The sequence below is a fragment of the Chryseobacterium sp. JV558 genome (genome assembly GCF_033712365.1).
In the GTDB taxonomy this organism is placed as follows: Bacteria; Bacteroidota; Bacteroidia; order Flavobacteriales; family Weeksellaceae; genus Chryseobacterium.
This window is the reverse complement of record NZ_WJHU01000006.1, coordinates 1-57,671: the sequence shown is the minus strand read 5'-3', so window position 1 is coordinate 57,671 and position 57,671 is coordinate 1. Positions and strand designations below refer to the sequence as shown.

The following is a 57,671-nucleotide window of genomic DNA, read 5'->3' as shown; positions in this document are numbered from 1 at the left end:
TGCCAATTCTTATATCCAAAAAGTATCTCCTGCATTGACAACACTTGCAGGAATATCTACCGGACATGGAGAGCGTACTACAGGATTGAATCATAATCTTTCATCCATTAACTTTTTTAATACGGGAGAAACCTTCAGAATACGCTGCCGATATACACAGGATTTCAGGCTTTCAAGCGGCAATATCCACATATCATATCTTACTCCGTAATAAACAATTAAATCACTTCAATTACATTCATATATTAAAAAATCCACAGATTTACTCTGTGGATTTTGTATTTAGTATAATTATGGGAATGGAAAGTATAATAGTACCTGTCCGTTTGTATCATATTTATAATTCCATTGACTGCTTGAATGCCCTGGCGGATACGTCATATTGCCATTAGCAGGGTTGGGCAGATATTGACTAATCGTTTCTTTTGCTCTGAAATTATTTGTAGATAAACTTTTTTCGTAAAAATCATCATTGATCAAATATAGTTTTTTGAATGGATTTGCAGCGTTGTCAAAATCAGAATAGGTAGTAGTCGTTATTTTATTATCTACACCTCCCGTTTTTTCCAATACTTCACTCTTAATAAGATTATTATTACTATTTAAGTAATATGATGTATAATATTCAAAACCACCCTTTTTTACATAGGTCGTTATTTTATCTTGCTCATATGCATAGCTTTTTGATGTTTCTACGTAGGAAGGATAGCCGGTATAGTTCACATACTTTTCAGCTTTTATGGGTCTGTTATTTTCCATTAAATAGATAACGGTTCCATAACTTTCAAATCCCTCTGGTCCGAAATGATCCACTTGCACTTTATTACCAGTATATGTCAGCTGGGTAAGTACATTAGGATTAAAAAAACCGCCAATACCTGTAGAATAATAATATTTCCCAAGCATACTTTTTAAGCGATTATTCTCATAGGTAAACTGGTAATATTTTTCAGGACTAGGCATCGTAGAAAAACGATAATCCATCTCAAAAATATACCCCTTATCAGGTTGTAGCTCCGCTTGTGTATGCTCTATTGCATCATCATTCGTACTGCACGAAAATAAACTTAGTGCAAATAAAATATAAAATATTTTTTTCATGGTTATCTAATAGGCTGCAAAAGTAAGAATAAACAACCTAAAAAGAAAAAGTAAAAACATTTCCACCTTCATTCTTCCCTTTCTCATCAGCAATCATTACTGTTTTATCATCAAGAAAAACAATAGCTTCTTTTTGTGAATTATGATTCAATGAAATTTTCTGAATTTTAGCAGAGCTGAAATCATTAGCTGTAAAACCTGTAAGAACGTGAACATTTTTATGCGTCAGCAATACAATCTTATCCTTGGTACTGTTGATCGTAGCTGAAGTAATGGCAGCATCATTATACCCGCCCTGAAGTTTCAATGTTCCTATTAACTTTGCTTCAAAATCACCTTCTTTATTAGGCACCTGGAACACAAGGAAAGTTCCGTCAAAACCTTTACTCCTGTTTTTTGTGAATAAGTAAAAATTGCCATCCATTTCTACAAAAGCTTCACAATCGTATAACAGATTTGATTTTTTGGGAGGAAATTCTGTCTGGCCCTGATAATGGAATTTTGTAGTCTGAACAACTTTTGTAACTGTTTGTCTGCTGTCTTTCAAATCGGTTTTTAAAATAGCCAGATCCTGTCTGTTATTATCATTATTTCCAAAATCTCCAATATAAATATTTCCCTGAGAATCTGATATGATATCTTCCCAGTCTGTATTCTCAGCATTTTCTACCGGTACTTTTGCCAGCATATCACCTTTATCACTCAGTCCGTATATAGCATTTTTATTTCCTCTGTCTTCTATCACCCAGATTGTTTTCTTATCTTTTGACAAAGTAATTCCGGAAACTTCCTTCAACTTTTTAGGTAGAGAAAACTGGACTTTCAATTCATCCTCATTAGGCGGAGAATTCTGAGCTTTTGGATTGCAGCTCAATAAAAGCAAAGCAGGTAAAATAAGAAAGCGTAACATATATATTTTTATTTTTTTAATTGAATGTAAGAAGCATTAATTGTTCCAATCGGAAACTATGAAAGTTTTTTTGCCTTTTCCCAAAGAACATCCATTTCTTCCAGAGACATATCTGCCAGTTTTAGATCCTGCTCTTCCGCAAGTCCTTCCATCTTCTGAAATCGTGAAATAAACTTCAGGTTGGTTCTTTCTAAAGCAGAATCGGGATTAATTCCTGAAATTCTTGCATAATTGATCAGTGAGAAAAACACATCACCCAGTTCCTGTTCCTTTTTATGAAGATCAGTCTCAGCATGAAACTCCTGAATCTCTTCATCCACTTTTTTCCAGGCATCTTCAGCATCATGAAATTCAAAACCAATTCCTTTTACTTTGTCCTGAATTCTATACGCTTTTACCATACTTGGCAAACTTTTCGGTACTCCGCCCAAAATGGATTTATTTCCTTCTTTGAGTTTTAGTTTTTCCCAATTCTGTTTCACTTCTTCTTCGTCTTTCACTTCAACATCTCCATAGATATGAGGATGGCGGAAGATCAGCTTTTCATTAAGAGAATTGATCACATCTGCAATATCAAAACTTTCTTTTTCTGATCCAATTTTAGCATAAAAAACTAAGTGAAGCAAAACATCACCCAGTTCTTTTTTTATTTCCTGCAAATCGTCCTGTAAAATAGCATCTGAAAGCTCATAAGTTTCTTCAAGGGTAAGATGGCGAAGAGACTCTAAGGTCTGTTTCTGGTCCCACGGACATTTTTCACGCAGATCATCCATGATATCCAGTAATCTTCCGAAGGCCTCTAGTTTCTCCTGTTTCGTATTCATAAGTAATGGGAAATTCAATCTTATACAAATGTAAGGGATATTTCGGGTCTATGGCAAAGGTTGGGGTTGAAAGTTGAGAGATTATAGATGCGTTACGAGGTACGGGGTGCGAGATTCGTCATCGCGTTCAATGTTTAATGATAAAGACGAAATTTGAACTCAGCAGAAAATTTCCCTAATCCCTGCTACCTATCATCTCCTACCTGCTACCTAAAAACAAAAAAGCCTTGCCAGGAAATCCCGACAAGGCTTTGTATTTTTAATTCAGAACTGAATTATCCTTGTTTTCTGTGTGTACTTTTTGGAGCTGATTTTGCAGCTGAAGTAGCTTTTACTTTTTGTGCAGCAGGTTTTTCTGCTTTTGGAGCTTTTTTAGCTTCTTTTTCAATGTTTAGCTCTTCTGCAGGTTCTCCATCTAAAGTTTCAGCCTCAGCTTTCACAAAACTTTCAGGAGTAATATATCCCGCTTTATGAAGTACATTGTACCACTGAGCCAATTTTTTGATATCAGAAGCATATACTCTTTCTGTATCATAGTTAGGAAGAGATGCCAACATAAAATCTTTCAGATCTGCATCAGAAGATTTGTGAGAGATTGTTTCTTTATAGTCGTTGTTTTTAGCAATATTTTCAAAAACTTCGAACAAAGGAACTTCTTTCTCAAATGTAAACATGGCAATATTGTCCAATAAACTTACCTGGCTTGAGTTTCCAATACTCACTTTTTTCTTACTGGTAACATCTTCAATGATGAATCCGTTTCTTAATTGAGAAACTAATTTGTAAAGTCCTGGTTTTCCAGAAATTGAAATTATTTTTTCTAACAGCATAATTTTATTTTTTGTAAATTCTGCAATCAGCCCTAAGCTTTTTGCTTTATATTATTTCTTTTATCCTTGTTTAAATTATTTTGGAAATCTCATTTTGTAACCAATATTCACATCACCCTGAGAGATTTTTGTCAGTTTACCTTTTACCAGTTTCTTCTTCAGAGCACTCAGATGGTCAGTAAACAGTACCCCTTCAATGTGGTCATATTCATGCTGAATTACGCGGGCTCTAATATCGGAAAAAGTTTCTGTATGTTTCACAAAATTTTCGTCATAATATTCAATAACGATTGTGCCTTTTCTTTTTACGTCTTCTCTTATATCCGGAATAGACAGACAGCCTTCATTGAACTTCCATTCTTCACCTGATTCTTCAAGAATTCTGGCATTGATGAATACTTTTTTGAACTCTGCCAACTCATCTTTAATATCTTCATAATCCTCATCTTCAGCAAGAGGAGTCACATCTATTATAAATATACGGATATCTAAACCGATCTGAGGCGCTGCAAGACCTATGCCGTTTGCGCTGTACATCGTTTCAAACATGTTATCTAACAGTTCCTGTAATTCGGGATAGTCTTTGTCTATATCTTTTCCTACTTTTCTCAAAACAGGATCCCCAAAAGCTCTTATCGGTAAAATCATCTTAATCTTTGTTCTAAAAAATTCTGCAATATGATGGTTGCACTTACTTTATCTATTAATCCTTTTTCCTGCCTCTTTTTTTTACTTTTTCCACTTTGGGAAATAAAAAATGAAGCCATTTTGGAAGTAAATCTTTCATCAAAACGATGGACCGCAATATCCGAAAATTCTTTTTTAAATTCTTCAATGAATTTTAAAATATCGGTTTCCACTTCCGAAACGTTTCCTTTCAAATCTATGGGAAGCCCAACTACTACCTCATCTACCTTATTTTCATTGAAATATTTTTTCAAAAATTCCAGTAAAAAACGGTTCTCCACAGTCTCCAGCCCACTGGCTATAATCTGCATATCATCTGTTGCAGCGATACCACAACGAGCCTTTCCGTAGTCAATTGCAAGGATTTGTCCCATAAGTCTGCAAATTTAGTAAAATTTACTGATTTTATTCATAACGCAGTTTTTTTATATAAATCATGTTTTATTCCATTATTTTTTTTATAATTTTAATCTTCCAAAAAACAATTATATGAAGAAACTCATCCTCGTAAGACATGCAAAAAGCGACTGGCCGGAGGAAACGGAGGACTTTGACAGACCATTGGCAGACAAGGGTTTGACAGACGCTATGCACATGTCCAGATTCCTTAAAAACAATAACATTTCCATTGATCACTTTGTGTCCAGCCCTGCGGTACGTGCATTGAATACTTGTAAAATTTTCAATCAGGCCTATCAACTAAACTGTTCTACTGATGAAAAATTGTACAATCCATCGGAAACAAGTTTTGAATCTGTAATCTATGACCTGGATGATACCCTGAATTCTGTTGCTTTTTTCTCTCATAATAATGGAATTTCCAATTTTGCCAATTCCATTTCTGAAGATATTTTCCATTTTCCCACCTGTGGGGTTGCTGGTTTTGAAGTAGACTGTGAATCCTGGTCCGAGTTTGACGGTGCCAAAAAGAAACTTCTTTTCTTTTATGAACCGGGGAAAATATAAATTTACTTCATTATTTTTTTATGCCACGATATTAATCCTCCTTTTCTCCTGTCAGAAACAGAAGAAAACGTACTATGAATCTATTGCACCGAATGATATTAAGCTTTCTTCTTCTCCAAAGCCCGGAAGCTGGCGGTACAATCATGATGAAAAATTTCAGACGTTTGAAGATTTTCAGAAATTTAAAAAAATAAAACCTGAACTTGGAAAAAATATCATTTATCTTCAGCCGATCGGAAAGTTTGATGAACTTCAGAAAAGAGAAATAACACTCACCAAAGAATATTTAAAAATATATTTCCAGCTGGAGACAAAGATTCTTCCCGCTTTACCCAATACAATCTTTCCTGAAAAGATCAAAAGAATTTCAAAGGAGGGACAAGAGCAAATTCTGGCAAGTTACGTTCTGGACAGCATTCTGATTAAAAGAAAGCCTAAAGATGCTGTAGTATTAATGGGAATTACAGAAAAAGATCTTTTCCCGCGGCCGGAATGGAACTACATTTTCGGACTTGCATCTTATGAAGAGGGCGTAGGGGTAACGTCCATGTATAGATTTGCAAACGGTTATTTAACCGATTCCAATTTCAATGAGAGTTTTCTGAGATTAATAAAAATAAGTTCTCACGAGATCGAGCATATGTTTGGAATCAGCCATTGTCTGAATGCCAATTGTGTGATGAATGGAACCAATTCTTTGACAGAAACTGATTATCATCTTGCAAGAGCCTGCTCATTATGTCAAATGAAGCTGAATGCAAGTATACCGCATGACAATAAGAAAAGATTACTTGAATTAAAAAGTTTCTTTGGGAAACAACATCTAAATTCAGAATTGAATTGGGCAGACCGGGATCTCAATGAATTGCAATAGTGATTTTTTTCATTATTTCTTATGACCAACTTCTTTCAGATATTTGTCATAGTTCATATAAGGCTCTTTAGTCCGTGTATTTGGTTTTAAATAAAGCATACCTTCTTTATTATCTAATATTACATTAAACTGACTGAGAATCTGATTTCCGAATAGAGTTGGTCTTCCCGTTGGTTTTAGAGGATCTGCAGCATTCGTTACAATATCTTTAAATTCTCTTCCCCCAATAAAAGCATTCAACCGGATCAACTTTTTATCATTCAACATTTGTAACTCCTTCAGGTTTTCCCAATTTTTACCTTGGCTTGTAAAATCGTCTCCAACAAGCATAGTTCCTTCTCTACCGGTATCAAACAGAAACCAAAAAGAATATTTTCTATCATTCTGGATAAAGTCAACATTGAATTTCGGACGGTTTTGCTCATAAAAAACTGCCTGTTTTTTAAATATTTTAGCTTTATCCGGTAATTCAGCATAAATAATTATCATTTTCCGATCATAATCAATCTCTATAATTCTATCTCTGAAAAAACCATTTCCTATAATCAAATCTTCCTCTGGTTTCATATTTCCCACTTCTGTTAAAGGAACTTCTTTCCAGACAGCATCACCAATCTGTAATATATTTCTGGAACTTGTGCGAGCTTCATTAACACCTTGGGTATTGCTTACCATTGTTTTACTTGTAAAAGCAACTTTCAGTTTTTCTGAAACAAGCTTATTAATGCAAGATGTCCCGGCTCCAAGATCAAACTGAATGTTTACCTCCTCTTTTTCATTCAGAATTCCTTTAAAATAAATTCGTGATCCCGTAATAGTAAAAGGAATTTCCAGAGGGTAGGGTTTATTTTTATTCTGCTTCAATGAAATAAAAGATGGATCTTCTGCTGCCATAATGCGAACCAGACAGCTATCTTTTCCGTTGCGTAAAACTATTACATCATAACTTTTTCCATATTGGGTATTAAAACTTATCTTTCCCTGATCAGTAACAAGTTTTACTTTACTTCTTTTGTAGGGAAGGTTTACATAATAAATATCAGGTCGTAATTGGGGCTCCAGTTTCCAATTCATTTTAACATTTGTTCCATCATAAATTACAGCATTATCACTTGTTGATTTTATTACAGGAATTTTTTTTTGGGAAAAAACAGCATTCAAACATCCTGTTGAAATGAAGAGAAGTAAGAAAGTGGCAGTAAGAAAAGAATTATTTTTCATGGGCATTCCGATTATTTTCCTTTTAATAAAATAGACATAACCCATTCATTTACAAAATGGTAAATCCACATTTATTTACATTTAAAGATATAAATAAATATGGATTTTTTATTTTCCGCGTAAGAAAAACTTATTACTTTCTCTTCAAATCAAGATCATCAAAATCAAAACTGAAATCTGTCACATCAGAAACCGCCTTTAATTTTGCAGACTCTGCCTTTCCGTTTTCGTCATAACTGAAAATAATATAAGCATCTGCATCATAGCTTCTGTCGTCCCATTTGATAATGAAAGAATTGTTGGAATAAGGAAGCAGTTCTCCTTTTAATCTTGGAGAATTTTTGCATGAAATTCTATAAGTACTTCCCTGTTGTGCAACTTCTACATCACCAAACCATACATCATTGTAAGTTCCTGTAAACTGCTCTGCTTTTGGCTGAAGGGATTTTTCTTTTTTAAATGCTTCAGATTTTGCAAACGCGTCTTTCTTTTGTTTGTTGAATTCAGTCTCCATTTTAGACATTCTCTCACCATATGTTTTCAGCCAGTTTCTGTCTGCCACCCCAAGGTAAGAATCTTTCACCGTATTGGTAATGGTATTGAAAGCAGCTCCGGACTGTTGATTCGTTAATACAACAATTCCCAGTTTCATATCCGGAATCAGAGTAAACTGGGTAACCGTTCCAATTAATCCACCCGTATGCTGTATTTGTTTATGTCCTTTAACATCGCTCAGGAACCAGCCTAAACCATATCCGTAGAAGCTTGTATCATATGGATTTTTTGCCGCTACTCTATCAGGGATCTGAAGATTCCAAAGCTGCTGAACATTTTTATCTGAAACTAATTTTTTCCCATCTTTAGTGGTAAAATTGTTTAGCAGACATTCTGCCCAGATCGTCATATCTTTAATGTTACTCATGATTCCCCCTGCTGCATTTCCTGTTTCGTTCCAATCATGGGGAACGGCAATTGCTTTTCCGTCTACAGGAGCATGAGCATCAATTTTGTTGGCTGTTGCTTTTGCTTTTGCTCTGTTATAGCTCCCAAAACTTGAAGTCATCCCTACAGGCTTCATGATTCTCTGTTCAATAAAGTCTGCCCAGCTTAATCCGGAAACTCTGTGAATTACTTCTCCCGCAACAATAAACATGATGTTATTATAATCTAATTTTGTTCTGAAAGGATTTTCTGGTTTCAGATATCTTACATTGTGAACAATATCATTCACTGTTAAGTTTCCTCCTTCCGGAAAAAACATTAAATCTCCCTGTCCAAGACCTAATCCGGCCCTGTGGGTAATAAGATCTTTTATCGTTACATTTTGAGAAACGTAAGGATCGTACATTTGGAACTCAGGAATATATTTTGAAACTTTATCATCCCAGTTCAGTTTTCCTTCATCTGCCAGAATTGCCAATGCTGTACACGTAAAACCTTTAGAATTGGAAGCAATCCCCACCAATGTATTATCATCCATAGGCTGTTTGGTCGTAAGAGAACGCACTCCAAAACCTTTGGAATAGATTACTTTTCCATCTTTTATAATTCCTACGGACATTCCCGGTACATCAAAAGTTTTCAGGGTATTTTGGATCAGTTCATCCAGCTTTTTTTCTTCAACCTGCGCGTTGGCCAATCCCACGGTCAAAAGAAAAATGAAAAAAGAAAGTTTCTGTTTCATTGTTTATTTTAATTTTCCCAAATTTACTAAATATTAAGTGATGCTAATTTTAGCATTGTTAAAAGTTTACTTATTTTACCGATAAACCCGTTGTATTCATGAAAAAGCCTATTTGTATCTGTATTTTCTCTCTATTTGCTATCAGTTGTATCAAAGCTCAGGACAGAACTTCCAATCCTTTACTTTTACAAACATGGAATCTCAGTAAAATGGATACTTATATTTATACCTACGAAAAGCAGGATGGTTTTGAGGCAAGAAGAGAAGGCATCAGATTTCAGAAGAATGGAAAAATTACAGGAAACCTGATTAAATCAGCATTAAGGTATGATACTTTGGAAGAACCGGTTACTAAAAGTGAAAAACCAGACCGTTACATCGGGAACTGGAAAAAAGCTTCAGATTCTACAGTAACTTTAATATTTCCTTCCAATACCAATATGACCGGCACTTTTGTTATTTCAAAACTTACGGAAAATCAACTGAAACTAAAAAAGGTTTTCAGTGCAGATATAGAAAAGAAAATGGATTCTATCAGGAAAACAAAAAATATCACTGACTGATATTCTTAATTATTTTCGGAGAATAATCAGATCTGATAAGTTGATTAAAGCTTCTTATATTTGCAGTCTTAAAAAAATCAAAAAATGGCAGTAAACAGATTATTGGCTTTCTTCTTACTGATGATAAGCTGTAATTTATATTTTTCTCAGGACGTAACCATCAAAGATGATAAAGTTTTATTGGATGGAAAGCAGATCCTGAAGGCTGAAAAAATCAATGTAGCCCAGTATTCATTTTTTTCCATGAAAGATGATGAAGAGATTCTTCTTTACCGATATATGGACAATGAAACTCCTAGCTATGTAAGCGATGATTATTTTATCCTGAACTTTCTGCCTGAAAAAACAAAAGTAGAATCTACAGATATAGCCAAAATTGCCAATTTTATGAATTCTAAAAAAGGAATGGAAAAACTGGTAAAATGGTTATTAAAAGAAAGAGTGATCAATCATGACGGAGAACTGAATCCTGATCGTGTAGCGATATTCAAAGATAAATACCACGAAAATATTACAGAAAGAACCCTTAGATAATGACAAAGATCCTTCTCCTTTCCGACTCACATTCTTATATTGATGACAGGATCCTGGAATATGCTTCTCAGGCTGACGAAGTATGGCATTGCGGCGATTTTGGAAACCTTGATGTCATTGAACAACTGGAAAAAATAAAACCTCTGAAGGGAGTGTATGGAAACATTGATGAGGCAAAAATTCAGGCTGAGTTTCCGGAAGTCAACCGTTTCTTTTGTGAAAAGCTGGAGGTCTTGATGATTCATATCGGAGGCTATCCCGGAAAATATACTCCACTTACTAAAAAAGAAATAGCAGAAAAAACTCCGAAATTATTTATTTCAGGACATTCGCATATTTTGAAAGCGATGTATGATGAGAAAAATAACCTGCTGCACCTTAATCCGGGGGCTTGTGGAAAACAGGGCTGGCATAAGGTAAGAACGATGATGCGATTTGTTGTAGATGGTGAAGAAATCAAAGATCTGGAAATTATTGAACTTGGCCCGAGAGTTTGATGGGCGAGAGGGTTTGAGTGTAAAGGAGTTTGTCTTCAATACATTTTACTTTCTACCTTTGTACAAATAATAGATTCAGACAAGTCTTAAAAAAATATGAAAATTGGCGATAAGGTTTCGGTAGTAGATGAAGATTTAAGCGGAGTGGTAACTTCCGTGAAAGGAAATATTGTCGTTTTTAAAGATGAATATGGTTTTACTCACCAGTATGCAAAAGAAAAACTGGTTCCGAAGGATTCGGAGCTTTATGAGAATATCAGAGTGGTAAGAAAAGCGGAGTCTAAAAAAATCATTTCTAAGAAACATCAGAAAAATCATTTGGTTTTAGACCTGCATTTTCATAATTTGGTGAAGAATCCCAGTGACTATGACAGCTTTGAAAGATTGTTTATTCAAAAGGAGAAACTCATTGCAGTGATTGAGTTTTGCAGGAAAAACAACCTGAAGAGACTCGAAATTGTTCATGGTATTGGTGACGGCACCCTGCAGAGGATGGTTCGGGATGTACTGGAAAGCCAGGTTAATATTGATTTTTATAATAAGGAAATACTTCACCATCAATCGGGTGCGGTAATGGTAGAATTTCACTAAATTTGCAGCAATTGAAATATGAACGTACTTAATTTACTTTTTACCAAAGACGGATTGATCTGCCAGATTGTTAAAAACAAAAACATTCTGGAGGAAAAGTCTTATTTCGTTACTGAAGAGACACCAGCCGATCTTATTGAGCAAAAGCTGGACGAAGTTCTTATTAAGCAGCGCTATGATGAGATCCAGGTGATTTCGGCATTTAATCATTTTACCCTGATGCCTGAAGGTTTTTCCGAGCATGAAGCAGGATTTGATCTGATTGCCTTCAATGCCCCTACCGACAGAGAGAAGGAAGAACTGATGCTTTCTATCAACAAAAAATTCAATATCCAGTTTTATTATACTTTCCCGAAAAACTACTATAAGAAAATAAAGGAGCTGGCGATACCGGTTCATTTTAATTTCTCTGGAGAAAAGTTTCTGAGTTCAATCAATAATAAAAACAGCAAGGAAATTCACATCAATCTTTATCACAATCAATGTGAGTTTTTTGCGATAGACAATAAAAAAATCATTCTTTATAATAGCCTGGATGTGAATTCAGAAGTAGATTTTCTTTACTTCATTATGTTTACATTGAGCAAGATAGGCTTTGGAATCAATGAGACCAGCTTTTATGCTTATGGAGAAACTACGGAAAATGAAACATTCATCTCCGAACTTCAGAAATTTGTTAAAAACCTAAAAATTGTTTTTGACAATATTCCAAACAAAAATTTTATACTTAACTAGATTGCAGACCACAGGTAATAGGGATTAGATTCCGGACATATTACCCGCCACCTATAATCTTTTACCTAAAATCTTAACAAAAATATGTTCAGAATAATATCAGGCAAATGGAAAGCCAAAAAAATTGCCGCTCCTAAAAACTTTGATGTAAGGCCTACCACCGATTTTGCGAAAGAGGCTTTATTCAGTATCCTGGAAAACAAATATGATATGCAGTCTATTGCTGTCCTTGATCTGTTTGCAGGAATTGGCTCTATTACCTTCGAATTTGCTTCCAGAGGATGTAAGAGTGTAACTTCCGTAGAAATGAATCCGAAACATACCTCTTTTATCAATTCTACAGCTTCTGAACTTGACATGTCACTTCAGATCAATGTACAAAGAGATGATGTCTTCGACTGGCTGAAAAAATTCAGAAATAAAAAGTCATTTGAAATTGTTTTCTCTGATGCTCCTTTTGAAATGGAAGAGAAAAAGTATTACGAAATGATTTCTTTGGTTTTAAACAATAAATACCTTAAAGAAAACGGAGTCCTTATTGTAGAACACCAAAGCCGTATGAAAATTGATCATCCCAATTTTATAGAAACCCGAAAATACGGAAACGTAAGTTTTAGTTTTTTTGAACCTAATAAACAAGATAATCAGGAACTTTAATTCCTGATTATCTTTTTTGATATTACCGGGGCTTCCTCACCCCATTTTGTAATAGCTTCCAAAACCGGCAATAAAGTTTTTCCAAAATCTGTTAACTCATACTCAACAACCAAAGGTGGTTTTTCTGTAAAAACAGTTCGGTTTATAATCCCGTCTTCCTCCAGCTGCTTAAGCTGCAGGCTTAAGGTTCTTTCTGTAATGGTAGGAATAGATTTCCTTAATTCATTATATCTTTTGGCTCCATCAATTAAATGATGCAGAATTACTGCTTTCCATTTTCCTCCTATAAACCTCATGGTTACGCTCGTACAGCAAGGATAGGATTTATTATCTACTGTATACATTTATACTATCATTTTTTACCGTTATTGCAAAGTTATTAAACTTAAATTAATTTTGTAACTATAAAAATGATAGTATAAAATTATGAACTTTTTAGACAAAATGAAAAAAAGGTATACTGTAAAAAAGTATAACCCTCAAGGAAAAATCAGTGAAGAACAAATTACAGTACTTCAAGAGATTTTAAATTTAAGCCCTTCATCCATCAACAGCCAGCCATGGAATTTTATTTTTGTAAATGATCCGGAACTGAAAAAACAGTTGGGTGATAAGTCTTACTTTAATAAAGAAAAAGTTTTGGATAGCAGCCATGTCATCATCTTCCAGGTGATCAAAAACATAGAAAGCTTTGAAAAACAAATTGAAGAAAATCTTCCGGAAGGCTCTGTTAATTATTACCGGACCATGGTAAAGCCCAAAGGAGACGATGCCATAAAATCATGGTTAGGGCATCAGGTATATTTATCATTAGGAGTACTTTTGTCTGCCTGTGCATCAATGGGAATAGACTCTACTCCTATGGAGGGAATTGAACCTGAAGAATATGATGCTATTCTGAAAAATGAAGAATATGAAACATTATTCGCAGTAGCTATTGGGGAAAGAGATGAAACAGATGCCAATCAGCCAAAGTTTAATCCAAAGAAAAGACTGAATGCTGAAAAAGTAATTGTAGAGGCGTAATTTTAAACACAAATATTACAAATTCTTTTCACAAAGAACACTCATAAAAAAGTCTGCTTCACTACGAGGCAGACTTTTAATTTATAATACTTTCAATTCTAAATCAATTGTTTTTCCGAAGAACTTCTTAGAGATCTTTTCAAAATTCTTGGTAAGATCAGAAAGGTAGAAATGATAATTCGGTTTGTGATTGTGATCATTTAAAAGGTTGTATTTATCCAGAATAATCTTCAGATGATTGGCTACAATATTCGGAGAGTCTATGACACGAACTCTGTTTCCGTAATACTGTTTAATTTCATCTATTAAAAGAGGATAGTGAGTACAGCCTAAAATGAGCGTTTCAATATTCTTTAATTTGCTATTGCTTAAATAATTATAAATAATAGCATGGGTAATCGGATGGTTTTTAAATCCTTCTTCAATAGCAGGAACCAGCAATGGCGTTGCCAATTCATCTACTTTGATCCATTTATTATGCTTTCGGATACTCTTTTTGTAGAGCCCGGAATTTACTGTAGCTTTTGTTGCAATAACCCCTACATTATTATGGATTTCGTAGGATACTTTTTCAGCTACGGGATTGATAACGTCTATGACAGGAACTTTTCCCGCAACAGACTGCATCACTTCATTTAAAGCATTAGCAGTTGCCGTATTACAGGCTATCACAATCGCTTTACAGTTCTGTTCCAGCAGAAAATTGGTGATCTTTGTAGAATATTCAATGATGGCTTCCCTGGATTTTTCTCCGTAAGGAAGGTGCTTTGTATCTCCAAAGTAAATCAGATCTTCATTTGGCAGAAGTCTTTTGATTTCTTTGGCAACGGTAAGGCCTCCCACCCCGCTGTCGAAAATTCCGATAGGCTGGCTTGGTGAAAGATGTGAATAATCTTGTTTTTTAGTTTTCAAATGAACTGAAATTTTATACAAAAATAGTGAATTTTATGGCATATCTGTATATATAGAAACATTATACAATAAACAAATCCGAAGCAATTCCGTCTGCCATAAACCAATGTTTCTCAGGAATTTTTAAATGGTCGTTTTCAATGATTAAAATACCTTCTTCAATTTTCGTTTTGATTTCTCTCTGAAAATGTTCCAGTAATCTCTCTGAAAATTTATTTTTTAAGCTCGTAAGATCCACACCCCAGATGGTACGTAAGCCAATCATGATCATTTCATTGAACTGATCTTCCTGAGAAAGAATTTCTTCTTCTTTGGCTAATAATTTATCATTAAGCTTTTTAATGTATTGCTGGTTATTGGCTACATTCCAGCTTCTAACATCAAATCCGTTATAAGAATGTGCCGAAGGTCCTATTCCCAGATATTCCTGATATTTCCAATAGGAAGAATTGTGGCGGGAGTAGAATCCTGGTTTTGCGAAATTAGATACTTCATAATGTTCAAAGCCGTTATCTTTTAAAAAGTCAGATAAGTAATAAAATTCTCTGTTTTGTTCTTCTTCTTTAGGACTTTTTACTTTTCCTTTTGAAATCCAGTTTTCTAAAGCTGTTTTGGGTTCTACTGTCAAAGCATAAGACGAAATATGAGGAACTTCCAGTGCTATTGTTTTGTTCAGGTTTTCTTTCCAGATCTCAAGATTAGAGGTTGGTGAGCCGTAGATCAGATCAATACTCAGGTTCTCAAAGCCAAAATCCTGTGCCCTTTTAATAGAACCTTCCGCCTCGGAAGCAGTGTGGGCTCTGTTCATTAGTTTTAAATCTTCTTCAAAAAAACTTTGGGTACCAATAGACAGTCTGTTCACCGGTGTTCCGGCTAATTGTTTTAAAAAAATTTTATCCAGATCATCCGGATTGGCTTCCAGAGTAATTTCAATATCTTTTTCAAAACTGAAATACCGTAATGCTTCATCAATTAAGGAATTGATTTCGTCCACGGAAAGAATAGAAGGGGTTCCTCCGCCAAAATACAGGGATTTCAGAGTTCTGTTCTGTAGTTCATCTTTTCTGAGCATCAGTTCAGTTTTCATTGCACGAAGCATCTCATCCTTAAAATTCAGGGATGTTGAAAAGTGAAAATTGCAGTAACTACATTTTTGTTTACAGAACGGAATGTGAATATATATCATAAAAAAAGCTCTGAAGTTTTTCAGAGCTCAAATTTATTTAAATTAAATTGATTAGTATCTAAATCCTCTAACATTAATAAAGTTGTCAAAGTTATAACCAAGACCAATCATGAAGCTGTTTCCACCATAGCTTTGGATATCAGATATTCCAAGGTTATAAGTAGCTCCGATCATGAATTTGTTGAATCTCACTTTTACAATTGGAGAGATACTCAGGTTCTGATTATCAAATCTGTTCTGAACCGTTCTGTAGCTTACCCCGAAAGAGAATGCGTTGATATCATTAGAGAAAGTCGCCATTAGGTTCCAGTCGATCATTCTCGTTGAGTTTGTATTCAGGTTGATCAATGCTGAAGGTGCAATTGTAATATTATCAGCAATGTTCCAGTTATATCCTAAGTTTAAGAAGAATTTAATTGGAGAAGGCTCGTAGTTGTTTACGATAGAAGCATCATTACTTAATGCAATATCATTTACGGAAACACCCCCGAATAGTCCTCTATAGGTAGCTGCCAAACCGAAGTTTGCATACACCATGAAGATATTACTTTCTTCACCTCTCAATAATGGGTCACCTCCTTCCTCAGTATTAATTTTAGAATAATCAAAGTTCATGTTATAGAAGTTAACACTTGTACCAAAAGAGAACTGGTCTTTTCTATCTCCTTCACTACTAAGAGGAATAAAATAGGAAGCACCTGCTGTAATTCCCCCTGCAGAAATAGGTCCGTTGCTATCTCTGAATACGGAGATACCAGCACCTACTCTATCAAAGATATTCGCATTAATCCCGATTGACTGTACATTCGGAGAATTGTTGAACTTTGAAAATTGTTGTTGATAATTGGCGTTGAGCTGTACGTAATCTGTTTTTCCGTATTGAGCTGGGTTGAACAGGAACTCACCATCCAAAAGATATTGCTGATAGTATGGTAGTGATTCTTGTGCTTTGTATGCATTTGACAAAAGAGCTAAACATACGATAGCATATAGTTTTCTCATAACAAATCTTGATTTCAATTCAACAAATATAAAAAAATTCTCAATATATTTTTAGTTTTCCAAATAATTTCTCCATTTTTTTACAGCATCCGCCATATCTTTGGGCATTGGGCTCTCAAAATATAATTCCTTTTTAGTCGTTGGGTGTATAAATCCGAGGGTATGAGCATGAAGCGCATGTCTTGGCAAAATTTCAAAAACATTTTTAATAAATTGCTTATATTTTGGAAGATTGACTCCTCTTAACGGAGTATGGCCTTCATATCTTTCATCATTAAACAAAGTGTGGCCAATATGTCTGAAATGCGCCCTGATCTGATGCGTTCTTCCTGTCTCAAGTTTACATTCTATCCATGTCATGTATTTGAATCTTTCAAGGACTTTATAATGGGTTACTGCATGTTTCCCGTGGCTGCCATCTTCATAGACAGACATCTGCATTCTGTTTTTAGGATGTCTTCCGATATGACCTTTGATGGTACCTTCTTCATCCTGTAGGTTTCCCCACACAAAAGCCCAATACAATCTTTTGGTAGTTCTGTTGAAAAATTGTTTTGCCAGAAAGCTTAATGCATACTCATTCTTGGCAATCACCAGCAGCCCAGAAGTATCTTTATCAATCCTGTGAACAAGTCCTACCCTGTCAAGATCAGACTTTGCTCCATTCTTTTCAAAATGAAAAGCCAGTGCATTCACCAATGTACCGTCCCAGTTTCCGAATCCCGGATGTACTACCATTCCCGGTTCCTTATCCACTACAACAAGATCATCATCTTCATAAATGATATTTACAGGGATATCCTGCGGAATAATGACATTCTCTCTTGGAGGATGAGTAAGCAGTACAGAAATCTGATCTCCCGGTTTCACACGATAATTCTGTTTTACCGGAGCTCCGTTCACTACAACATTTCCGGCTCTGCAGGTCTGCGAAATTTTATTCCTTGAAGAATTTTGTCTGTGGATCAAAAGGAATTTATCAATTCTTAATGGGTCCTGTTTGCTGTCAACAGTGATATTAAGATGCTCATACAATCCTTTATTTTCCTCATCAATATCGATATTTTCAATACTGTTGGAATCTAATAATTCTTCATCTAAAAAATCTTCGTTATCTTCTGACATTGTTTTATATTTTTTACACAAAAGGCTTCAACATTTTGCAGTTGAAGCCAGTATTTTTTATAATAATTTGATCTTATTCTACGACTACTTTCTTAGCTTTCGGCTTTTGAGCAGGCTGTTGTGTCGTTGTTGAAGCAGCTGGTTTAGTTGTAGCAGGGGCAGCAGTAGAAGTTTTAGGCTTCTCTGTTCCTGAAGCAGCAGGTTTAGAAGTTGCTGTCTGAGTCTTAGGCGTTTCAGCTTTTGGTACTTCAGGCTTTGGAGTTTCTCTTCTAGGTGCAGGTACTACAGGAGCACTATAACTAGGCTCGTCATGTTGTACTTCTTCATATCGCACCGGAGGCAGTGAAGTATCTACTTTCATACGGTAGATAGAATTCAGCTGTTCTACTTTCGCTCTTAGTTCTGCCGGAGTTTTTTTACTGGCCCAAAGGTCAATCTGCATTCCCTGGTCACGAACATCTCCTGAAGCAGGATCCTGATAATAAATAATATCAGATTCGTCTTTGCTGCCATCTTCATGTTCTACCAATCCAACCTCAAACATACTTTTTGCAATAACTGCTCTTGCTTCTTTTACAGAAAGTCCCACTACATTAGGAATAGAAATATTTCTCATAGGACCAGAACCTACTACTACGTCGATTATGGAGAATCTAGGTAAACGTGCTCCCGGATTTACAGCATTTCCTTTATATAAAATACGCAAAAGCGCATCCTTCTGAATACTTGGTTCATAAATAGTATCACCAATTTTAAGACCTACCTGATCCAATCTCTGGAATGCCAGCCCTGAATATTTATTGATAACATCCGGAACGGCAATTGGAGCCCATGTTCTAGGGTTTACAGTAAGATGCACAGTTCTTCCGTCCTTTACACGGGAACCCGGTGCAGGATAAACCTGAAGAACCTGAAACGGTCTGTATTTAGGATTATAGTTGGCACTGTCTACTTCATATTCCAATCCTGTATCATCTAAAATTTTAACAGCGTCATGTATAGATTTATTAACTATATTAGGAACAGGTATTTCCTGACCATGATTTGTATGGTGTTCCAACCAGCGAAATGTGAGCCATACCAACCCAGCAAAAACACCGATGGCTATTACTAAATTCAGTAAAACTTTCCAATTGAAAAGTGATTTAAGCATACTTAAAAATACTTTAATTATAACCGCAAATATAGCTAATAATTTTAGAATGGACTTTTTATTTAACACAATTCATTTTTGATCTTAAAATTTGCCGATTTCCCATATTGCATTACATAAAATGTTTAAATTTGCCCTAATTGATACTATATGGTTATGAACAAAAAAAGTGTTGCCGTAGTAATGGGAGGCTATTCTGATGAGTATGTCGTTTCTTTAAAAAGCGGACAATTGATTTATGATTCTTTAGACAGAAATCTCTATGACGTATATAAAGTAGTAGTCCTTAAAGATGAATGGTATTTTTTAGGAGAAAATGATAAAAAATACGAAATCAACAGAGGTGATTTTTCTGTAACTTTAGACAATGGGGAAACCTTAAAATTTGATGCCTGCTTCAACATCATCCATGGAACTCCGGGAGAAAACGGAATTCTTCAGGCGTACTGGGATGCCATAGGTCAAAAATATACAGGCTGTGGTTTTTACCAAAGTGCTCTTACTTTCAATAAAAAAGATACCCTTGCTGTATTATCAAAGTACGGAATTCCTTCTGCGAAAAGTATTTATTTAAGAAAAGGTGAAGACATCAATGTTGATAAAATTATATCAGAATTAAATCTTCCTCTATTTGTAAAACCAAACCAATCCGGATCTTCTCTGGGAATTTCCAAAGTAAAAGAAAAATCTGAACTGATTGCTGCTACTGAAATTGCATTCAAGGAAGATGATGAAATCCTGATTGAAAGTTTCCTTGACGGTATGGAAGTATCTGTAGGAGTTATTGATTTTAAAGGAGAAACTGTCGTTTTAGGAATTACAGAAATTGTTCCTACCAATGAGTTTTTCGATTATGAAGCAAAATATGAAGGAGCTTCGGAAGAAATTACACCGGCAAGAATTGACGAAGAAACCACAAAAAGAGTGGAAGAAATTGCTAAAAGAGCATACAATTCATTAGGAATGAGCGGATTTTCAAGAAGTGAATTCATTTTGATGGACGGTATTCCTTATATGCTTGAAATGAATACCAATCCGGGATTCTCTCCTGCAAGTATTCTTCCTCAGCAGGCAAGACACTATGGAATTTCCATTATGGATCTTTGTGGAAATGAAGTTGAAAAAGCTTTAAATAAATAAAATAGAAGTTAGAAATCATCTGTTAGAAGCTAAGTCAAAATTGATAACAGATAATTCACAAGTCAAAATTATAACTCGTACAACATGAAAATTGCTGTTTTCCCTGGGTCATTTGACCCGATTACACTAGGACATTACGACATTATAGAAAGAGCGGCACCGCTATTTGATAAATTAATCATCGCCATTGGACAGAATTCTCAGAAGAAATATATGTTCCCTCTTGAAAAAAGAATGGAATTTATCCAGAATTCCGTAGCAGAATTTCCCAATGTGGAAGTAGATTCATTTGAGGGCTTAACGGTAGATTACTGTTTTGAAAAAAATGCTCAGTACATTATCAGAGGATTAAGAAACCCAGCCGATTTTGAATTTGAAAAAGCGATTGCCCATACGAACAGAACTTTAGCCCACAAAAAACTGGAAACAGTATTCTTACTGACCTCTTCAGGAAAATCTTTCATCAGCAGCAGCATCGTCAGGGAAATCATCACCCACGGCGGCGAATATGAACTGATGGTTCCGGACTCGGTGAGAGTGGAGAAATAAATAAAACAATATTTGATAAGCGATAAATGATAATTGATACAATGGCCAAGAATTTGCTTAAGCAAAAAATCATTAATCAATTATCATTTACCATTTATAACAGATATGCACGAACAGTTCAATTTTGCAATAGAAGTCCTGGGGACCATTGCCTTTTCCATGTCGGGAAGTTTTGCAGCCATGCAGAAACGGCTTGATCCTTTTGGGGTACTTATTATTGCATTTGTAACTTCTGTGGGAGGCGGAACTGTAAGAGACTTGCTGCTTGATATTCCTGTATTCTGGATGCATGATATTCTGATGTGTACCCTGATTCTGGTGACCAGTATTTTTTCAATGGTCTTCAAGTCTCTTGAAAAGAATTTTAAGGTAACTTTATTTATCTTCGACAGCTTTGGGCTTGGCTTATTTACCATTATCGGAGTTCAGAAAGGCTTAAATGCAGGCATCCATCCTATGATCTGTATTGCATTAGGGACCATTACAGGTTGTTTCGGGGGTATTATCCGGGATATATTGCTCAACAGAATTCCATTGATTTTCAGAAAGGAAATTTATGCCACAGCATGTATTATGGGCGGAGCAGTATTCTTATTGATGACAAAATACACTCTCCTTTCCTACACATTTGTACAGATTCTCACCATCCTTCTTATTGTTGCTATCAGAACACTTGCTGTAAAATACCATTGGCAAATGCCTAAATTTTATGGGTATGATCATAATAATTCGGAAATGTAATTTAGTGAGAAACTTACTTATCACCATTCTGTTACTTTCTTTATACTCCTGCAAAAATGAAAGTAAATTTGACTTGAATAAAGATCTTTATCATTTTTCAGAAAGAATGGAAAACGGAGATACTATCAAAATAAAGACAGATCTTTCAGCCTGCATGTTCTTTGCATTTGAAGTTTATACTTTTACAAAACAGAACGACACTCTGTTTCTGGAGAAATATTCTGAAGAATCATCACATGATAAAAGCAGCCAAACGTTACCAAAAATAATCTACAAAGTAAAAGCTGGTGATCCTTTATCTTTTGAAAATTATCTTAAATTCCTGAATAAAGAAGATAAACCATATGAGAAAGGAGATTTTCCATTGGTAACTGTAACTTATAAAAACCAGAGCCGTAAATTTTATGATGATGGACTTCGGGATAAATTTATGAAGCATGACAGTTTATTTACCGTAAGGGAAAATATTTATCCAAAAGATACATTTTTTAAACATAAAGCACCACCACCTCCTCCCATTATAAAAAACAAAAAGTCCTGATTTCTCAGGACTTTTATATTGATATCGGAAATTTCTTAGAATTTTCCTCTCTGTCTCATATTTGGATTATGCATATGTTTCTGCATAGTTGGCATTTTCAACTGATCTTTCATCATCTTGATCTGATCAGTCATCATACCTGCACTGTCTAGTCTCTTTGCTTCTTCCAACAACTTCTGCCCTTCCTGTCTTCTTCCTTTAGAAATAGCTGCTGCTGCAAGATTTAAAGTAGCCATCGCTCTGTCATGCTTCATATTCAAACCATAGTCCAAAGCTTTCTTCATGAAAGGTTCTACTTTTGCAGGGTGATCCTGAGCTTGTGTCAATCCAGATAAATAGTGGAAATATCCGTACTGTGTTTTATGAAGCTGTCCCTTATAGTCTGTTATTTTGGATAACCATTCTCCGGCTTTCTCCATATTTTGTTTTCTCAATTGCCAGAATGCCAAAAGTATATACTCATTTTTAAAGAAAAGAGCGATAGGAAATGCAGCTAAAAGAAAAACAACAATCCCCCATCCTAGATTTCTGGTGAAAATCATCAAATAAAGTCCTGCAAGGATAAGAAGTGCTGCTATTGCAATTTTTATGTATTTATTCATTATTAAATTTTAGAAGTGCAAAGATAATAAATTTAAGGTTTAATGTTCAAAAAGTCAATGGTGAATGGTCAATTTTTCGTACCTGCCAAAAAATTCACTATTCACTTTGCGAAGCAAAATTGATTGGTGATTCCTAAGCTTCTTTTTTAATTCTTTCAAACGTCTGGAAGCAGAAATCATAGCCGTTCTTCTCATCTTTCTCATGACAGATTTCGCCTACTTTTTTCCATATTTTCTGATCTATTTTCGGAAAGAAGGTATCCGCTTCAAGGTCTGCTTTCACCAAAGTAACTTCAAGTCGGTCTACAACATCCATAGTCTGTTCATAGATATTTCCTCCACCGATAACGAAAACTTCTTCATCAATCTTTTTAGCAAATTTCAGTGCTTCCTTGATGCTTCCTACAATAAGGACTCCTTCCTCAAACCAGTCTTTCTTTCTAGAAACAACAATGTTGGTACGGTTCGGAAGAGCTTTCCCAATACTTTCATATGTTTTTCTTCCCATTATAATAGGATGTCCTGAAGTAATATCTTTAAAATGTTTTAGATCTTTAGGAAGATGCCAAAGCAACTGATTTTCAAAACCAATTTCATTTTTCTCTCCCATTGCCACCACTATTGTTGTCATTCAAATAATTTTTTACAAAATTAGCACATAATTTGTATATTTGGTTAGCACAAAAAATTTAAAAAAATAAACTATGAAAAATAAAGGATGTTTTGGCGCTGGAACAATTGGTATTGCCCTCCTTATTATTGTTGCTGTTCTATTCTTCTGGGGAAAAAGCGGATATAATAACTTCGTAACCAAAGAACAGACGGTCAACACAAAATGGTCTAATGTAGAGACTGTGTATCAGAAAAGAGCGAATCTTATTCCTAACCTGGAAAGAACTGTAAAATCGTATTCAAAATTTGAACAGGAAACTTTAACGCAGGTTGTGGAAGCACGTTCTAAAGCAACTTCTATCAACATTGATCCTACAAACATGACTGAGGCTGATATTGCTAAATTCCAGGCAGCACAGGGTGAATTATCCGGAGCATTGAGCCGATTGATGGCTGTAGTGGAGTCTTATCCTAATTTAAAAGCAGACCAGCAGTATATTAACTTCCAAAGAGAATATACCGCTATCGAAAACAGCATCAGAACAGAAACTGTTTATTACAACGAAGCTGCACAGGATTACAACACTTCTATCAAGACTTTCCCAAATAATATTTTGGCAAATTTCACCAACTTTAAAGAAAAACCTTATTTCAAAGCTGACGCAGGAGCTCAGAAAGCCCCTGAAGTATTCAAATAAATAATGGGTAATTTCCTAACAAATCAACAGATCGCTTCCCTTGTGGAAGCGATTCAATCTGCGGAAGATCATTCTACAGGAGAGATCAGGGTACATATTGATTCCAATACGGACAACCGTGATGCCAAGACAGCATTTGAGGTTTTCAAAAAACTTAATATGGACAAAACCGCTGAAAGGAATGCTGTTCTTTTCCATGTCAATTTCGAACAGAAATATCTGACCATCATTGGAGATATCGGAATTCATGAAAAGGTAAAACAATCTTACTGGGATCATCTTCACGACTATATTACTGCGGGATTTGCCAAAGGACATTATTATCAGGCTCTGAAAAGTGCCATCCTGGAAACAGGGCTTGAACTCAAAAAACATTTTCCTGTAGAAGGAGAAAATCCAAACCAACTCTCAAATGAAATTACGTTCTCTTAAAATAGTATTTTCATTTTTATTGCTTTGCTTTTACACATTTGTATCAGCACAATATACTATTCCTGAAAAGCCAGCTGTTCTTTATCCTGTTTTTGATGAAGCCAATCTGCTTTCTCAGCAGGAAAAAGATGCCCTGAACAATAAACTGATCAAATTTGCAGATACTACCTCAACGGAAATTGAAGTAGTAATCATCCGTTCTACCAAAGGAGAGGATGTCAACTTTCTGGCAACTATGTTCGGGCAGAAATGGAAAATCGGAAAAAAAGGAGTGGATAACGGTGTTGTTTTCCTTATCGCAACAGAAGACAGAACAATGTCTATTCAGCAGGGACGTGCCGTAGAACAATACCTTACCGCTTCAGTAGCAGGACAGATCTTAGATTATATTGTAACCCCCAACTTCAAGAAGGGGCTTTGGTATGATGGGATCAATGGAGGAACCTCAGCCATTATGGAGGCTGTACAGGGGAAATTCAAACCTGTGGCAACCACGGCTCCTTCCGGTAATGGAAGCGCCTTTAAAGTTCTGATTATTGCTTTCGTTATTTTCATCATTATTGCCATACTTTTCGGTAACAGAGGAGGTGGACGTGGTGGAAATAATGACGATGATGACGATGTAATCATCACAAGAAAAGGACGCAGAAACTATCCTGGTGGTTTCTTCCCATTCCCTGGCAGCTTCGGAGGAGGTGGCTTTGGCGGTGGAAGTTCCGGCGGCGGCGGTGGCGGAGGATTTGGTGGCTTCGGCGGTGGCGGAAGTTTCGGCGGCGGCGGTGCATCCGGAGGTTGGTAAATCAGTCAATCATTTTCAGATACATAAACAGATCAGGTCATCACGACCTGATTTTTTATTTAAAAAGCTAAAATAGCATGATTTTTTTATCTTTTCTTAATGTTAAATTGATTTTTACATATTAAAAAGTTAACAAAAGCATCAAAAAACCATCTTTTATTCAATATTTTTTACTATATTTACTGAAAACAGGAGTATGAAGAAGACGCTGGTAGTATTTGCACACCCTTATCTGGAGCACTCCAATTCGAATGTAGAGCTCATCAATTTCTACGTTCGCCATCAGCATTATACCTTAAGAGATCTTTACGAAGAATATCCTGACTTTCATATTGCCGCTTTCAGAGAAAGAAAGCGTCTTAAAAATTACGAACGCTTTGTTTTCCAGTTCCCCCTGATTTGGTTTGGAATGCCTCCTCTTCTCAGATTATGGATTGATGAAGTTTTCGACAGAGACTGGCTGAAAGAAGGTGAGCACAATCCCCTGGAAGGAAAAGAAGTCTATATCCTGATAACCACCGGTGGAAAAGAAAGATCTTTCACTAAAACCGGTACCTATCAATATACAATTGATGAACTGATCAGCGGACTGATTGTTTCCTTGAAAGTTTTCAAAGCAGATATCAAGCATATCAAGATCGTATACGAGGCCAATAAGCTGTCTAAAAAAGAAATTATCCTGCATAAAAAAGAATTTACAGAACTCCTCAATCAATAGCATATGGAATCCAGCTTAGCGATGAACACATTAATTTTCCTGGGTGTAGCCATTATCATGGTTCCATTGGCCAGGAAATTAGGGTTGAGTTCTGTAATCGGCTATATTTTAGGAGGAATCATTATAGGACCATATGTACTCAGGCTTACAGGTAAAAATGTGGATGATATCATGCATGCCAGTGAATTTGGAGTCATCATGCTGTTATTCCTGGTAGGGCTGGAACTGGAACCTCGGAAATTCTGGGAAATGCGAAAGAAAATAATGGGTCTGGGACTTTTTCAGATGGTGCTTACCATCCTGTTACTTTTCTTAGTGTTCACCACTGTGGGCTGGAGAGTAGACAAAGCAATTGCTGTTGCCATGTGTTTTGCATTATCCTCTACGGCAATTGTTCTGCAGACTTTACAGGAAAAGAATAATCTCAAAACGACAGCTGGAGAAGCCTCATTCTCCACGTTGCTGTTTCAGGATATTTCAGTGATCCCTATTTTGGCTATACTACCTATTGTAGCCAATTATAAAGCCAAGCATCATGATAATGAAATTCAGATTCTGATCCAAAAGCTGCCAGAATGGCTGCAGGCCAGTACTGTAATTTTCGGAGTAGCTCTGCTTATTTTACTCGGCAGATATGTCTTCGTTCCTTTTTTACGCTATGTTTCAAAATCTGGAATGACTGAGCTTTTGACAGCCTCTTCTCTATTCCTGGTTATCGGTGTGTCCGAATTAATGGTTGTCATCGGCCTTTCTCCCGCGCTAGGTGCTTTCCTTGCGGGAGTAATGCTTGCCAACAGTGAATTCCGTCATGAGCTGGAGGCGCAGATCAATCCGTTCAAAGGGCTTTTGTTGGCTGTTTTTTTCGTTAGTGTCGGATCTACCATCAACTTTAATATTATCCAGAAAGATCCATTATTTATCTTCAGTACTGTTTTTGCCGTACTGGCTGTAAAATTTGTTGTTTTATACACCATTGGAAAGTTTTTCAGGATAGATACCCCTCAAAGTCTTTTTTATGCATTTGCCCTTTCCCAGGTGGGAGAATTTGCGTTTGTACTGCTCAATTATGCATCGGATCTCTATCTGTTGGGTCCGGAAATGAATGCGCAGATGATGGCTGTAACAGCAATTACGATGTGTATCACTCCTATTCTTCTTATTATCAATGATAGGTTTATCACTCCGAAATTCATCAGAGAAATTCCTGAAGAAGAGCATGATTTTAATATCCTGGACAGTGATGTGATTCAAAAGAAGATCATCATTGTAGGTTTTGGGCATTTCGGAAGTACGGTGGGACGTCTTTTAAAAGCCAATAAAATATCAGCTACTGTTTTGGATAGAGATTCTGACCGGGTAAAACTACTCAGAAGCTACGGTTTTAAAGTATATTACGGGGATGCTACCCGAATTCCTATTTTAAGGGCTGCAGGAATTGAAGATGCTGAGATTCTTGTTTTGTGTTTAGATGATCCTGATGATAATAAATTCATTGCAGAACTTGTGCGCGAACATTATCCTGAGGTGAAAATTTTTGTAAGAGCAAAAAACAGGATTGATGCTTATGATTATCTCAACAGCGGGGTTAATCATATTTACCGTGAGACATTAGGAACAGCGGTAGACATGGCCGTTGATGTACTTCATGAAACAGGAATGAGGAAATATGCAGCGAGACGTCTCGGACAAAGATTTATGGCTATTGATAAAGCTTCAATCAGGAAGCTGGCAAAAATGAAGGAAAATGATGATGATATCACACTGTTTACAACAAAAGAAATCCTCCAGCGAGAGGAGGATTTATTAGCTTATGATAATCTTAATTTTGATAATAAAAATTGGGAAGGTTCCTCATCCACCGATGATGAAGATGAGGATGAGTCCCAGGATTGATTTATTGGATGCTTACACTTCCACCACTGCTTTCTTCCTTGCTCACATTCTTAAGCTCTCCTTTTTTAGAGATATCCACACTTCCACCGGATGAAGCTCCTGCTTTCACACTGGAAACAGCACTGATATGAACACTTGCACCGCTGGATGCATCTGCTTCCACATCATCAGCAATAACTCCCTTGGCAGAAACACTGCTGCCTGAAGAAGCACTCACATCTACCTTTTTCGCTTTTCCTGAAAGATCAAGAGTAGATCCTGATGAAGATTCAATGTCAAGATTTACAGCCCATACTTTACCATCATAGCTGCTGCTGCTGCTTATGTTAATATCCATATCATTAGCTTCCAGATCTCCGGAAATACTTCCGGCACTAGAGGCTTCAATATCTGTTTTTTCCTGAGTAAATTTATCTTTTATGATAATTCTTGCTGCCGAATCAGCTATAAGTTTATTAAAGTCTTTTGTATAAATTTTTGCAGTCACTTTGCTGATATTCATCACTCTGATACCTGGTTTATAGTGAATATGCAGTTTCCCTCCATTATTATCTACAAGAATTTCATCGATAATATTTTGAGGTGCAGAAATTTCCACTTTTTCTGTCTCCGATTTTATGATTTCAGCTTCTATCGCCTGAGAAACCTGAATTTCATCAAAATCTCCGCTAAATTCTTTATGCTGTATCGGGCCGCTTTCTTTGCTCACTACTTTCTCTACCCAGTTACTTCTGTCTTCGTCTCTATCTCTGTTTCTGTTCTCATGTTTATCATTACATGAGGCTAATGCCGCTAAGGCTGAAAAAATGAATAAAGTCTTTGTTTTCATGCTTATTTCTTTTGTCGATTATTTTTTTGATTTCTTTATATTTAAATAACAACTAATTTATAAAAAATATTACATTACCTATGAAAATACTGCAATTGTCTGCAATACAGATTTTTCAGAAAGAGCTTAATGCATCCCACAATACCTAACTTATTCATTTTAAAATCACTCACAACGCTGTTTCAGTAAATACGTGGGGCAAAATAGATTCTATGATACAAGTTTTTAATATCTTTATGGTTTAATAACAACTATATTTATGAAGAATATTTCATCGGTATTATTAATTTCTGCCTTGGCGTTCAATCAATCTTGTACTACAATGAAACAGACCGATACTCAACAGGAGCTACCTGCACCTGATTCCTCTTTATCTTCAAATCCTTTTATGAAGAAGAGCAAGCTTCAGTACGAAGCTCCGGAGTTTGACAAAATCAAAAATGAGCATTTCAAACCTGCTTTTAACTATGGTTTAAAGCTGCACGAAGCTGAAATTATAAAAATTGCCAACAATCCGGCTGCCCCTACTTTTGAAAATACAATCGTTGCATTGGAAAAAAGTGGTGAAGTATTGAGAAGAGCACAAATTGTATTCTCTAATCTTACAAGCGCGAATACAAACCCTACTTTGCAGGCTTTAGATGAAGAATATGCACCAATTTTTGCGGCTCATTCTGATAAATTGTACCTGAATGAAAATCTTTATAAAAGAATACAATCCATCAAAGAAGACGGTCTTGATTCTGAAAGCAAAAGACTGGTACAGTATTACAAGCAGAATTTTGAAATTGCAGGAGCGAATCTTTCTGCAGCTGATAAAGAAAAATTAAAGCAGATTAACCAGGAACTGGCTTCTCTTTCTACTCAATACTCCAACAAATTATTGGAAGCTAGAAAACAAGGAGGCGTATTCTTCTCTGATGCAAAAGAACTGGATGGACTTTCTGCTGATGAAGTTGCGGCAGCAGCAGCTGATGCTAAAACGGCAGGACAGCCTGGAAAATATCTACTGGCTTTACAAAATACAACACAACAGCCGCTTTTACAAAACTTAAAAAACAGAGCTACCAGAGAAAAACTGTTCAAAGCTTCATGGACAAGAGCTGAAAAAGGCGATGCTAACGATACAAGATCAACCATAGAAAAACTGGCTAAACTGAGATTGAAGAAAGCTCAGATTTTAGGAAAGAAAAACTTTGCTGAATGGAAACTGCAGGATCAGATGGCAAAAACACCTGAAGCCGCTACTAACCTAATGAACCAGATTGCAACTCCGGCAGTGGAAACAGCCAGACGTGAAGCAAAAGATATTCAGGATCTTATTGATCAGCAAAAAGGAGGTTTCAAAGTAGAACCTTGGGACTGGAATTTCTATGCTGAGCAGGTAAGAAAAGCTAAATTTGATCTTGATGAAAGTGAGATAAAACCTTACTTTGAAATCACAACGGTTCTTGAAAAAGGTGTTTTCTTCGCCGCAGAAAAATTCTACGGACTGACTTTCAAAAAGAGAACAGATCTTCCGGTTTACCATCCTGATGTAGTAACATACGAAGTTTTTGATCATGATGGAAAATCTATCGCCATCTACTATCTGGATTTCTATACAAGAGATTCTAAAAACGGAGGGGCATGGATGAGCAATTTCGTTGAGCAGTCTTATTTATTAGGAACAAAACCAGTAATCGTTAACTGTTATAACTATCAGAAGCCGGCTCCAGGGAAACCTTCATTGATCAGCTATGATGATGTTTCTACTATTTTCCATGAATTTGGTCACTCTATTCACGGAATGTTTGCAAGCCAGAAATATCCTTCTCTTTCAGGAACGAATGTACCAAGAGACTTCGTGGAATTCCCATCTCAGATCAATGAGCATTGGGCTTTAGATCCTATGGTTTTGAAGAACTATGCTGTTCATTATGAAACAAAACAACCTATTCCGCAGACATTGGTAGAAAAAATCAAAAAAGCATCTACTTTCAATCAGGGATATATGACTACAGAATTGGTTTCTGCTGCTGAACTGGATATGGATTGGCATACAGTAAGCAATGACAGCCAGTTTATTCCTGTTTTAGATTTTGAAAAACAATCATTGGCCAGCCATGGATTCAATTTGGCAACGGTTCCGCCAAGATATCATACTCCTTATTTTGCACACATCTGGGGAGGTGGATATTCAGCAGGATATTACGCTTATCTATGGTCTGAAACTTTAGATAATGATGCATGGGAATGGATCAGTAAGAATGGTGGATTAACCAGAGAAAATGGTGACCGTTTCAGAAAATATATTCTTTCTGTAGGAAATTCTGTAGATCTTAACCAGGCATTTAGAGACTTTACAGGACATGATCCAGATATCAAACCTTTATTAAGAAACAGAGGGTTTATTAAATAATCATATGATCATCAATACCGGTATAAAAGTATTGTCCTCATTAATCATTCTGACTTGCTTTTCAATTAAAAATAAAAGATTGGAAAACAGGTCAGAATCTTCATTTAAAAAACATACTGATACCATTACCAATAAGGAATTAGAAGAATATATTAAAGAAGAGAGAAAATATTTGGATTCCCAATGTGTTGCTGAAACGGCAAGAGCTGAAGCAGATATAAAAAAAGGCAAGCTTGTGTATTTCCATTACTTTGGAATGGTAAAAAGTTACAGAAGCAATGATGAAATGGATGTTCTTTTAAAACAAAATAATATCGAAGCAGGAACTGCGCTTTATTATTGCACTGTTCCACTGGAGCTGCAAAATTGTTATGAAGGTGTAATGTCAAAGGAAATCAACAGAAAATTCGGGCCAAAGTTTATTGACTCTTTGAGACACATCGCAGAGTTGCAGTATATTAAAAAAAACATAGACAAGATCTATGATTTTGAAGAATGCGACACCATTTCAAGGTATCCTGGAAGCAAATCCTACGGAAGTTTTTTTAAAGACTATGAAAAAAACTTTTGGAAAAACATAAAGTATCCGGATGAATTTGAATACCGGAAAAACAAAGATTTTTATTCTTCCATTTCTGCAAAGTTTACGCTTCACAAAGATGGGACAGTCTCAGACATAGATATTGATCTTACTTTCCAGAATAAAAAAAATTATAAGTACTCATCCTACTTTATCAACGAAACTAAAAATTTTATAAAAAAAACAAAATGGGTTCCCGCAAAAACTATGGGAATAATAGTAAGCAGCAGAGTTCCCTTAACATTCTTTTTTAAATAACCATGAAAAAAATTATTGTAACTACATTACTATTGACTTTCGGGTCTATCTATGCTCAAAAAAGCCATGCAAAACCACAAGCCAACAAAATAGACAACAAGCTTGTAGGCTTATGGAAAGGAAGTGAAAAAGACCAGCAGATCGTAGGCATGGAAAAACGTTGGGTAATGGAAAGAAAAGCAGATGGTACTTTTATGCTTATTTTCACCGCTATCCAGGATTGCAACATCGATCAAGTCATCGAAAGAGGTCAATGGTGGATTGAGAATGGAGAATTTCATGAACTCCACTTTAATTCAGGAAAAACAGATATCTATACTTATACGGTTATAGATCCATCACATGTCAAATTCAATTCAAAAGAACAAGCATTGGATATGACAAATGCTAATTATAGCTTTATTGATACTAAAATTGATGAAGACAATCAGTAAAAAATAACGGGGAGTATTCTTTAATAGAATGCTTCTTTTTTTAGATTTAAAATTGGCATGACCTGTTAAATTTGAAAAAAGTATAGAAACTTTCATTTCTAAGTTTTGGCTAAAGCCGTTGGATTTTGTTTGTCTATTTTTTACGGGCTAAAGCCAATTCCTATTGAATTTCACAATATTCAGCATATTAAATTCAGTAAAATATAAAATTCAAATTTGCTGAAGCCGTTTCTACCAATATTCATTATTTTTGCATTTCAACATTTAAAATTCAATATATGAACTGTCCCTGCTGTTCAGGAAAATCATACGAAGAATGCTGCAAACCTTATCATACCGGAGAAAAACATGCTCCTACTGCTGAAGCGCTGATGCGTTCAAGGTTCTCTGCTTTTGCCATTCCAAATGGTGAATATCTGATGGAAACTACGCTTCCGGGAAAAAGAAAATACCACAAGAAGAAAGACCTTCAGGAATGGGGAGAGATCAATCAATGGACAAAACTGGAAATCATCCGGACTCCCACTTTAAATCATGTGGAGTTTAAGGCTTATTATACAGATCAGGACGGTCATCCTCAGCTTCATCATGAGTTTTCACTTTTTCAGAAAATGCAGGAACGCTGGTATTATGTTTCAGGCGAATTTTTAGATTAATATAACGACAAAGAACTTTATAGCTTTTTGTAAAACCACCCCGTCAAAAATTATTTGAATTTTTGACGCCCCTCCGGAAGAGAGGAATGTCAAGCACTTAATCAATATTATACATAAAATTCCCCACAGAAGTATCTGTGGGGAATTTTTATCTTTTATCCAAAAAATGATTGGATTGATATTATTTTTTAGTGAGCTTCATTTCCGTCAACTCCATGAGCATGTCCGTGAGACAATTCCTCTTCTGTTGCTGGACGAGTATTTAAAATTTCCACCTGGAAATCTAAAACTTTACCTGCCATTGGATGGTTAAGGTCTGCTACTACAACTTCTGGTGTTACTTCTACCACAAAAGCCTGGAAATTATTTCCTTGGTTATCAGATAAAGGTAAGATAGCTCCAATAGGTGGAGTTCCTGATTCTTTAAACATATCAATTGGCAATTGTGCGATAGCATCAGGCTGTCTTTCACCATAAGCTTCTTCAGGTTGAATGGTAAAATCAGCTTTATCACCAGCTTTTAAGCCTAAGATATTTTCTTCAAACTTTGGAATCATCATTCCCATACCGTACAAAAATGTAAGCGGGTTTTCTTCTGTTGTTTCTTCTACAAGAATCTTACTTCCATCTGGTTCGATAGTGTGAAGTATATACTTTACAGCTACAACATGATTGTTTTCAATTGTCATATTTTTTCTTTTTTTCGTGAGTTTTTTCACGATTAATTTTACAAATATACTATTTTTTGAAATGATTGTTCAAAGGAGAAAATCAAATGAAAAATCTAAAAGTGAGATCCTGCTTTCTATTTTCTGCCCTTAGTTTCATCCCGTTTTTTCTGTCTCAATACAAAAAGATACAAACTTTCAACTTTTGTTCTGGCCCAAGGTGTTTTCCGTAAAAATTTCAGGGAAGAAGTGATGCTCGGGTTATCTGTAAAACATTTGATATTGATCTGCTCACCCAATTTTTCAAATCCTTCGTAGTATTCTACCAATTCTTCAAGAATAGCATCAAGCCTTTTCCCGTGTAAAGGATCTTTTGATTTTTCTTCCATAACACAGCAAAATTAAAACATTTTATTAGACTTAACCACTAAAATTGTTTAAACTCTTTATCTTTAGTATTTTTGAAGAAGCTATTGCTTAGCTACAAAAATTATTCGTTACCAACAAATATGAGCAAAAACAACGAAGCAAACAGGAAAAAAAACAAAAACAAAATTGATCAGAAAAAGCGGAAAATACAAAATGCAGAAACAGAAAGAAAAGCACGTTTAAAACAAATTCTGGAAGATTTCAAAGTAAAAGAAGAAACTGATAATCAACCATGAAAATTGGTTATGACTCAACTTATTTACTTTAAACAATAATACACTTTTTATGAAAATTCTGCATACCGCCGACTGGCATTTGGGAAAACGACTGGACCGCTTTTCACGTATGGAAGAGCAAATTCTGGTAATGGAAGAGATCATAGGTATTGCTGATGAAGAGCATGTGGATCTTATTCTTGTTGCCGGCGATCTTTTTGATAATTTTAATCCAGGTGTAGAAGCCGTTGAGCTTTTTTACAAAACCCTCAAACGTTTATCTCTGAATGGGAAACGGCCAGTGATTGCTATTTCCGGAAATCATGACTCTCCAAGCTTAATCAATGCTCCAGACCCGTTGGCCAGGGAATGCGGCATTATTTTAATCGGTCATCCTAAAGCCGAGATCACACCTTTTGGAACAGAATATTTCAACATTTCAAACTCAAAAGCAGGTTTTATAGAACTTAAAATTGAAAGTATAGATTTCCCCATAAGAATTCTTCATACGCCTTTCGCAAATGAGATTCGTTTAAAGGAATATTTTGGCGAAAATAAAGAAGAAGAAATCAACAAGGTCCTTTCACAGACGTGGAAAGATCTTGCAGATCAGTTTTGCGATGATTCCGGAATCAATCTTCTGACTGCCCATTTATATATGAATAAAAGAGGTGCGGAAATTTTAGAAGAACCTGAGGGTGAAAAACCTATTAAAATCGGAAATGCGGACCTTATTTTTTCAGATAGCATTCCTGAACAGATTCAATATACAGCATTGGGTCACCTGCATAGTTTTCAGAATATAGGAACGAAGGAAAAGCCTGTAATTTATTCATCTTCTCCCCTTTGCTACAGTTTCAGTGAAGCCGGGCAGACAAAGTATGTTTCTATTATTGATGCTGAACCGGGAAAAGCGGTTACTTACGAAAAAAGAGCATTGAAAAAGGGACGGACATTAGTCAGAAAAACATTCACCTCCGTAGAAGATACAGTGCAATGGCTTGGTGAAAACCCCAATACCTTTATTGAGCTGACGCTGGAAAGTGAGACTTTTTTAACGGCTGATGAAAGAAGATTGATTTATCAGTCTCATAACGGGGTTGTTCATCTCATTCCAAAAGTCAAAAACCGGGAGCTTGATGAAAAGCAAAGCCACGAAATCAATTTAAATCAGGACATTGATATATTATTCAAAGATTATTTTAAATCTAAAAATGGCGGGCAGGAAGCTAATGAAGAACTGATGAATTTGTTTAACGAAATTTTAAATGCATAAGCCATGATCCCTGTTCAATTAACTATAGAAGGACTTTATTCCTACCAGGAACGCCAGACTATTGATTTCAGAAATCTTACCGAAGCCGGATTGTTTGGTATTTTCGGGGCGGTGGGTTCCGGGAAATCGTCGGTTCTTGAAGCGATTTCGTTTGCTTTATATGGAGAAACGGAACGTCTGAACATGCGTGATAAAAGGGCTTACAACATGATGAATTTAAAGTCAAACAGTTCTTATATAGAGTTTGATTTTGTGAATTATGAGAATAAGCTTTTCCGTGCCACCCGTGATTTTAAACGAAATTCAAAAAAATTCGAAGAGGTAAAACCCAATGCAGTTACTTTCTATGAAAATAGTAATGGCAAATGGATTCCCTTGGATCACGCGAATGCAGAGATCATCATTGGTTTAAGCTATTCCAACTTTAAAAGAACCATCATCATTCCGCAAGGACAGTTCAAAGAATTTCTTGAACTGGGCGCTGCTGAAAGAACAAATATGATGAAGGAGATCTTTAATCTTCAGAAATTTGATCTTCAGAACAATGTTTCCGCACTCAATGTAAAAAACAGATCTGAACTGGATCAGCTTGAAGGCCAGTTAAAAGGATTTGAAGAAATCAATGAGGAGAAAATCCAGATTCAGAAGGAGCAGCTGGCAGAGGAACAGAAAATACTTTCTGAGTCTAATGAAAAACTGGAAAAGATTTCCCACACTTATCAACAGCTGAAAAACTTAAAAAGTGATTTTGACAGTTTACAGCAAAATAAGGAAAAATTCAGCAAGCTCTCTGAAGAAAAGCCACAGATGGATACTCTGGAAACACAGGCAGAATTATACGACCGTATTTTCAGGCTTTTTAACCCTTTAATAATTGAAAAAAATAAGCTGTCAAAAGAAATTGCGGATAAGCGTAACGAGAAAGAACAGCAAATAAAAGCGTGGCAGGAAACTGAGAAGGTTTTTACGATTATAAAGGAACAACTTTCCGTTCTTGAACCACAGTTCAAAGCTCTGGAACAGTCGAAGATTCAGGAAAATGATATGAACCTCATCATTCAGATCCTTAAGTTTTCTGAGGAGATCAAAGTACTGAATGAAAGGACTCAGAAAGGTTCCGAAAAGGTAAAAGAAGTAGATCTTAGTAAGGATAAAATTCAAAAGAAGATTGATGAACTTTCTGCGCAGATTAAAGTATTAAAAGAACAAAAACTGGATTCCGCTTTACTTTCTGAAGTGGGAAACTGGTTTATTCAACAAAAAAACTTAAAAAAATCACATCAGGAACAAGCTGAAAAGATTGAGAAGCATCTAAAACAGATCGGTGAAATTGCAGAGGAATTAAAGCCTTTTGCTTATACCGAAAATTATAAAGAAGATTTCAAAAGCAGGAAGGAAGCGTTAGAAGTCAAGAAAAAAGAGCTTTCCCAGAAACTGGATCATCTTAAAATACAGAAAGAGCTTTCCCGTTTTGCCAGTGAGCTTCATGATGGTGAAAACTGTCCTCTTTGCGGCTCTAAGGAACATCCGCATATTGTAGAGTTTCATGATGTCAATACCGAGCTGCAGGAAATTCAGGAGAAAATAACATCTGCTGAGCAGGAAATAACCGGTATTCAAAAGCAGGAAGCTGACATTGACAAAATTCTGGACCGTAAAAAAATATTTGAAGAACAGCTTGTTTCAGAACAGAAAATTGTCTTTCAGATTCAGAAAGATATTGAAAATCATGTTCTGAATTTCACATGGAAACCCTTCTCTCCAGATCAGGAGGAAGAATTTGAGAAAAAACGTTCTGACTCATTTGCTTTAGAAAAAAAGATTGAAGAAACGGAACGAAACATCGCTTTGGAAAGAGAAACACTGGAAAAAGAAACCAAAATCCTAGAAAAATATAAGGGTGCGCTGGAAGCTTTTCGAATGGAAGAAGTTTCAAAACAGGAACAAATCAATATCAGCCGTTCTGCTCTTAAAATTCTGGACTGGAATCTGTATGCTCAAAAGGAAATAACTGAGGTTGAAGAAGCGTATCAAAAGTTGGTAAAATTCAATAAGGAAACTGAAGAGAATTACCAAAAGTTATTACAGCAGGAAAAAATTCTCTCTCCAAAATTAGCAGAACAAAAAGCGATTGTCAGCCAGTCTGAAAAGCAGATTACTGAACTTGAAAAGGAAATTTCCAGCAATGAAGAAGCTATTTCCAAAGCTTTAGTTGATCAAAACTTCACTGAGTTCGGAGAAGTTGAAAATATCTTGCTTCAGGATATTAATGTTCAACTTGTAAGAGCTAAAATTCAGAATTTCAAAGTTGAGTTTGAAGCGTTGAAGAAATTCATCAATGAGTTAGAATTAAAGCTGAGGGGACTTTCATTCGATAATGAACAATTCTCTCTGGCTGAGCAACAGTTTGGTGAGGCACAAAGTGAGCAGAAAAAAAGCAGTGATTCTGTCGTAACAAAAACAGCTGAAATAGACCGACTGGAAAAAGAATTCGTAAAAAAAGGAGATCTTCTGAAAGAACTGACAAAGCTTCAGAAACGTTCTGAGAATTTAAAGGTAATGATGAATCTGTTTAAAGGAGCAGGTTTTGTACAATACGTTTCTTCTATTTATCTGAGGCAGCTTTGCGATCATGCCAATGTACGTTTCCACCGGATGACCAGAAACCAGCTGAGTCTTCAGCTTAATGAAAATAATGATTTCGAGATCATCGATTACCTTAACGAGGGGAAAAGCAGAAGTGTAAAAACCCTTTCTGGAGGACAGGCATTCCAGGTATCTTTAAGCCTGGCGCTGGCGCTGGCAGAAAGTGTTCAGGCCAATGCACAGGCAGAGAAAAACTTCTTCTTTATTGATGAAGGTTTCGGAACTCAGGATACGGAATCTGTTAACATTGTATTTGAAACGCTCACCAATCTGATGAAAGAAAACAGAATTGTGGGGATTATTTCGCACGTTGAAGAACTGAAAGAGAAGATTCCTACAGCTCTCAATATCATTAAAGATGAGGAAAGAGGAAGTCTGATTGAGATTATTTAATTCAATATATTTTAAATTACAAAAGCCACAAAAGAGCATATCTTTTGTGGCTTTTGCACCTCATAAACTTCCCTGTTACAGTCCTTTTATAACAGGCTTCACTTCATTTCCAAACAATTCAATAGACTTCATCATTACGTCGTGAGCAGGATCTCCCACATCCATGTGTCCGATAAATCTTGTAATCCCAAAAATCTCTTTCATGTAAGCAATTTTGTCTGCTACTTCTGCCGGATTGCCGATAAATAATGCACCGTCTTTGCTTCTTCCACCATCATACTGCGCTTTTGTGTAAGGAGCCCATCCTCTGGAAGCTCCTATTCTATCCATTTGAGATTTATAATTCAGAAAATACGCATCTACTGCTTTTTGATCATCACTCACAAAAGTATGTGAATGAACGGCAATCTGCATTTTCGAAACATCATGTCCCGCTTTTTGGTATTCCTGTTTATAAAATTCGATCAGATTTTTAAACTGAACCGGCATTCCGCCGATGATCGCTACCACTAATGGCATTCCTAATTGTGCAGCGCTTAAAACAGACTGCGGAGTACCTCCTACCGCTCTCCAGATGGAAAGTTTTCCATCATTTTTTGCTCTTGGATAAACAGTCTGATTATGCATAGGAGCACGAAGGTTTCCAGACCAGCTTACATTTTCTTCCGAATTGATTTTCAGTAATAATTCTAATTTCTCATCAAATAACTGTTCATAGTCATCCAACGAATATCCATACAACGGAAATGACTCAATGAAACTTCCACGTCCCACAAATATCTCCGCTCTTCCGTCAGAAATCAGATCCAGTGTTGAAAAATCTTCATATACTTTTACCGGCTCCGAAGAACTTAAAACAGTAACCCCACTGGCCAGTTTTATATTTTTTGTGATACTTGCTGCCGCTGCCAATACTATTTCCGGGGAGGAAACCGCATAATCCGGACGGTGATGTTCTCCCATTGCAAAAACATCAATTCCTACCTCATCCATCAATTTTACCTGATCCAATATTTCACGGATCTTAATTCCTGCATCTCTATATTTTCCGGTTGACTGGTCAAAAGCCAAATCACCGAACATTCCTATTCCTAATTCCATATTGTTGATTTTAGTAATACAAAATTACGGCTATGAAAAGTCAAAAACATTGATGTTTGGTAAGATCGGAGGTCTTGTTGTTTTAAACTATGATTTGTTGGAAAACGCAAAGTCGCAAAGGTTTTTAACTTGTAGGGGTAATTTTTAAGACGCAAGAAAACCAAAGATTTTCAGCAAGGATTAATTCTTATAGTATTAGGAATATAAAATTTTATCGCAGATAAAATCTTTGCGCCTTAAAACGAATAATATCAAAAAATTGCGCCTTTGCGCTTTCCAACAACTCTATTTATCAAAAAAATCCAGCCGGAACGGCTGGATTCTATTATTATTTCTTAAGATATAAATCAAAATAATCTGTAATCTTCTGCATCAGATGAACTCTGTCTTTTCCGATCACATTATGCGGATGCCCCGGATAAGTAAAGTAATCTAACTGAACTCCATTATCAACAGCTGACTTAATGAATTTTATAGAATGCTGCCATACTACCACATCATCCTGTGCCCCGTGAATCATCAGTAATTTCCCTTTCAGATTCTGAACTTTATCCAAAAGATTAGCAGCTGCATATCCCTGTGGATTTTCCTGTGGCGTATCCATATATCTTTCTCCGTACATGATCTCATACATGCTCCAGTCTATTACCGGGCCTCCTGCTACTCCTACTTTAAATACATCCGGCTTACGAAGCATGAAACTTGTCGTCATAAATCCTCCGAAGCTCCATCCATGAATTCCCATTTTGTCTCCGTTTACATAAGGAAGAGATTTTAAGTATTCTACTCCTTTCATCTGATCGTTCATTTCTGTAGTTCCCAGGTTTCTGAATACAGCCTGCTCGAATTTCATTCCACGGTTAGAAGAACCTCTTCCATCCATTGTGAAGATGATGTATCCATTCTGAGCCATATATTCATACCAAAGGTTTCCTGAAGCCGGGAAGGTATTTGTGATCAGCTGTAAGTGTGGTCCGTTATACAGATAAACAATGGTAGGGTATTTTCTATTCGGATCAAAATTGGTTGGAAGGATAATTTTCCCATACAAAGGAGTTCCGTCATCTGCCTTTAATTCTACGTTTTTAATTTCCGGTCTCTGATAGTTCTTTAATGGGTTTTCAGAAGTAAGGATGTTAGTCGTTTTTAAATTAGCAGTATTGATAATATCAGCAACTCTTGGTGAATTGGCATTGCTATAAGCATCATAAAGATAATTTCCATCGCTGCTCAATGTTCCGGCATGCATACCTTCTGCACTGTCCAGTCTCTGCATTTTGAAATTGGTCCAGTTGATTCTGTATAAATGTCTTTCTAAAGGAGTTTCTTTTGTTGAAGTAAAATAGATTTCCTTTTTCTTTTCGTTGAATCCTAAAATATCCGTTACCAGCCAGTCTCCTTTTGTAACCTGTGCTACCAATCCTTTTTCAAGACTGTAGTGGAACAAATGATTGTATCCTGTTCTCTGGCTCTGCCAGATAAAATCCGTATTAGAATTCGGGAAGAAAGTAAGTGGATGCTGTGGCTCTACATATTTGCTGTCTGTTTCTTCAAATAATGTTTTTACCAGTTCTCCGGTTGCAGCATCGTACTGATTCATTTTCATATGATTCTGCCCTCTGTTCAGAACTCCTACAAAAATATATTTGGAATCCGGGCTCCATGTAACAGCTGTTAAATATTGATCTTTTTCACCTTCAACTTTTAAGAAAGTCGTAGCCTGAGTTTTAATATTGAAAACACCTAATGTTACCTGGTGAGAAGTCTGACCAGCCATCGGGTATTTGATGTTATGGTTTACAGCAGGCGTTACAGACCAGTCAATGATCGGATAATCTGCTACCATGCTTTGATCCATCTTATAGAAAGCTACACTCTCTGAATTGGGTGCAGGAAAAATTCCGGTATCAATTCCAAATTCATTTCTGTGAACCGCCTGCCCGCTGATAATATTTTCATTAGACTCGTTAGTTACCGCAATGGTTTTCCCATTCCTGTTTACAAATAAATTATTCTTTGCTGTAAAGGCAAAAGTCTGGCCGTCACCAAACATTTTCACATTCGCAGCATCCTGATCTACAGCAGATGTATTTTTTACTTTCCAGTCATTTCCTGATTTTTCAATCCACGACATTTTACCACCTGTAGTAAAATATCCATTAGAATTCCCTGTAAATTTAATAGCAGGAACAGCCTTCAGCTTATCATTGGATAAGTTTCTATTCAGTTGGCTTAACGAGATCAGGGTATCCTGTTTATTGGTTTTCAAATCTGTAATCAGATAACCGCCTTTCACAGCCTGGATGTACGATTTTCCGTCTGCAGCCCATGAAAATTGGGAAATATTTTTCACCGCAAGGTTTGTTCTCATCCCATTTACAGCCTCTGCCATGGTAAATTTCTGGGTCTGGGCAAATGCTGAACTACCTAAAACCAGCATCAATAAAGAAAATTTATGTAATTTCATTGTATAAAATTGAATCCATCAAAAATAAGAAATAAAAACCATCCGTTAAAAAATGTTAAATTAAAACATTGACAAAATGGAATTCATGCTTTCAAAGAAATTATTTCTTAACTTAATAGTTAAGATTTTAAATAAGTCAATTGTGATAGTCGATTCGCTGCGCTTGTCAATTTTTAATTGCTGGAAAGCTATAGTATTCACCATTCATTTGCAAAGTAAAATTGACTATTGGTATTAAATGAGTCAATTGTGAATAGTCAGTTCGCTACGCTTGTCAATTTTAATTTGATCGAAAGCTATAGTATTCACCATTCACTCGCAAAGCAAAATTAACTATTGATGTAGAAAAATGCATTTCTTATCCTATATCAATGACTTGTATATACTCTCTATCCTAAATTTGCATCATTAATAACAAACAAAAAATACAAAATACAATGGCAACAAAATGGATCTTAGACCCAACGCATAGTGAAATTACTTTCAAAGTAAAACACATGATGATCTCTAACGTAAAAGGAAGCTTCAGAACTTTCACTGCTGAAATTGAATCTGAAGACGAGTTTTTTGCAAATGCAAAAACTACAGCTACTATTCAAACAGATTCTGTTTTCACAAACAATACAGACAGAGACAATCACTTAAAGTCTGCAGAATTTTTCAACGCTGAAGCACATCCTACGATCACTTTTGAATCTCAGGCATTAAATAATTCAATTGTTGGAAATCTTACTGTTAACGGAGTTACAAAACCTATCACTCTTGATGTAGACTTCGGAGGAATCAATGTAGATCCATGGGGAAATACAAAGGCAGGTTTCTCTTTTGAAGGAAAAATCAGCAGAAAAGATTTTGGATTAAACTGGAATGCAGCTCTTGAAGCAGGAGGTGTAATGGTAAGTGATGATGTAAAAATAGCTGGTGAATTACAGTTTGTAAAACAAGCATAATTTATAACACATATTATAAAAGGTTCAGGGATTTGTCTAAAAGCCTTGAACCTTTTATTTTTTTATACTCTTCAATATATATGAACCTCAACGATCTTCAAAACATAAGCAATAGTTTTAACAACACACAGAGAATGCCCGTTTTATTTCTTGGACATGGTTCACCTATGAACGCCATTGAAGAAAACCAATTTGTACAGGGTTTCCGAAAAGCAGCCTCTGAGATCCCTAAACCCAATGCAATTCTTTGTATTTCTGCTCATTGGTATACAGACGGAACTTTTGTAACAGCTATGGATATGCCTAAAACAATCCACGATTTTTATGGTTTTCCAAAAGCCCTTTTTGATGTACAGTATCCTGCTCACGGAAGCCCGGAGCTGGCAAAAGAAACATCAGAACTTCTGCTCCCGATTGATGTAGAAGAAGACCACAGCTGGGGACTGGATCATGGTGCATGGTCTGTGATAAAACATATGTATCCTGATGCTGATATTCCTGTGATTCAACTGAGCATTGACCATACAAAACCACCGCAGTATCATTATGATCTTGCCAAAAGACTCAACAAATTGCGTGAAAAAGGAATCTTAATTATCGGAAGCGGAAATATTGTTCATAACCTTCGCCTTATCGATTGGAAAAACATCAATACAGTTGGCGCCGGCTGGGACTGGGCAATAGAGGCCAGAGAAAAAACCAATAATTGGCTTTTGGATGGAAATTTCCAGAATATTATTGATTATCAGAAGCAGGGAACTTTCTTACAATATGCTGTTCCAACGCCTGATCATTATCTTCCTTTATTGTATACTTTAGGGCTGAAGGATCAGTCTGAAGAACTTACCTTATTCAATGATGAACTCATCGGAGGATCATTGAGTATGACGAGTGTAAGAATTGGATAATCTGATATTACAATAAAAAAGGAAATACCTCAGTTGAGATATTTCCTTTTCTTTTTATAATGGTAATATTATTTACTGTACTGCTTTTAAAACATTGATGTTTCCGTAACCGTAGCTTGAATTAACATTCGGATAGTACGTTGCAGACTGTCTCATTTTATTAAGTACCTGGTCTCTTGTCCATGATGGGTTTTTAGCCCAAACCAATGCTGCAATTCCTGCCGTAGCGGCTGTAGCTACTGAAGAACCACCCACATAATCTGCCTGTCCGTTGTAATAGCTCAAAACCGGAACCGTATTTCCTGAAGTTCTTTCCATCTGGAAGGTAAAATCAATCTGGCTTCCGGAGTGGCAAACATCACATTTTTGATTGGATGTATTCTCTTTTACTCCTGTTATCGCCTGTGTTTCCGACATTGATGCAGGGAAAATCACGCCCACAAAACTGGTAAAGCTTGTAGAAGTTCCTCCAGCACAGAAAATCAGTTTCCCTTTAGAATAAGCATATTTAACACCATCTTCAATTTTTCCGACAGAGAAAATATGTCCCATTGACATTGAAATAATTTTTACATTGGTATTATTACCCAATTCTGTAAAAGCTGTTTTTACAGCCGTCTGTTCGCTGGAAGTTTCCAGGACAACGTTTTCTGCAGCTCTGTAGGCAATCAGATTGGCATTGTAAGCTACTCCTACAGGTAGTCCTGCATTATTTCTCGGAGCTGTCATCACAGAAGCCATTTTTGTTCCATGTCCACACTGATCTCCGGATCCATCTGAGTTATATACTCCCAACTTACTGATTGTTCTTCCCGAAGATGCTCCGTTATTAAAGCTTCCTCCCAATAAAGTCTGCTCTGGAGAAACTCCTGTATCAATAAGTCCGATGGTAACACCTGCTCCTGTACTGTAGCTCCATGCTTCAGGAATGCTGTGTTTAGTGAAAGCCCAAGGAATTTTTGCGCTTGGTGTTGTAGAGGTGTAATCTGCCGTACTTAATGTTGATGATGAAAAACCACATCCTGACGAACCGCTTCCAGAAGATTTTGCCGCTGCATTATATTGAGCTTCAAATTCAAAATAATGATAATCGGCTGGCTCTACGTATCGGATATTTTTCATTTGTCGAAGAGCAGCAACGGTTTCCTCATTTTCAATAACAACATCCATTTGGTTAAGATACTGATCTGAAAGAAGAAGAAAATTCCTCTCCTCTTTTCCTTCATATTTTTTGATCACAGAAAGAACTTCTTTTTCCATATCGTTATTGTTTGGAGATTTACTTCTGTCAAAATCGTCTTTAGAAGCTCCGAAACCGATAGACACCATTTTGTTTCCGCGGAAAATAGCACTCCAAACGAAATGATCGGATTCATTCTTCCAGTTGAAAGTTCCGTCCGTTTTAATAGCCTGATTGATCCTTTCATTGATCTGCTTTGCAGTTAGTGGATCTTTCTGAGCCATTTCTGTTTTTACATTTTCGTTCTGAAGTTCTTCTCTGGAACACGAGTTTAAGGCAAAAAATATTGCCAATAGGAATACAGTTTTTTTCATATGTTATAATTTTGGTTGGAGCCACAATATAACACTTTCATGAGAATTAAAAACTTTTAAAAAATGAATTTAGCATTACATGAATATTAAATTACAATATCTTCTCGTAGCAGACACTTTGCTCTATTCCAACGTATTGTCCATAATTGGGTATTCTGTAAAATCCGCTTTTCTCGTAAACCGAAATAGCACTTTTCAGATCCTGAGAAGTTTCTAAAACTGCCTTTTTAAAATTCAATTCTGCGGCCCATTTTTCCAGTTCTTTTACAATAGTTGAGCCCAGGCCATTCTTTCTGAATTTTGGGTCAGTAAACATTCTTTTTATTTCTACTGAATTTTCTGAAAAAGGTTTGAATGCTCCACAAGCTGCCGGAATAGCATCAATATAAACCACAATACAGTTTTTAAGAGTATCAATTGTATTAAACTGGGAAAAGAAATCATCTTTATCACCATTATGTTCAGCTAAAGTAGAATCAAGAGATTGTATCAGTTTTTGAAAGTCTATATTGGTGGAATCTGTTCTGAGTATATGCATGTTTATTTAATTTAAAGATTAAAAAATTGAAGGATTTAAAGATTTATGAAAACAAAAAAGCTCCCTTTCGGAAGCTTTTATTTTTATGGAGCTGGTGGAGGTGGATTTTGAAAATGATAATGTTTATTAAGTTTATCCTTAACTTTTTTATCCAATGCCTCTGCATAACTATTTGCAATTTCTCCCGAATCTTTCATTAAGTTCGGCATGTTTTCAATCACCTTTTGACCTGCCGGAGTTTTATAGAATTTAATAAGTGTATCAATATCAGCATCTGTAAAGTATTTTTTATAGATAGGAATATACAGAGCAAATATTTTTTCTGGAGCCATGTCTTTTTTAAATTCATCCCAAAAATTAGCAGGTAAATCCTTATACTTATTATTGTAATGATCCATAAATTGTTGAAACCCCATAGACAACATACGATCTGACCTTGTTAAAGTAATCAACTCTTTCACTTTTGCTTCATTGGACTGAGAAAAAGCATTTATTCCGAATAAGAAGAAACACAAAATAATTCCTTTCTTCATATATCCTATTTTATATCAACAACAAACTTTCTCTCATTGATCAGCTCTGCAATTGCCAGCATATCTTTACCGATTAGTCGGTCATCTTCAAGTTTAGCAACTTTGGAACGAAGAACTGTAAAGTTTTCTTCAATCACTTTAGAACATTTCGCAGGTCTTCTGAATTCCAGTCCCTGAGCAGCAAACATCAACTCTACTGACAGAATATTCACAAGGTTTCCAAGAACCTGATTGAATTTTCTTCCTGAGATACTTCCCATAGAAACATGATCTTCCTGACCTAAACTTGTAGGAATAGAATCTGCCGATGCCGGGAAACATAGTGTTTTGTTTTCTGTAACCAAAGCAGCTGAAGTATACTGAGGAATCATAAATCCAGAGTTTAATCCTGAGCTTTCCGTCAATAATCTTGGTAATCCGTACTTTCCTTCCAATAATAAGTAACTTCTTCTGTCTGAAATATTTCCTAATTCTGCAGCAGCCAGTGTAGCATAATCTAAAGGTAAAGCCATCAACTGTCCGTGGAAGTTACCTCCTGAGATAGATTCTTCAGCACTTAATACAATTGGATTGTCTGTTACGGAATTCAGTTCTGTTTCCGCCATACCTCTAAGATGTTCAAAAGCGTTTCTGCTAGCTCCATGAACCTGTGGAACACATCTCATAGAATAAGGATCCTGAACTCTCTCACAATCTTCGTGAGCTTTCATATTTTCTGATCCTTTTAAGAATTTAAGCATTCTTGCCGCTACTTTTTTACTGCCCTCAAAAGGTCTGATCTCGTGAAGTTCTTTTTTGAAAGGACTTTCAGAACCTCTGTATGCTTCTATACTCATTGCAGCCGTCATATCCGCAAGATCTAATAGGTATTCGAATTTTTCAAGTCCTTTGATTGCATGAGCAAGAATAAATTGTGTTCCATTGATCAATCCTAATCCTTCTTTTGGTCCTAAAACCAGTGCTTCGAGGTCATGTTTCTGCAAAACATCTATAGTATCAGAAACCTGATCCCCTTCCCAAACCTGTCCTAAACCAAGTAAAGGTAACACCAGATGTGCTAAAGGAGCAAGGTCTCCCGAAGCACCTACAGATCCTTGTTCAGGAACCACCGGGATGATATCTTTTTCCAGCATCAGGATCATTCTTTCAATGACTTCCAGAGAAACTCCTGAAAATCCTTTTGAAAGGGCATGAACTTTAGCAATCATCATGATCTTTGAAAGTTCTTTATCAATTGGTTTTCCTACTCCTACTGCGTGAGAAATAATCAGATTATATTGTAACTGAGCGGTTTCGTCAGCCGATATTTTAGTATCACATAAAGGTCCGAACCCGGTATTGATTCCATATACACATCTGTCAGACTCTACTATTTTCTGTACGTTTTTCTGAGATTTTAAGATTTGTTCTTTTGCCGCTTTATTAAGCTTGGCTTTATTTGGCTTTTTACAGATTTCCAGAACATCATGGAAAGTAAAAACATCTACCCCGTATATCATTTCTAAAAAATTTTCTTAAAATTACGCATTTAACAATAATTGGAAAAGCTAAATTTCAATCTTCTATATTTTTATATCAACAAGGAAATTATTTTACTATTTTTAGCCCCGAAATTAAAAACAATAATACATGAGACTGAAAACTCTATTCCTTGCTTTATGTGTAGCAAGCACAACAGCTTTCGCCCAGAAAGTAAAATACTCTAAAGAGGACATCAAAAAAATGGAAGCTTACCTTTTTAATGAAGGTTTTAATACTCCATCTCCTAAGAAAACATCTACCATCATCTTAAAAGACGGAACTACCTACAAAGGTTTCTGTAATAAGATTGAAACCAAAAAAGGACAGATCTACGAGGTCGCTATTAAAGACAGTGTCACCAAAAAGAATGCAACTTTCAATGCTGATCAGATCAATGAGATGTATGTGTATCCAAGCAATGCAGAAAAGATTGCAAAAGTGGCAAAATACATGGGGAATATCAGAAATTTCGGAACTAAAAAATTGACAAAAAACACCAATAATGATAGAATTTATTTTGTCAACCAGACTGTTTCTTTAAAGAACAAAAAAGATGATAAGGAATTCCTGATGCAGGTTATCAATCCCGGTTTTGATGATATTATTTCAGTATATCACGATCCCAGAGCTAAAGAAACTACAGGATTTTCTGTAATGGGCTCTCCACAGCTTGGTGGCGGGGTTATCAAATCTTATTATGTAAAAAAGGGCGACAAAGTGATGTGGCTGCATAAAGATGATTTTGAAGACAATTATGATTTTCTTTTTGGAGACAATCAGGATTTCATGAAAAAATATCCTAAGAATTCTGTGGAATGGGATTACTTTAGTTTTCTTGTAAGTGAATATACTGCAATGGCAAACGGATAAAATACTTTGAACCATAAATTAAAACCTGCAGACTCATCTGCAGGTTTTTCTTTTTTAAATAGGGAAAGTTTCCTTAATTTTGTTATATGAATCCTTCTTTAGAACTACAGCTCAAAACCTTACCATCCGAACCCGGCGTTTATCGTTATTATGATAAAAACGAACAGCTTTTGTATGTTGGGAAAGCTAAAAATCTGAAGAAAAGGGTTCTCTCTTATTTCAACAAAAACCTTTCCGGATACAGGATCAAAATAATGGTCGGGAAAATCCAGCGATTGGAAACAACAATTGTAAACAGTGAGTATGATGCCCTTTTATTAGAGAATAATCTGATTAAGGAACATCAGCCGTTTTACAATGTCATGCTGAAGGATGACAAGACTTATCCGTGGATCTGCATCAAGAATGAAGATTTCCCAAGAATCTTTCTGACCAGAAATGTAATTAAAGATGGATCCGAGTATTATGGTCCTTATGCAAAAGTGCGTCCGGCAAAGATTTTACTGGATACCATCAAGCATATTTACAAGCTCAGGACCTGCAATCTGAATCTTTCTTCAGCCAAGATTGCTGAAGGGAAATATAAAGTCTGTCTGGAATATCATATCAAAAACTGTGAAGGACCGTGTGAAGATCTTGAAAGCAAAGAAGAGTATGATGAAAAGATAGATGCTATCCGTGGAATTATCAAAGGGGATTTCCGAAAGGCTAAGGATTATCTGGTCAATCAGATGATGAAACTGGCTTCCAATCTACAGTTTGAACAAGCTCAGATTATTAAAGAAAGACTCGATATTCTGGAAGATTATCAAGCTAAGAATACTGTAGTCAACCCTAATATTGACGACGTGGATGTCTTCGGAATGACCAGTGATGAAACGGCAGCCTATGTCAATTTCTTTAAAATCAGAAATGGAAATATCATCCAGAGTTTTACAACCGAGATTAAAAAAATTCTTGAAGAAACGGATGAAGACATTATGGAGGAAGCCTTGATTGAGATCCGTCAGAAGTTTTCTTCCGATTCCAAAGAAGTGCTGTTACCGTTTCATTTGTCTGTAGAAATTCCTAATGTAAAACTGATTGTTCCTAAAGTAGGAGATAAAAAAAGAATTGTAGAGCTTTCTGAAAAGAACGCTAAAGAATATCGTCTGGAAAAGCTGAAACAGGTTCAGATTATAGATCCTGAAAGGCATACCAACAGAATCATGGCTGAAATGCAGAAACTTCTCCGAATGCCGGTAGAACCTAGACATATTGAAGGTTTTGACAACTCAAATATCCAGGGGACCAATCCTGTCTCAGCATGTGTAGTTTTCAAAGATGGCAAACCAAGTAAAGCAGATTACAGAATCTTTCATCCAAAAACAGTGGAAGGACCTAATGACTTTGCAACTATGGAAGAAGTGATCTACCGCCGTTACAAAAGAATGCTTGATGAAGGTGAAGATCTTCCCCAGCTGATTCTGATAGACGGAGGAAAGGGACAGCTGTCTTCTGCTGTAAAGAGTCTTAAATTATTGGGGCTTTACGGAAAAATCACCATTGTAGGGATCGCCAAAAGGCTGGAAGAGATTTTCTTCCCAGAAGATCCTATTCCTTTATATCTGGATAAAAAATCCGAAACGTTGAAAATCCTTCAGCGTGTACGTGACGAGGCTCACCGATTTGGGGTAAAGCATCACAGAACAAGAAGGAAAAATTCTACCATAAAATCTGAACTGGAAGAAATTCCTGGTGTTGGAGAAAAAACGATTGAACTGCTTCTGTCTAAACTGAAGTCTGTAAAACGTATCAAAGAAGCCAATCTGGAAACCCTTGAAGAAATTTTAGGGAAAAGCAAAGCTAAAGTGATCTGGGAGTTTTTTAATGCCAATTGATGACTTTTGTAACTCAACAGTTCTATTTGCATTAAGAAAAACAGTGCTTTTTTATAAAATTTGACATCCATTTTCTATTTCATTAATAAGTGACAAAAATTAACATTCCTTTAAACGTAAAGATAATTTATCAATGAAAAATGAAAATAAATAAATATTTTACTAAATAATAGTATTATTTATATTTTTTTCATAAATTAGTATCATCAACTAATAACGATAATACTATGAAAACTTTTCTCATTTTATAAATATTTTACATTTTCATTTACCACAATACAGATGATGAATTACTGTTATCTACAGTGAGTCCTATTATAAACACTTTTCAAATTTTCGAAAAAATGAAAAACACATCAGCATATATACTATAAAAGGCTCTTTTTGAAGAGCCTTTTATGTTTATTATTTTGTTATTTTCAGATTATTTTGCTACAAAAACTTCTTTGGAAAATCTTCCATCAGCCTGTGGTAAATCTATCACAATACTTCCGTTTTCAAAATATCCTATGGTAGAGTTTCCATCAGCTAATTTCACTAAAAAAACAGCATTTTTCGAAGTAGTTTTGAAAACTGCAAACGGTACCGAACTGCCAGCCTTTGCCAGGATAAACTGATTGGAATCAATCTGTATTTTCTGAAGATCCAGCTTCCCATTTGAGTAGCTATTCGCTTCTGGAGTAGTTGTAGATGCAACAGATACTGCAGGTTCAGGAGATGTATTCTGCCCACTAGTGGATGCTGGCAATAGTGCTACAGGATTAGACATTGGTATTTTTATTAACGTCTGTTTCAAAGCATCTTGTACACCCTCCTCAAGTTCTTTGATATTAGAGACTCCTTTTGCTTCCAAGATTATATTATTATTACAATCCTTGAACTGTACAATTACTTTATTTTTAAATAAACTTTTGTCATTTAGAATATCAGCACTCACTACATTACAGAAATTACTTTTTGCTTCTGCAGGCCATTTATCTTTAATTACCGGAAGAACTATATATTTTTTCCCAGCCAAAGCTTTGGTGAAAAAATTTTCTAAACCATAATCTTCCTTAAACGTTTCAAATTTTTCAGGAACTGTAACATATTTATAATCTGAAACCTTTTGTGCAAAAATAACTGTTGAACAAACTGTCAACATCAACATTGATAACTTTTTCATTTCTATAATTTTAATCGTTTCTGAATGCTCCCATATCTAGTTTCAATGAAAAGAAATTGGAATAGAAATTAGATCCACCTATTCCTGAATTTGTAATCGCATAATCCAGTGTAAGCCCTCTGTATCTGATCCCAAGACCGGCACTCGGTTGGAAGGAAACTTTTCTTTTAAGATCTTCTATATCTGTAATTGACTGGAATCTGTTGATACCCAATCTCACAAAAATCATTTTCTGATACCCCAGTTCAGCTCCAGCATAAGGACTGATACTTGCGAAATCTGTTGAAATCAATGAAGCAGTTTTAGCAAAATCTACATTAATTCCTGCTTCTGGCAATACGTAAACACTGCTGTTTATTTCAAATAATTTACTGGCACCTACATTCAGCTTAGGCATTGTAAGTTCCAGTTTATCTTTCGGTGCCGGGTTGAATTCTTCTCCGTTTACAACAGTTGAAAGTTCTTTCTGATTGATACTCCAGAAGTTTACGGTAGTTGTGATATCTCTTACCATACCACCAAACTTCCATCCATTATCTGCTTTATAGATCGCTCCCACATCAAAACCAAAACCATAGCCATTTGCAAATTTACCTACATTTCTGTAAACAATTTTAGCATTTACCCCCACATCCAATTTTGGATTTCCTCCGGGTCTGAAAGCATAGGAAAGGATAGCGGCGTAATCGGATTGGGAAAATTTGGTGATTTTATCATAATCAATGTTTCCTTCAGAGTCAATCATCTGGGTGGTATTCAAAATATTGTCTACACCAAGTCTTACCACTGAAACACCGAATACACCCTCTTCAAGTACTTTTGCATACGCCAGATAGTCATATTTTGCAATAGATTCAAAGTATTCTGCGTGCATAGCTGCACCCTGCCAGTCTCTTTCAACTGACATCAAACCTGCAGGGTTCCACATAGGAGAATATACATCATCCTGATTGGTGATTACTGCCCCACCCATTGCAAGACCTCTTGCTCCGGCTCCGATATTTAAGAATTCATTGGAATATTTCCTGATAATCTGAGATTGAGACAGCCCAAACAGCAGTGAAAATGCAAGTAAAAGATATTTTTTCATCATATAAATTTGATGCTTAGTTTAAGTTTTTAGTTTTTCTGGCTTTAATTAATCCATTCACAATGATTGCCAGTATCATAACTCCTGAAGCAATATAAAATATACGGCTCATATGTTCTGATTCCCCAAAGATAAAAAAAGCTAGTATAATTCCGTAAACAGGTTCTAAATTAACTGTTAAAATTAAAGTAAAAGGGGATATATACTTCATTAATTTCACCGATTCTAACATTGGAAAAGCGGTAAAAACACTGGCTAACAAGCATATTAACGCCAAATCTCGGTAGTTTATTTCGTTCATCTGAAAAATTTGCCCAGAAAGCAGATAAAATATCATTAAAATCAACCAACCACAGAAAATTTCATAAAAAATGATTTTTCCTGAACTCGTTTTGCCAAACATCTTCCCATTAAAAACAGAAAAAATAGTTCCAAATACTGCACATAGGATTCCGTAAATAATACCTTCTTTAAAATGAATCTCTGTTTTGAAAATTAAAAGTATACAGGCAACGATGACCATTCCCATTACGACTTCAGATATATCAATCTTCCTTTTGAAAATAATTGGCTCCAGAATTGAAGCAAAAAGTGTAGATAAGGAAACACAACTTAACGCAATAGAAACATTGGAAACTTTAATAGAATAAAAAAAGAAATACCAGTGAAGTGCCATCGCAAAACCTATTGCTGCAAGCTGAAAAAATATTTTTTTCGAAACCTTTATACTTTCTTTTTTAAAGACCCTGATGAATACAAATAGAAAAATAGAAGCAAACAGCATCCTGTAAAACACAAGGATCTGAGCATTGGCATGAATTAATTTTCCCAAAATTGCAGTGAACCCCCACAAGAACACAATTAAATGCAACCTGAAAAGTGCCAATTTATGCATAACCTATCTCCTTTTAATTTTTAACGTGCAAATTTACAAATACGCTTTTATAAATCTCACAAAAAATATAAATTTACGTTAATAAAAAAATGAAAAATAAAGTTTTTAGTAGTTTTTTGCCTAATACATCATCTATTCTATTAATTTCAAATAAAAAGGCTTAGCATGACAGAATACTATTTCTTTTAAGACTACAATATGATATTAAGTCCAGACATTAAAATCTGAACAAAACGTTTAACCCTTCAGCCTGTAGAAGACTAATATATAGATGATATTGTGGAGCATTTTACAAATGAAGTTACCAGATACATACCTTTTAACCCACAAGGTAATAGAAATGATATCATCAACTTTATTGATGAATCAAAAAAATACTTTGTCACAAAATACCGACCTGGTAATGGTTGCCCTGGATTCCAGTGGAGATTTTGTAGGAGTTGCGGTATTCATAATATAACCGAGTAATCTATTGAGCTTGGGCTATGGTTAAAAAAGAACTCTCAAGGAAAAGGATTAGGAACTGAAATCATAACAGCCCTCATTGAATTCCTGGAAAATAATTTTACTTTTCACTATATTTTATATCCTGTAGATGAAGAAAATACAGCCAGCAAAAAAATTCCGGAAAAGCTAGGCTTCATTCCTACCAAAAGATACAAAAAATATAAAGATCATGTCACCGATCTCAATATTGTAGAGTATAGAAAATACTACTAGCGTTTACAACTCCAATCATTAAAAAACCCTGAAAATTTGTTAAACTTTCAGGGCCTTCAAATAATAAACTATTAAAAAAATAAACTAGGAACAGAGTATTTTGCAGAGGATATCACCCTCTGTTACTCTAGTGTAAAGTTAGAAAAAATATAAATAATTTAAATGTATTTTTCTGTTAAAAATTTCACAATTTACTAAAAACCAAATAATTAAACATCTGTTTTACTTCCAATTTATATTCTTCATAAAAATAGTATCTTTAAACGTAAAAAATTGAAAATTTTATGGACATCGAATTCAATAAACGAGAAGATCAGAACAGATTAAAATTATCTGAAATAAATCGCTTACTCACTGAGATCAAAAAAGGAGGTGGTGAGAAGAGGCTTCAAAAGCTTCGTGATGAAGGAAAAATGACAGCAAGAGAAAGAGTAGATTATCTTCTCGATAAAGATTCAGATTCTATAGAAGTAGGAGCATTTGCGGGATACGAAATGTATAAGGAGCATGGAGGATGTCCAAGCGGCGGAGTTGTAGTAGTTATTGGCTACGTTTCCGGAAGACAATGTATCATTGTTGCAAATGATGCTTCTGTAAAAGCAGGTGCATGGTTTCCTATCACAGGAAAGAAAAACCTGAGAGCACAAGAAATTTCCATGGAAAACAAGCTTCCAATCATCTATCTGGTAGACTCTGCAGGTGTTTATCTTCCAATGCAGGATGAGATCTTCCCGGATAAAGAGCATTTTGGAAGAATTTTCAGAAATAATGCTAAGATGAGTTCTATGGGAATCATCCAGATCTCTGCAGTAATGGGAAGTTGTGTAGCCGGAGGAGCTTATCTGCCTATCATGAGTGATGAAGCTATGATTGTAGATAAAACAGGCTCTATTTTCCTTGCCGGAAGCTACCTTGTAAAAGCAGCGATCGGTGAAAGTATTGATAATGAAACTTTGGGAGGTGCTACCACGCACTGCTCTATTTCAGGAGTAACGGATTATAAAGCTAAAGATGATAAAGATGCTTTGAATAGAATCAAAAACATCATGAAATCTCTTGGAAGTACTGAAAAAGCAGGTTTTGACAGAATAGAAAGTTTCCCACCAAAAGAAAATCCTGAAAATATTTTCGGAATTATGCCTGTTTCCAGAGCTGAGCAATATGATACCAACGAAATTATTAAATGTATTGTAGACAACTCCGAATACGAAGAATATAAAGCTGATTACGGCAAAAGTATTATTTGTGCAACAGCAAGAATTGATGGTTGGTCTGTAGGTATTGTAGCCAATCAGAGAAAGTTGGTTAAGAGCGGTAAAGGAGAAATGCAGTTTGGAGGAGTTATTTACTCCGACTCAGCAGATAAAGCAACCCGATTTATTGCCAACTGTAATCAAAGAAAAATACCTTTGATCTTCTTACAGGATGTTACCGGATTTATGGTTGGTTCAAAGTCTGAGCATGGTGGTATCATTAAAGACGGAGCTAAAATGGTAAATGCGGTTTCCAATTCTGTAGTTCCTAAGTTTACCATTATCACGGGGAACTCTTATGGAGCAGGAAACTATGCAATGTGTGGGAAAGCTTATGATCCTAGACTAATTGTTGCATGGCCTTGGGCAGATTTAGCGGTAATGGGAGGAGCACAGGCTGCAAAAGTACTTGCACAGATCCAGGAATCCACCTTAAAAAAACAAGGAAAAGAAATTTCAGAAGAAGAGCACAACGAAATTCTGGATACAATTTCAAAAAAATATCAGAAACAAACTGAATCTACTTATGCAGCGGCAAGATTATGGACAGATGCCATCATCAACCCTGCAGATACAAGAAAATGGATTTCTATGGGGATTGAAGCAGCTAATAATGCTCCTATTACTGAGAAGTTCAACTTGGGAGTAATTCAAGTCTGATCATGCATTAATAAAAAACAACACGGCTATTTCTAAGTGAAATAGCCGTGTTTATATATATCTTTAAATTATTTGAAATTAGTTCCCGTATTCTTCTTTACAAAATTCTATAGGACCTCCAAGCTTCATACAGCATTGATATTTGCTCAAACAAATTCCATTAGGCCATCCTGGAGGGTAACACATTCCAAATACCGGATCATCCGGGCAACCAGGGCCTCCGCTTCCTTTAAGTGATTTTAAACTCTCTCTTGAAATCTTTACTAGATTTTTCATAGTTATTTAGTTTTTGATAGTTCCTACTCTATGATAGCTTTTCGGATTACGCTTCCTCTAAAATACTGTTTTTTTCCATACTTGGTGAAATTTAATGAAAATTTCTTATTCATAGTTTTTTCAGAAGTGTTGAGGAAATATTCATAATACAATTATATAGGAATAATGAGGAAATAGTTTAGTGAATAACAGCTGGCATTTCAGGAGCTTTCTCCCGCTATCCATTCATACTCCTCACACCTGGCATGCCAACATCATTCCCCCATACCTTTCCTACCTTGCTGCGGGGTAACCATTCCTATCGGGGCTAGGGGTGAGACGAATTATAAATGATTAGTTATGAATGATAAATGATTCGGGATCCGGGTTGCGGAGTTAGGCGTTGCAAGTATTTACATTCTAAGATCTACTATCCCCAATTATGTCATTCCGTAGGAATCCAGCCACATTGATGAGAGTATAAAGGATTCTAAGGAATACTACAGAAGTTTTTAATACTTAAGTGATTTCATAATCTTAGATATACTTGATGATAGAATTTAAAATGTATTGTTTAGACTCCTACGGAGTGACATGTGCTATCAATGATCATTGATGAATGATAAGCGATAAATGATCAGTGTAAAGCGTTTGATACTGGTGGCAATAGGAATAATTATTCTTAATGATTACTCATTGCCCATTGCTTATTACTGATTGCTC

At 35.7% G+C, this 57,671-nt stretch carries 61 protein-coding genes (1 of these 61 running past the window's edge); 32 read left to right on the top strand and 29 right to left on the bottom strand.

Annotated features, from left to right (window positions below):
• Positions 1-211: the 3' end of a hypothetical protein gene (locus GFU89_RS18735; protein WP_318848590.1), read on the top strand. Its footprint begins 512 nt before the window's first position; 211 of the gene's 723 nt are visible here — the last part of the coding sequence; the start codon falls outside the window, past its left edge; it ends in the stop codon at positions 209-211.
• An 80-nt stretch (positions 212-291) separates the two neighbouring features.
• Here GFU89_RS18735 and GFU89_RS18730 read toward each other — a convergent pair whose 3' ends face one another.
• The 6 genes from GFU89_RS18730 to ruvX form a co-directional block, all read right to left on the bottom strand.
• Positions 292-1,101, bottom strand: a complete 810-nt coding sequence (locus GFU89_RS18730) for a hypothetical protein (RefSeq protein ID WP_318848589.1) — start codon at positions 1,099-1,101, stop codon at positions 292-294.
• A 37-nt stretch (positions 1,102-1,138) separates the two neighbouring features.
• The gene (locus GFU89_RS18725; protein ID WP_318848588.1) at positions 1,139-2,011 is read right to left on the bottom strand and encodes an SdiA-regulated domain-containing protein; all 873 of its coding nucleotides are present in this window, start codon (positions 2,009-2,011) and stop codon (positions 1,139-1,141) included.
• A 56-nt stretch (positions 2,012-2,067) separates the two neighbouring features.
• Positions 2,068-2,835, bottom strand: a complete 768-nt coding sequence (gene mazG, locus GFU89_RS18720) for a nucleoside triphosphate pyrophosphohydrolase (RefSeq protein ID WP_318848587.1) — start codon at positions 2,833-2,835, stop codon at positions 2,068-2,070.
• Positions 2,836-3,110: 275 nt separating this feature from the next.
• Positions 3,111-3,665, bottom strand: coding sequence for a DUF5606 domain-containing protein (locus GFU89_RS18715; protein WP_318848586.1), 555 nt, complete (start codon positions 3,663-3,665; stop codon positions 3,111-3,113).
• Positions 3,666-3,740: 75 nt separating this feature from the next.
• Positions 3,741-4,313: a peptide deformylase gene (def, locus tag GFU89_RS18710; RefSeq protein ID WP_318848585.1), complete on the bottom strand. Its 573-nt coding sequence runs from the start codon at positions 4,311-4,313 to the stop codon at positions 3,741-3,743.
• Positions 4,310-4,726 carry a Holliday junction resolvase RuvX gene (gene ruvX / locus GFU89_RS18705; RefSeq protein WP_318848584.1) on the bottom strand — a complete coding sequence of 139 codons (417 nt, stop codon included), beginning with the start codon at positions 4,724-4,726 and terminating at the stop codon, positions 4,310-4,312. Before ruvX ends, def begins: the two co-directional genes overlap by 4 nt.
• 115 nt (positions 4,727-4,841) lie before the next feature.
• Between ruvX and GFU89_RS18700 the strand changes: the two genes are divergently transcribed.
• Together GFU89_RS18700 and GFU89_RS18695 are read left to right on the top strand one after the other, a co-directional pair.
• Positions 4,842-5,318, top strand: a complete 477-nt coding sequence (locus GFU89_RS18700; RefSeq protein WP_318848583.1) for a SixA phosphatase family protein — start codon at positions 4,842-4,844, stop codon at positions 5,316-5,318.
• A complete protein-coding gene (locus GFU89_RS18695; RefSeq protein WP_318848582.1) occupies positions 5,299-6,192 on the top strand; it encodes an archaemetzincin in 894 nt (297 codons plus the stop codon). The genes GFU89_RS18700 and GFU89_RS18695 overlap by 20 nt, the downstream gene beginning before the upstream one ends.
• 12 nt (positions 6,193-6,204) lie before the next feature.
• Here the strand turns inward: GFU89_RS18695 and GFU89_RS18690 are convergent, their stop codons facing one another.
• Together GFU89_RS18690 and GFU89_RS18685 are read right to left on the bottom strand one after the other, a co-directional pair.
• Positions 6,205-7,413, bottom strand: a complete 1,209-nt coding sequence (locus GFU89_RS18690) for a retropepsin-like aspartic protease (protein WP_318848581.1) — start codon at positions 7,411-7,413, stop codon at positions 6,205-6,207.
• Between the two features lie 133 nt (positions 7,414-7,546).
• Positions 7,547-9,097, bottom strand: coding sequence for a serine hydrolase (locus GFU89_RS18685; RefSeq protein ID WP_318848580.1), 1,551 nt, complete (start codon positions 9,095-9,097; stop codon positions 7,547-7,549).
• A 98-nt stretch (positions 9,098-9,195) separates the two neighbouring features.
• Between GFU89_RS18685 and GFU89_RS18680 the strand changes: the two genes are divergently transcribed.
• From GFU89_RS18680 to rsmD, 6 genes are all read left to right on the top strand, one after another.
• The gene (locus tag GFU89_RS18680; protein ID WP_318848579.1) at positions 9,196-9,660 is read left to right on the top strand and encodes a hypothetical protein; all 465 of its coding nucleotides are present in this window, start codon (positions 9,196-9,198) and stop codon (positions 9,658-9,660) included.
• An 84-nt stretch (positions 9,661-9,744) separates the two neighbouring features.
• Positions 9,745-10,194, top strand: a complete 450-nt coding sequence (locus GFU89_RS18675) for a hypothetical protein (protein ID WP_309434000.1) — start codon at positions 9,745-9,747, stop codon at positions 10,192-10,194.
• Positions 10,194-10,691 (top strand): metallophosphoesterase family protein, encoded by a 498-nt coding sequence (locus GFU89_RS18670; RefSeq protein WP_318848578.1) that lies wholly within the window; start codon positions 10,194-10,196, stop codon positions 10,689-10,691. The genes GFU89_RS18675 and GFU89_RS18670 overlap by 1 nt, the downstream gene beginning before the upstream one ends.
• A gap of 96 nt (positions 10,692-10,787) precedes the next feature.
• Positions 10,788-11,282 carry a Smr/MutS family protein gene (locus tag GFU89_RS18665; protein ID WP_318848577.1) on the top strand — a complete coding sequence of 165 codons (495 nt, stop codon included), beginning with the start codon at positions 10,788-10,790 and terminating at the stop codon, positions 11,280-11,282.
• Between the two features lie 18 nt (positions 11,283-11,300).
• Entirely contained in the window at positions 11,301-12,017 is a 717-nt protein-coding gene (locus tag GFU89_RS18660) for a DUF3822 family protein (RefSeq protein WP_318848576.1), read from the top strand.
• An 84-nt stretch (positions 12,018-12,101) separates the two neighbouring features.
• Positions 12,102-12,674 (top strand): 16S rRNA (guanine(966)-N(2))-methyltransferase RsmD, encoded by a 573-nt coding sequence (gene rsmD, locus GFU89_RS18655; RefSeq protein ID WP_318848575.1) that lies wholly within the window; start codon positions 12,102-12,104, stop codon positions 12,672-12,674.
• Here rsmD and GFU89_RS18650 read toward each other — a convergent pair.
• The gene (locus GFU89_RS18650) at positions 12,671-13,018 is read right to left on the bottom strand and encodes a helix-turn-helix domain-containing protein (RefSeq protein ID WP_318848574.1); all 348 of its coding nucleotides are present in this window, start codon (positions 13,016-13,018) and stop codon (positions 12,671-12,673) included. The two genes, rsmD and GFU89_RS18650, sit on opposite strands and share 4 nt — an antisense overlap.
• Before the next feature lie 82 nt (positions 13,019-13,100).
• On the opposite strand from GFU89_RS18650, the gene GFU89_RS18645 reads away from it, so the two are divergent.
• Positions 13,101-13,700, top strand: a complete 600-nt coding sequence (locus GFU89_RS18645; RefSeq protein ID WP_318848573.1) for a nitroreductase family protein — start codon at positions 13,101-13,103, stop codon at positions 13,698-13,700.
• Positions 13,701-13,781: 81 nt separating this feature from the next.
• Here GFU89_RS18645 and murI read toward each other — a convergent pair whose 3' ends face one another.
• From murI to GFU89_RS18620, 5 genes are all read right to left on the bottom strand, one after another.
• Positions 13,782-14,612, bottom strand: coding sequence for a glutamate racemase (gene murI / locus GFU89_RS18640; RefSeq protein WP_318848572.1), 831 nt, complete (start codon positions 14,610-14,612; stop codon positions 13,782-13,784).
• Positions 14,613-14,673: 61 nt separating this feature from the next.
• Positions 14,674-15,798 (bottom strand): radical SAM family heme chaperone HemW, encoded by a 1,125-nt coding sequence (gene hemW / locus GFU89_RS18635; RefSeq protein ID WP_318848571.1) that lies wholly within the window; start codon positions 15,796-15,798, stop codon positions 14,674-14,676.
• A 51-nt stretch (positions 15,799-15,849) separates the two neighbouring features.
• The gene (locus GFU89_RS18630; protein WP_318848570.1) at positions 15,850-16,800 is read right to left on the bottom strand and encodes a PorP/SprF family type IX secretion system membrane protein; all 951 of its coding nucleotides are present in this window, start codon (positions 16,798-16,800) and stop codon (positions 15,850-15,852) included.
• 51 nt (positions 16,801-16,851) lie between these two features.
• A complete protein-coding gene (locus GFU89_RS18625) occupies positions 16,852-17,925 on the bottom strand; it encodes an RluA family pseudouridine synthase (RefSeq protein WP_318848569.1) in 1,074 nt (357 codons plus the stop codon).
• A 73-nt stretch (positions 17,926-17,998) separates the two neighbouring features.
• Positions 17,999-19,078 carry a PASTA domain-containing protein gene (locus tag GFU89_RS18620; RefSeq protein WP_318848568.1) on the bottom strand — a complete coding sequence of 360 codons (1,080 nt, stop codon included), beginning with the start codon at positions 19,076-19,078 and terminating at the stop codon, positions 17,999-18,001.
• Positions 19,079-19,234: 156 nt separating this feature from the next.
• Between GFU89_RS18620 and GFU89_RS18615 the strand changes: the two genes are divergently transcribed.
• From GFU89_RS18615 to GFU89_RS18600, 4 genes are all read left to right on the top strand, one after another.
• Positions 19,235-20,218, top strand: coding sequence for a D-alanine--D-alanine ligase (locus GFU89_RS18615; protein WP_318848567.1), 984 nt, complete (start codon positions 19,235-19,237; stop codon positions 20,216-20,218).
• A gap of 84 nt (positions 20,219-20,302) precedes the next feature.
• Positions 20,303-20,767, top strand: coding sequence for a pantetheine-phosphate adenylyltransferase (coaD, locus tag GFU89_RS18610; RefSeq protein ID WP_076356137.1), 465 nt, complete (start codon positions 20,303-20,305; stop codon positions 20,765-20,767).
• Positions 20,768-20,872: 105 nt separating this feature from the next.
• Entirely contained in the window at positions 20,873-21,508 is a 636-nt protein-coding gene (locus GFU89_RS18605) for a trimeric intracellular cation channel family protein (RefSeq protein WP_318848566.1), read from the top strand.
• 4 nt (positions 21,509-21,512) lie between these two features.
• Positions 21,513-22,049, top strand: coding sequence for a hypothetical protein (locus tag GFU89_RS18600; protein WP_318848565.1), 537 nt, complete (start codon positions 21,513-21,515; stop codon positions 22,047-22,049).
• A gap of 35 nt (positions 22,050-22,084) precedes the next feature.
• Here the strand turns inward: GFU89_RS18600 and GFU89_RS18595 are convergent, their stop codons facing one another.
• Together GFU89_RS18595 and GFU89_RS18590 are read right to left on the bottom strand one after the other, a co-directional pair.
• The gene (locus GFU89_RS18595; protein ID WP_318848564.1) at positions 22,085-22,651 is read right to left on the bottom strand and encodes a DUF2892 domain-containing protein; all 567 of its coding nucleotides are present in this window, start codon (positions 22,649-22,651) and stop codon (positions 22,085-22,087) included.
• A 133-nt stretch (positions 22,652-22,784) separates the two neighbouring features.
• Entirely contained in the window at positions 22,785-23,282 is a 498-nt protein-coding gene (locus tag GFU89_RS18590) for a dihydrofolate reductase (RefSeq protein WP_318848563.1), read from the bottom strand.
• A 73-nt stretch (positions 23,283-23,355) separates the two neighbouring features.
• Here GFU89_RS18590 and GFU89_RS18585 point away from each other — a divergent pair, with 73 nt between their 5' ends.
• From GFU89_RS18585 to GFU89_RS18565, 5 genes are all read left to right on the top strand, one after another.
• The gene (locus tag GFU89_RS18585; protein WP_318848562.1) at positions 23,356-23,961 is read left to right on the top strand and encodes a LemA family protein; all 606 of its coding nucleotides are present in this window, start codon (positions 23,356-23,358) and stop codon (positions 23,959-23,961) included.
• Positions 23,962-23,964: 3 nt separating this feature from the next.
• On the top strand, positions 23,965-24,393 hold the full coding sequence (locus GFU89_RS18580) for a TPM domain-containing protein (protein ID WP_318848561.1): 429 nt from the start codon (positions 23,965-23,967) through the stop codon (positions 24,391-24,393).
• On the top strand, positions 24,374-25,192 hold the full coding sequence (locus GFU89_RS18575; RefSeq protein WP_318848560.1) for a TPM domain-containing protein: 819 nt from the start codon (positions 24,374-24,376) through the stop codon (positions 25,190-25,192). Before GFU89_RS18580 ends, GFU89_RS18575 begins: the two co-directional genes overlap by 20 nt.
• A gap of 196 nt (positions 25,193-25,388) precedes the next feature.
• Positions 25,389-25,910 carry an NAD(P)H-dependent oxidoreductase gene (locus GFU89_RS18570; protein WP_318848559.1) on the top strand — a complete coding sequence of 174 codons (522 nt, stop codon included), beginning with the start codon at positions 25,389-25,391 and terminating at the stop codon, positions 25,908-25,910.
• Between the two features lie 3 nt (positions 25,911-25,913).
• The gene (locus tag GFU89_RS18565; protein ID WP_318848558.1) at positions 25,914-27,803 is read left to right on the top strand and encodes a monovalent cation:proton antiporter-2 (CPA2) family protein; all 1,890 of its coding nucleotides are present in this window, start codon (positions 25,914-25,916) and stop codon (positions 27,801-27,803) included.
• 1 nt (position 27,804) lies between these two features.
• Here the strand turns inward: GFU89_RS18565 and GFU89_RS18560 are convergent, their stop codons facing one another.
• Positions 27,805-28,632 carry a GIN domain-containing protein gene (locus GFU89_RS18560; protein ID WP_318848557.1) on the bottom strand — a complete coding sequence of 276 codons (828 nt, stop codon included), beginning with the start codon at positions 28,630-28,632 and terminating at the stop codon, positions 27,805-27,807.
• A 259-nt stretch (positions 28,633-28,891) separates the two neighbouring features.
• Between GFU89_RS18560 and GFU89_RS18555 the strand changes: the two genes are divergently transcribed.
• The 4 genes from GFU89_RS18555 (at position 28,892) to GFU89_RS18540 (ending at position 32,961) form a co-directional block, all read left to right on the top strand.
• A complete protein-coding gene (locus GFU89_RS18555; protein ID WP_318848556.1) occupies positions 28,892-31,033 on the top strand; it encodes a M3 family metallopeptidase in 2,142 nt (713 codons plus the stop codon).
• A gap of 79 nt (positions 31,034-31,112) precedes the next feature.
• Positions 31,113-31,871: a hypothetical protein gene (locus tag GFU89_RS18550; protein ID WP_318848555.1), complete on the top strand. Its 759-nt coding sequence runs from the start codon at positions 31,113-31,115 to the stop codon at positions 31,869-31,871.
• Positions 31,872-31,873: 2 nt separating this feature from the next.
• Positions 31,874-32,305, top strand: coding sequence for a hypothetical protein (locus GFU89_RS18545; protein ID WP_318848554.1), 432 nt, complete (start codon positions 31,874-31,876; stop codon positions 32,303-32,305).
• Positions 32,306-32,583: 278 nt separating this feature from the next.
• Positions 32,584-32,961 carry a YchJ family protein gene (locus GFU89_RS18540; protein WP_318848553.1) on the top strand — a complete coding sequence of 126 codons (378 nt, stop codon included), beginning with the start codon at positions 32,584-32,586 and terminating at the stop codon, positions 32,959-32,961.
• Positions 32,962-33,149: 188 nt separating this feature from the next.
• Here the strand turns inward: GFU89_RS18540 and GFU89_RS18535 are convergent, their stop codons facing one another.
• Positions 33,150-33,650 carry a peptidylprolyl isomerase gene (locus tag GFU89_RS18535; protein ID WP_318848552.1) on the bottom strand — a complete coding sequence of 167 codons (501 nt, stop codon included), beginning with the start codon at positions 33,648-33,650 and terminating at the stop codon, positions 33,150-33,152.
• A gap of 116 nt (positions 33,651-33,766) precedes the next feature.
• Positions 33,767-34,018: a VF530 family protein gene (locus tag GFU89_RS18530; RefSeq protein WP_318848551.1), complete on the bottom strand. Its 252-nt coding sequence runs from the start codon at positions 34,016-34,018 to the stop codon at positions 33,767-33,769.
• A gap of 120 nt (positions 34,019-34,138) precedes the next feature.
• Here GFU89_RS18530 and GFU89_RS18525 point away from each other — a divergent pair, with 120 nt between their 5' ends.
• Genes GFU89_RS18525 through GFU89_RS18515 form a run of 3 tightly spaced genes read left to right on the top strand, consistent with a single transcriptional unit; the run spans position 34,139 to position 38,588 of the window.
• Positions 34,139-34,294 (top strand): hypothetical protein, encoded by a 156-nt coding sequence (locus GFU89_RS18525; RefSeq protein WP_318848550.1) that lies wholly within the window; start codon positions 34,139-34,141, stop codon positions 34,292-34,294.
• A 49-nt stretch (positions 34,295-34,343) separates the two neighbouring features.
• Positions 34,344-35,549, top strand: coding sequence for an exonuclease SbcCD subunit D (locus GFU89_RS18520; protein WP_318848549.1), 1,206 nt, complete (start codon positions 34,344-34,346; stop codon positions 35,547-35,549).
• Between the two features lie 3 nt (positions 35,550-35,552).
• Positions 35,553-38,588, top strand: a complete 3,036-nt coding sequence (locus GFU89_RS18515) for an SMC family ATPase (protein WP_318848548.1) — start codon at positions 35,553-35,555, stop codon at positions 38,586-38,588.
• A gap of 75 nt (positions 38,589-38,663) precedes the next feature.
• Here GFU89_RS18515 and GFU89_RS18510 read toward each other — a convergent pair whose 3' ends face one another.
• A complete protein-coding gene (locus GFU89_RS18510) occupies positions 38,664-39,689 on the bottom strand; it encodes an Atu2307/SP_0267 family LLM class monooxygenase (protein WP_318848547.1) in 1,026 nt (341 codons plus the stop codon).
• A 328-nt stretch (positions 39,690-40,017) separates the two neighbouring features.
• Positions 40,018-42,156, bottom strand: a complete 2,139-nt coding sequence (locus tag GFU89_RS18505) for a S9 family peptidase (protein ID WP_318848546.1) — start codon at positions 42,154-42,156, stop codon at positions 40,018-40,020.
• Positions 42,157-42,593: 437 nt separating this feature from the next.
• Between GFU89_RS18505 and GFU89_RS18500 the strand changes: the two genes are divergently transcribed.
• Together GFU89_RS18500 and ygiD are read left to right on the top strand one after the other, a co-directional pair.
• Positions 42,594-43,106: a YceI family protein gene (locus GFU89_RS18500; RefSeq protein ID WP_213278042.1), complete on the top strand. Its 513-nt coding sequence runs from the start codon at positions 42,594-42,596 to the stop codon at positions 43,104-43,106.
• An 80-nt stretch (positions 43,107-43,186) separates the two neighbouring features.
• Positions 43,187-44,014: a 4,5-DOPA dioxygenase extradiol gene (gene ygiD, locus GFU89_RS18495; protein WP_318848545.1), complete on the top strand. Its 828-nt coding sequence runs from the start codon at positions 43,187-43,189 to the stop codon at positions 44,012-44,014.
• A gap of 72 nt (positions 44,015-44,086) precedes the next feature.
• Here ygiD and GFU89_RS18490 read toward each other — a convergent pair whose 3' ends face one another.
• The 4 genes from GFU89_RS18490 to hutH form a co-directional block, all read right to left on the bottom strand.
• Complete coding sequence (locus GFU89_RS18490) at positions 44,087-45,568, bottom strand: S8 family peptidase (RefSeq protein ID WP_318848544.1); 1,482 nt, start codon at positions 45,566-45,568, stop codon at positions 44,087-44,089.
• Positions 45,569-45,659: 91 nt separating this feature from the next.
• Positions 45,660-46,106, bottom strand: coding sequence for a GNAT family N-acetyltransferase (locus GFU89_RS18485; RefSeq protein ID WP_318848543.1), 447 nt, complete (start codon positions 46,104-46,106; stop codon positions 45,660-45,662).
• An 83-nt stretch (positions 46,107-46,189) separates the two neighbouring features.
• A complete protein-coding gene (locus GFU89_RS18480; protein WP_318848542.1) occupies positions 46,190-46,639 on the bottom strand; it encodes a DUF2059 domain-containing protein in 450 nt (149 codons plus the stop codon).
• Between the two features lie 5 nt (positions 46,640-46,644).
• Entirely contained in the window at positions 46,645-48,138 is a 1,494-nt protein-coding gene (hutH, locus tag GFU89_RS18475) for a histidine ammonia-lyase (RefSeq protein WP_318848541.1), read from the bottom strand.
• A gap of 130 nt (positions 48,139-48,268) precedes the next feature.
• Here hutH and GFU89_RS18470 point away from each other — a divergent pair, with 130 nt between their 5' ends.
• Both GFU89_RS18470 and uvrC read left to right on the top strand, forming a co-directional pair.
• Positions 48,269-49,030 (top strand): hypothetical protein, encoded by a 762-nt coding sequence (locus GFU89_RS18470; protein WP_318848540.1) that lies wholly within the window; start codon positions 48,269-48,271, stop codon positions 49,028-49,030.
• Positions 49,031-49,116: 86 nt separating this feature from the next.
• Complete coding sequence (gene uvrC / locus GFU89_RS18465) at positions 49,117-50,910, top strand: excinuclease ABC subunit UvrC (RefSeq protein WP_318848539.1); 1,794 nt, start codon at positions 49,117-49,119, stop codon at positions 50,908-50,910.
• 424 nt (positions 50,911-51,334) lie between these two features.
• Here uvrC and GFU89_RS18460 read toward each other — a convergent pair whose 3' ends face one another.
• From GFU89_RS18460 to GFU89_RS18450, 3 genes are read right to left on the bottom strand one after another with little or no spacing between them, the layout of a single operon-like run.
• The gene (locus GFU89_RS18460; protein WP_318848538.1) at positions 51,335-52,075 is read right to left on the bottom strand and encodes a hypothetical protein; all 741 of its coding nucleotides are present in this window, start codon (positions 52,073-52,075) and stop codon (positions 51,335-51,337) included.
• Between the two features lie 10 nt (positions 52,076-52,085).
• On the bottom strand, positions 52,086-53,168 hold the full coding sequence (locus tag GFU89_RS18455) for a PorV/PorQ family protein (protein ID WP_047377696.1): 1,083 nt from the start codon (positions 53,166-53,168) through the stop codon (positions 52,086-52,088).
• Positions 53,169-53,181: 13 nt separating this feature from the next.
• Positions 53,182-54,060, bottom strand: a complete 879-nt coding sequence (locus GFU89_RS18450; protein WP_318848537.1) for a DMT family transporter — start codon at positions 54,058-54,060, stop codon at positions 53,182-53,184.
• A gap of 471 nt (positions 54,061-54,531) precedes the next feature.
• Here GFU89_RS18450 and GFU89_RS23365 point away from each other — a divergent pair, with 471 nt between their 5' ends.
• Together GFU89_RS23365 and GFU89_RS18445 are read left to right on the top strand one after the other, a co-directional pair.
• Positions 54,532-54,780 carry a GNAT family N-acetyltransferase gene (locus GFU89_RS23365; protein WP_413228613.1) on the top strand — a complete coding sequence of 83 codons (249 nt, stop codon included), beginning with the start codon at positions 54,532-54,534 and terminating at the stop codon, positions 54,778-54,780.
• Positions 54,781-55,064: 284 nt separating this feature from the next.
• Positions 55,065-56,693 carry an acyl-CoA carboxylase subunit beta gene (locus GFU89_RS18445; RefSeq protein ID WP_318848536.1) on the top strand — a complete coding sequence of 543 codons (1,629 nt, stop codon included), beginning with the start codon at positions 55,065-55,067 and terminating at the stop codon, positions 56,691-56,693.
• A 78-nt stretch (positions 56,694-56,771) separates the two neighbouring features.
• Here GFU89_RS18445 and GFU89_RS18440 read toward each other — a convergent pair whose 3' ends face one another.
• Entirely contained in the window at positions 56,772-56,969 is a 198-nt protein-coding gene (locus GFU89_RS18440; RefSeq protein ID WP_318848535.1) for a hypothetical protein, read from the bottom strand.
• Positions 56,970-57,671 lie beyond the last annotated feature (702 nt).

Coding starts and splice junctions, on each gene's coding strand:
- GFU89_RS18730 (WP_318848589.1), bottom strand. CDS start 1,101: ATGAAAAAAATATTTTATATTTTATTTGCACTAAGTTTATTTTCGTGC.
- GFU89_RS18725 (WP_318848588.1), bottom strand. CDS start 2,011: ATGTTACGCTTTCTTATTTTACCTGCTTTGCTTTTATTGAGCTGCAAT.
- mazG (WP_318848587.1), bottom strand. CDS start 2,835: ATGAATACGAAACAGGAGAAACTAGAGGCCTTCGGAAGATTACTGGAT.
- GFU89_RS18715 (WP_318848586.1), bottom strand. CDS start 3,665: ATGCTGTTAGAAAAAATAATTTCAATTTCTGGAAAACCAGGACTTTAC.
- def (WP_318848585.1), bottom strand. CDS start 4,313: ATGATTTTACCGATAAGAGCTTTTGGGGATCCTGTTTTGAGAAAAGTA.
- ruvX (WP_318848584.1), bottom strand. CDS start 4,726: ATGGGACAAATCCTTGCAATTGACTACGGAAAGGCTCGTTGTGGTATC.
- GFU89_RS18700 (WP_318848583.1), top strand. CDS start 4,842: ATGAAGAAACTCATCCTCGTAAGACATGCAAAAAGCGACTGGCCGGAG.
- GFU89_RS18695 (WP_318848582.1), top strand. CDS start 5,299: ATGAACCGGGGAAAATATAAATTTACTTCATTATTTTTTTATGCCACG.
- GFU89_RS18690 (WP_318848581.1), bottom strand. CDS start 7,413: ATGAAAAATAATTCTTTTCTTACTGCCACTTTCTTACTTCTCTTCATT.
- GFU89_RS18685 (WP_318848580.1), bottom strand. CDS start 9,097: ATGAAACAGAAACTTTCTTTTTTCATTTTTCTTTTGACCGTGGGATTG.
- GFU89_RS18680 (WP_318848579.1), top strand. CDS start 9,196: ATGAAAAAGCCTATTTGTATCTGTATTTTCTCTCTATTTGCTATCAGT.
- GFU89_RS18675 (WP_309434000.1), top strand. CDS start 9,745: ATGGCAGTAAACAGATTATTGGCTTTCTTCTTACTGATGATAAGCTGT.
- GFU89_RS18670 (WP_318848578.1), top strand. CDS start 10,194: ATGACAAAGATCCTTCTCCTTTCCGACTCACATTCTTATATTGATGAC.
- GFU89_RS18665 (WP_318848577.1), top strand. CDS start 10,788: ATGAAAATTGGCGATAAGGTTTCGGTAGTAGATGAAGATTTAAGCGGA.
- GFU89_RS18660 (WP_318848576.1), top strand. CDS start 11,301: ATGAACGTACTTAATTTACTTTTTACCAAAGACGGATTGATCTGCCAG.
- rsmD (WP_318848575.1), top strand. CDS start 12,102: ATGTTCAGAATAATATCAGGCAAATGGAAAGCCAAAAAAATTGCCGCT.
- GFU89_RS18650 (WP_318848574.1), bottom strand. CDS start 13,018: ATGTATACAGTAGATAATAAATCCTATCCTTGCTGTACGAGCGTAACC.
- GFU89_RS18645 (WP_318848573.1), top strand. CDS start 13,101: ATGAACTTTTTAGACAAAATGAAAAAAAGGTATACTGTAAAAAAGTAT.
- hemW (WP_318848571.1), bottom strand. CDS start 15,798: ATGATATATATTCACATTCCGTTCTGTAAACAAAAATGTAGTTACTGC.
- GFU89_RS18630 (WP_318848570.1), bottom strand. CDS start 16,800: ATGAGAAAACTATATGCTATCGTATGTTTAGCTCTTTTGTCAAATGCA.
- GFU89_RS18625 (WP_318848569.1), bottom strand. CDS start 17,925: ATGTCAGAAGATAACGAAGATTTTTTAGATGAAGAATTATTAGATTCC.
- GFU89_RS18620 (WP_318848568.1), bottom strand. CDS start 19,078: ATGCTTAAATCACTTTTCAATTGGAAAGTTTTACTGAATTTAGTAATA.
- GFU89_RS18615 (WP_318848567.1), top strand. CDS start 19,235: ATGAACAAAAAAAGTGTTGCCGTAGTAATGGGAGGCTATTCTGATGAG.
- coaD (WP_076356137.1), top strand. CDS start 20,303: ATGAAAATTGCTGTTTTCCCTGGGTCATTTGACCCGATTACACTAGGA.
- GFU89_RS18605 (WP_318848566.1), top strand. CDS start 20,873: ATGCACGAACAGTTCAATTTTGCAATAGAAGTCCTGGGGACCATTGCC.
- GFU89_RS18595 (WP_318848564.1), bottom strand. CDS start 22,651: ATGAATAAATACATAAAAATTGCAATAGCAGCACTTCTTATCCTTGCA.
- GFU89_RS18590 (WP_318848563.1), bottom strand. CDS start 23,282: ATGACAACAATAGTGGTGGCAATGGGAGAGAAAAATGAAATTGGTTTT.
- GFU89_RS18585 (WP_318848562.1), top strand. CDS start 23,356: ATGAAAAATAAAGGATGTTTTGGCGCTGGAACAATTGGTATTGCCCTC.
- GFU89_RS18580 (WP_318848561.1), top strand. CDS start 23,965: ATGGGTAATTTCCTAACAAATCAACAGATCGCTTCCCTTGTGGAAGCG.
- GFU89_RS18575 (WP_318848560.1), top strand. CDS start 24,374: ATGAAATTACGTTCTCTTAAAATAGTATTTTCATTTTTATTGCTTTGC.
- GFU89_RS18570 (WP_318848559.1), top strand. CDS start 25,389: ATGAAGAAGACGCTGGTAGTATTTGCACACCCTTATCTGGAGCACTCC.
- GFU89_RS18565 (WP_318848558.1), top strand. CDS start 25,914: ATGGAATCCAGCTTAGCGATGAACACATTAATTTTCCTGGGTGTAGCC.
- GFU89_RS18560 (WP_318848557.1), bottom strand. CDS start 28,632: ATGAAAACAAAGACTTTATTCATTTTTTCAGCCTTAGCGGCATTAGCC.
- GFU89_RS18555 (WP_318848556.1), top strand. CDS start 28,892: ATGAAGAATATTTCATCGGTATTATTAATTTCTGCCTTGGCGTTCAAT.
- GFU89_RS18545 (WP_318848554.1), top strand. CDS start 31,874: ATGAAAAAAATTATTGTAACTACATTACTATTGACTTTCGGGTCTATC.
- GFU89_RS18540 (WP_318848553.1), top strand. CDS start 32,584: ATGAACTGTCCCTGCTGTTCAGGAAAATCATACGAAGAATGCTGCAAA.
- GFU89_RS18535 (WP_318848552.1), bottom strand. CDS start 33,650: ATGACAATTGAAAACAATCATGTTGTAGCTGTAAAGTATATACTTCAC.
- GFU89_RS18530 (WP_318848551.1), bottom strand. CDS start 34,018: ATGGAAGAAAAATCAAAAGATCCTTTACACGGGAAAAGGCTTGATGCT.
- GFU89_RS18525 (WP_318848550.1), top strand. CDS start 34,139: ATGAGCAAAAACAACGAAGCAAACAGGAAAAAAAACAAAAACAAAATT.
- GFU89_RS18520 (WP_318848549.1), top strand. CDS start 34,344: ATGAAAATTCTGCATACCGCCGACTGGCATTTGGGAAAACGACTGGAC.
- GFU89_RS18515 (WP_318848548.1), top strand. CDS start 35,553: ATGATCCCTGTTCAATTAACTATAGAAGGACTTTATTCCTACCAGGAA.
- GFU89_RS18510 (WP_318848547.1), bottom strand. CDS start 39,689: ATGGAATTAGGAATAGGAATGTTCGGTGATTTGGCTTTTGACCAGTCA.
- GFU89_RS18505 (WP_318848546.1), bottom strand. CDS start 42,156: ATGAAATTACATAAATTTTCTTTATTGATGCTGGTTTTAGGTAGTTCA.
- GFU89_RS18500 (WP_213278042.1), top strand. CDS start 42,594: ATGGCAACAAAATGGATCTTAGACCCAACGCATAGTGAAATTACTTTC.
- ygiD (WP_318848545.1), top strand. CDS start 43,187: ATGAACCTCAACGATCTTCAAAACATAAGCAATAGTTTTAACAACACA.
- GFU89_RS18490 (WP_318848544.1), bottom strand. CDS start 45,568: ATGAAAAAAACTGTATTCCTATTGGCAATATTTTTTGCCTTAAACTCG.
- GFU89_RS18485 (WP_318848543.1), bottom strand. CDS start 46,106: ATGCATATACTCAGAACAGATTCCACCAATATAGACTTTCAAAAACTG.
- GFU89_RS18480 (WP_318848542.1), bottom strand. CDS start 46,639: ATGAAGAAAGGAATTATTTTGTGTTTCTTCTTATTCGGAATAAATGCT.
- hutH (WP_318848541.1), bottom strand. CDS start 48,138: ATGATATACGGGGTAGATGTTTTTACTTTCCATGATGTTCTGGAAATC.
- GFU89_RS18470 (WP_318848540.1), top strand. CDS start 48,269: ATGAGACTGAAAACTCTATTCCTTGCTTTATGTGTAGCAAGCACAACA.
- uvrC (WP_318848539.1), top strand. CDS start 49,117: ATGAATCCTTCTTTAGAACTACAGCTCAAAACCTTACCATCCGAACCC.
- GFU89_RS18460 (WP_318848538.1), bottom strand. CDS start 52,075: ATGAAAAAGTTATCAATGTTGATGTTGACAGTTTGTTCAACAGTTATT.
- GFU89_RS18455 (WP_047377696.1), bottom strand. CDS start 53,168: ATGATGAAAAAATATCTTTTACTTGCATTTTCACTGCTGTTTGGGCTG.
- GFU89_RS18450 (WP_318848537.1), bottom strand. CDS start 54,060: ATGCATAAATTGGCACTTTTCAGGTTGCATTTAATTGTGTTCTTGTGG.
- GFU89_RS18445 (WP_318848536.1), top strand. CDS start 55,065: ATGGACATCGAATTCAATAAACGAGAAGATCAGAACAGATTAAAATTA.
- GFU89_RS18440 (WP_318848535.1), bottom strand. CDS start 56,969: ATGAAAAATCTAGTAAAGATTTCAAGAGAGAGTTTAAAATCACTTAAA.